The organism is Pseudoalteromonas atlantica, from assembly GCA_007988745.1.
In the GTDB taxonomy this organism is placed as follows: Bacteria; Pseudomonadota; Gammaproteobacteria; order Enterobacterales; family Alteromonadaceae; genus Pseudoalteromonas; species Pseudoalteromonas atlantica.
This window is the reverse complement of sequence record BJUT01000034.1, coordinates 1-43,237: the sequence shown is the minus strand read 5'-3', so window position 1 is coordinate 43,237 and position 43,237 is coordinate 1. Positions and strand designations below refer to the sequence as shown.

The window sequence follows — 43,237 nt, the reverse complement described above, 5'->3', positions numbered from 1 at the left end:
TATCGCTCTGTACTGCTAAGCTCCTCACCTTGTAAAAATTTTTGTGTAAGGGGTGTGCCTTTACAAAGCTTATGCCAGCGCAGCACTATGGCTTTGTCATTTAACCTATTTGCTTTTTTATCATCAACATAAAGCACAATATGGGAGTGATTACTCATAACTGCATAAGCACATATATCAATACAAAATATTTTAGCGAGGCTAAATAGTTTTTGTTCTACCCAGCCCCTTCGATGTTCGTAGGATTTACCCGTTAATGAATCCTCGCCGCATAAATAAGCATGACGTACACAGCGCGAAATACAGTGATAATATTTTGTATCTGACAAACTGATTTGGCGTTTTCTTGCAATAGCCATTTAGCACCTAGCTTTTGATGAACCAATTAAAAAAGTAGATGCTTATTGCGTAAAGTGCAAAAATAAAGGTGGGTGTCATTATAAAAGTAAAGTTTCACTCGGGATTTTTTTCATATTTAGTTAAGCTTTAGCTTAGCTAAACATAATCATTAGCCTAATTTAGGAGTTTACGTGTTAGAAGCGTTATTTGTTTATGGTACCTTGTGCCCAGGGCATCCGAACGAGCATATTCTTGCCAATATTGGCGGTACATTTGAGCAAGGCAGTGTGGTTGGCAATTTAATTAACGAGGGCTGGGGCGCCAAAATGGGCTTTCCTGCACTGGTATTAGACGAAACAGGCCAAGAGATAAATGGCTATGTGTTTAGCTCAACTAATTTAAAAGATCATTGGCATGTGCTCGATGAATTTGAAGGCGATGCGTACTCACGCATTTTAACGCAAATAAAATTGTTAAACGGCGAATACGTTCAGGCAAATGTATATGCTCTTAACGTTAAGTCATTTATATAGCAGCGCTTTTTAAGCTAAAGCGCTGCTATGATTTTTTAATTAACTTCAAAATCGCGAGTTTCTAAATAGCTTGGTACGCTTTTAAAACAGGCCTTTAGCTTACTTGCAAGCGCTGTGGTTACTGGCGCATCACATTTTAACTGGCCATTATATTTTCCGTTAGTTAGTGCTACTAAACTGAGTGAGTCATAGCTTGGTTTACTTTGTATTTTATGAATCACCACCCCCTGCTCTCCTGAAACCTTTATTAAATCAAACTCTTCTTTTTCAGGTTGTGTTATAGCGATCTTTTTTACATATAACGGATTTTTAAAGGTCAGCTTTGTCGAAAACAAAGCCGTACCTCCGCGCTCAAAATGGCCATTAAACACAGTAGTATTTAAAGTGGGTGTCAGCTTATTTATTAATAAATTCAAATCAAACTTGGTTGGTAAAATGGTGATCTGAGTTTGTTTGTTTGGTGCCTCGTTCAGTGCTTTTTTGATTATTTTAAGATGGGTGTCATTGGTAGTTACTTCGTACACTATTTGGTAGTTGTGTGGGGGGGCGTATAAAGGCATGTGGCTGGCAAGTACTTTATCGCCGGCTAATATAAGCGACATGCCATGAAAGCCCATATAGCTGTGGGCTTTATGTGTGTTGTGTGCCTTGTGCTGAGGGTCGCTTGCTAGTGCTGCGCTCGAGAATAAAATAAAAAGTAGCAGTATGTGTTTCATGTTAATGCTCAAAAATAAATATAGCGTCACTATAAGCTGATTTATATATATAAATAATCGATAATAAGTTGTTAGTTGTTTCCTTTTAATCAATACGGTTTGGCGCTATGCATTTAGATGACATTGAAAAAGTAATTCATATGGCGAGTTCGCAAAACCTGCACACAACCGCTAAGCATTTTAATATTACCCCAGGGGCGCTGTCTAAAACGCTAAAAAAGGTTGAGGCAAACTTAGCCACAGAGCTGTTTAATCGTGTGGGCAAAACCTTGGTACTTAATGATAAAGGCAAAGAGTTTGTTAAGCACAGTAGTGATTTAGTACATAATTACCAGCAGCTTACTAGCCGTTTTAAAAGCGATAATCATAAATTTAATGCAGTTATTGCAGGCCCTGCCATTTTACTTAAAAGTGGCCTTAAAAAGCTGCTTACACCCCTTAGTAACCTGCCCTGCTCGGTACGTATTAATAATGTGTTTGAAGGTGAAGCCATAAGCCAAGTTGCATCAGGCGCTGCGCATATTGCGCTAGTAACTCGTGAGGCATTAAATAACAGCTCACACGCTAATTTAGTGGCGGTTGATGTATTAAATACTGGGTTTAGTGTGGCTGCGCATGCTTCGCATCAGCTAGTACAAACTGGCTCTTTAACGCTTAATAAAAACCAATTACTGCAGGCGGCTTTTGCATGCCCTTTGTTTTCACCCCTGTGCGGCTTAGAGCAAGGAGTAGGCTCCGACGGCTGGCAAGATAATATTGCACCGCGCAATATTGTATTTAGATGTAGCGATTACAGTGCATTAATAGAGGTGGTTCAAAGTGGCTTGGCGTTGGCGTATTTACCTAACTTTGTGATTGACGATTTAGGGCTTACAAAAATAACTGTAAAGGGGGTTAACAGTCACTACAGTGAAAGCATTGTAATGATATACAAACCATCAAAGGCCGATGGTTGGCTTAATAAACTTATGAATTCTTTATAAAAAAGGGCTTAAAAATATAAAGCGCCTTAACCACTACATTAAGACGCTTTAGGATGAAAACTTTAATTTGCTAGCTATTAAAAATTATACGCTAACGACATTTTAAATTGAGTTGGCGCACCTGGGTAAACCCATAAAGCGTTGTAGCTGCTTTCGGCGTAATCTTTATCAAAAATGTTATTAACACTTATATTAAGCTTGGTTTGCTCGGTTAAGTTAACGTTGCCAAAAACGCCTACTAATTGGTAGCTCGGTAGCCTAAAACTTAAATCGGCGGCATCACCTAAACGGCTGCTGGTGTATTGGTAACTTGCACCAAACTCAAGCTCTTTGCCCATTAATGCTGTTTGGTGGCTAAGCGTAAGGTTTAAGTTATTTTTTGGTACATTCACCAGCGGGCTGCCTTTTTCAATTGGCACGCCCCAATCGGCATTAATAATGTCGTTTGCTGTGGTGGCGTCTATGTAGGCGTACGATAAGTTAAACGCCGTTGCATCAGTAATATAGGTGTTTAAATCAAGCTCAAACCCTTTACTATCGGCTTTACCAATAGGCGCAGAGAATCCAACGTTTACAGGGTCTGCCACTAACATATTACTTTTAGACGCATCAAAAAATGCCACAGTACCGTTTATGCCTAAGTATTCAAACTTAGCGCCAACCTCAAACGAGTCACTGTATTCAAAGCCAAAGGGATCGCCGCTTGCATCTGTGCCGCTCAGTGGCAAAAAGCCTTCTGAGTAACTGCTGTAAAAAGTGAGAGCGTTATTTAGCTCGTACACTACGCCAACACGCGGGCTTATTTGGCTTTCAGAGCTGGTCGAAAACACGCCGCTGTTGGTTTCTAAAATGTCTTGGTCAACGCTGTCAAACCTCAGGCCCACTAATAGCTTAAATTTGTCGGTAATATCCATTTGGTCTTGAACATAAATACCATATGCTTTTTGCTCTTCGTCGTTTTCGTAAAGTAGGCTTACTGCTGGGCGTTCTACATCGTAATTTGGATCAAAAATATCAACGGTATAAGTGCCGTTACCGCCTCGATATCGAGAAAGCGCTGTACGTAAATCGTACTTGTATGCATCGGCACCTATTAATAAATGATGCGTAATACCGGCTGTGTCTACACTGCCGCTTAGCTCAAACTTTACACTTAAATCTTCTACTTCGTAGTCGCGATAACGCTGCTGGCGAGTAAGTGTGCGGCCATCATCAAATAGCGATTGGCGCGATGGCGAAAGCTCAGCATCTGACGAAAACCCCGTTAACGTAGAGCTGCGGTAGTTTGCACCGGCCACTAACGACCATTCATCGTTAATATCGTGATTTAAAGTAATTTGGTGCCCGCGCGAATACACCTGCGTGTCGCCATCGTTTGGGTTACCTAAATAACGCGAGCTTGGTACGGTGTCAAAATCGTTATCAAGTACGACAACACCACGGTCAAATAACTGCGCTAAATCTACGTATTCAAACTCATAAGTCACACTGGTTGATGCGTTTATTTGATGATAAATAGACGGCGTAACTACCTTTTTATTGGTGTACACCTCATCGCGGTAGCTGTCGCTATCTTGCCACGCGCCATTTATTCTAAACGCGGTGGTATCGTTAATGCCGTTTGTGTAATCGCCTTCAACGCGATTAAAACTGTCGCTGCCTAAGCTTAGTTTTAGCTCACCTTGCGGCTCAAACTGAGGTTTTTTAGTCACAATATTTACAGTACCGCCTGGCTCTGAGCGCCCATAAAGTGCTGAGCCTGGGCCTTTTAGTACTTCAATGTAATCAATGTTAGATACATCACGCGGGCCGCTAAAACCACGCCCACCGCTAAAGCCATTAATTAAATAGCCCGATGGCATGTTTTCGTTACCCGAAAGACCCCGAATAGAAAAGCTATCCCATAATGCGCCACTGTTATTTTTGCGCGAAATACTGGCCGAAAAATCAAGCGCGTCTTGTAATTTAGTAATGCCTTTTTGCTCAAGCGCAGCACTGCTAACACTTACAATAGATTGCGGCATTTGCTTTTGAGGAATATCGCCACGGTATGCTTGTTTATAAGTAACCGATATTTTTTCAATTTCGTCGTTTTGCTCTTGCGCCACTGTTTGCGCACTTAAGCCTAAGCAGGCTAAATAAATTAAAGAATACTTCATGATAATAGGGAAATCGGAGGTGTTATATTATAACAACAAGTTTAACATGTGTTACTTTATAACAAAACAACTTTTTAAAAAATCACAGAGCGATTAATTAATGCACTAGCGACTGCCCTGTCATCACGTTAGTATGGAGATCTCTTTAGGTTACATAACGATAATTACATGAGTATAAAAACAAACGCGTTAATCTATTTTTTAGCCTTTTGCAGTGGCTTTTGCATTATGGGTATTGAGCTATTAGGCGGGCGTATTTTAGCGCCTTTTTTTGGCAGTAGTGTGCACATTTGGGGCAGCATAATTACCGTATTTATGCTTAGCCTTTCTTTTGGGTATTTACTCGGCGGTAAGCTAAGTACTAAAAATGCATCGCTTACAAAATATGGCTTAATATTTTTAACTGCCAGTATTATGGTGGTGCCTATTGCGCTTTTTTCGCAGCCAATAATGGAATTTATTTTTACCCACATTGAAGATACACGCTACGGCTCGTTACTTGCCTCTACGGCTTTGTTTTTTATTCCTACCGTTATTTTAGGCATGATCTCGCCTTACTCGGTGCGTTTATTAGTCACCGACAGCCATAAAAGTGGCCAAGTTGCGGGTATTTTATATTTTGTAAGCACGTTGGGCAGCGCCTTAGGGACTATTATTACCTCGTTTTACTTTGTACTGGCGTTTGATGTAAACACCATTATAAGTGCCTTTGCGTTAACCTTGGGCCTGTTAGGTGTGCTGGCAGTTACTGTTAATAGCCTTGCTGGTAATAAGGAGCTTGCCCATGCGTAACTGTTTATTATTTTTAGCGGTACTGTTTTCGGTTGCGGCGCACAGTAATGTAGTGCACGAGGAGCGTTCTTTATATCGCAATATTATTGTTGATGAAACACATGACCTACGCTGCTTAAAATTTAATACAAAAAGTAGCCAAACCAGCCAAAGTTGTATGTACAAAAACAACCCCGACAAGCTGGTTTTTAACTACACAAAACTTACGTTTGCCAGCCTTTTAGTAACCGACAACCCTAAAAATGTGCTTATTATTGGCCTAGGTGGCGGTACGCTTTCTAATGTCATTCATGCGCTTTACCCTGCAGCTAAAATTCATAATGTTGAAATAGATCCCGCCGTTTTAAAAGTAGCCCGTAACTATTTTAACTTTATAGAAAACGATGCGGTCACCTCAAGCGTGCAAGACGGGCGTATATTTATAAAGCGCGCAGCCATTAAAAAGCAAAAGTACGATTGGATTATTCTTGATGCGTTTAACGGCGATTATATTCCTGAGCATTTACTTACTAAAGAGTTTTTTGAAGAGGTAAAAAGCGTATTGGCCGAGGGCGGTGTAATTGCCGCTAATACGTTTTCGAGCAGTAAATTATACGAGCATGAGTCGGCAACTTACCACGCCGTGTTTGGCGATTTTATTAACGTAAGCCGTGCTAATCGCTCTAACCGTATTATTTTAGCGGGTATAAACTCTATGCCTACTGAGGCGCAAATTAATCAGCGTATTAAAGCACTTAACCCGCGTTTAAAAAAATACGATGTAGATTTAAAAGCAATTAGTACCTATATGCAAAGTACCAAAAACAAGCAAGATTGGCCTGCCAATACAAAAGTGCTTACCGATCAGTACTCCCCTGCTAACCTCCTTAATTTTTAAATCCACAAATTTATTTAGCCCCAGCTTTGGGGCTTTTTTATTTGCACCCCCTCTCAATATTTACTTAGCACGCTAACTAATGCTAAAATACTTAGCATGCTAACTAATTTGAGGTGGTTATGACTACTCAAAAACCTTTTCACGAAACGCTCGATTTAACCATTATTGGTAACATGGGGCGGGTTCATAGGCTGTGCCGCGAGGCCATCACTTTAGCTGTAGAACCTTTAGGGCTTACGCAATCGCGTTGGACGGCGCTAACCCATATAAATATGTTGGGCGAGGGCATAACACAGCTTGAGCTTGCGCAGAGTTTAGGAATAGAAATGCCCTCGCTTACCCGCACATTAAAGCAATTAGAAGAGCAGCTTTTAATTACCCGTAAAGTTGATGAGCACGATAAACGCAGTAAAAAAATTTACTTTACCGAGCAAGGTGGCGCAATTTTACAGTCGCTAAACGAAAAACTCATTGATATAAAAAGCCAGCTATACAGCGGGCTAAGCACACAGCAACTCGATGCGCTTGCTTATGGCATCGTCAATATGGAAAAAAACGCACTAAACTGTATTAAAAATCAAAGTAAAGAGTAAGAGACACAATGACACCAGATCAAAAATTTACTCGTTATGTAAGGCTTTCGTTAGCGGGTTTTGTTGTTATATTTATTTACTATTTAATTGCCGACATGTTTATGCCGGTAACGCCGCAAGCGCGGGTTTATCATCCTGTAGTGCAAATTGCCCCGCAAATAAGTGGCCGTGTTACTAAGGTATTGGTTAATAATAATCAAACCGTAAAGGCTGGCGATGTATTGTTTGAAATAGACTCAGGCCCTTATAAATTAGCGCTAGAGCAGGCACAGCTTGCCCTTGACGACGCCAAATTACAAAACAAACGTTTAGATACCAATGTAAAAGCACTTGAGGCGCAAATTTCGGCGGCCAAGGCAAAGCTGCACGAACAGCAATTACTAAATAACCGTGGCGAAGCATTATTTAAGCAGCGCTCTATTTCAGAGCAAGAGCTTGAAAGCATTAAAGCTAACTTTGAAGCAAGTAAATCAAATGTCGCCTCATTAGAAGCGCAATTGGCAGAAGCAGTACTTGCCCGTGGCGAAAGCGGCGCGCAAAACTTAGCGCTTCGCCATGCTGCAAACCAATTAGCACAAGCCGAGCTTAACTTATCGTACACCCAAGTACGTGCGCTAAGCGCTGGTGTGGTTTCTAACTTACAACTACTAGATGGCGCATATGCGGTAACGGGTAGCCCGCTTTTAGCAATTGTGGCTAATAAGGCCGACCTTGTTGCCGATTTTAGAGAAAAATCATTACTAAATATGAAGCCAGGTAGTTTGGCGCGAGTGGTATTTGATAGCCGTCCAGGTGAGGTTTACAACGCGCATATAAGCACGTTTGAGGCAGGCGTAAGCGATGGACAACTCAGTGCTAATGGCTCACTTAGTAGTACCGAAACCAGTAATCGTTGGGTGCGCGATGCTCAGCGCCAGCGTATTCATTTAGTGATGCCAGATAATGCTAAATTAATTGCTAATATGCCAAGTGGTGCGCGTGCCACTGTGCAACTATTGCCAGAGTCAACAATTGGGCAATGGTTAGCGTCGGCTCAAATTAGGTTTATTAGCTGGCTACACTACATTTATTAATGGAGGCCGTATGACTCAAGCTGTTAGCCAAGCACCGCAATTAGACTCAAACGGTTTACGCCAAGCGCTGCGCATAGCCGGTGGTTGCACCATAGGGTTTACTATTAGTAAATTAATGAACTGGCCATACGGTATATTTTTTACTGTTTACCCTATGTTGCTACTTGGTTTAGTGCCGGTGTTAAATAAAAGCATTGTGCGCCAGTTTTTAGCCAGTGCCGCCATTAGTATTCCAATGGTTTTAATTATGCAGGGCTTGTTTTCGCACCTTCCGGTACTGATGACCATTATCGTATTTTTAGCGTTTTGCTTTTTGTTTTATCAAATGAGCTCAGGTGCGGCTTTTTTATTTGGCGCACTAGGCGTGGTTGGGTTGTCGATTCAACTGCACTTTTCAAGCTATGTAACCGGTACAAGTAGTGTATACCCGCTTATTTTAAGTAATGGTTTGGCTACTGTTCTCTCTATTGTTATAGCGTTTGTTATGCATGGTGTTTTTCCTGATGTAACCGCGCGTGCCGTGAGGGCGGTACCCGCTAAAGCCAAAGAAAGCATTCGCCATGAGGTATTATTATGTGCAACGGTTGCTACGCTTTCGTTTGTGGCGTTTCAAGTCCTCGATTTACAAGATTCAATATCGGCGCAAGCCTCATCGGTATTAATTTTGTTTTCGCTGTGCTGGAAAGCCGCAGGTATGGCCGGTTGGCAGCGCGCTATTGGTACATTAATTGGCTGTAATGCTGCGTTGTTGGCGCAAGTGTTATTGTATAATCACTCTGACTTTTTATTGTTTCCGGTGCTTATACTATGGACGTTATCGTTTGTATTTAGCCGTTTTCATATTATTGGTGGCGGCGCACCGGGCATTGGATTTGGTGTGTTAACCACGTTTGGTATTTTGTTTGGCAACTCACTAGGCCCCGGGCAAGACCTTGTTTATAGTGCCATGTATCGCTTTAGCTCTGTTGCGGTGGCTATTGTGGCCAGTTTATCTGCGGTGTATGTAATGCACCATATATTAAATCGCTTTAGTGCCACCCGCCATCATACCTACGAATAACCCACTTACGCCTACGGTTAACTATTAGCTGTAGGCGTAAATTAAGCATACTTTACTGTAAAGCCTTATAAACTTAATGAGTTATAACTTAATGTTACCGCGCAGAGCTTTGGTTTGCCCATGTTTGGTTTTTTTATCCATGCGCTTGCGCTGCGAGTTACGGCTTGGCTTGGTTGCGCGGCGGGCTTTGTTTACCTTGGTTGCACTTAAAATTAAATCTTTTAAACGTTTTAGTGCATCTTCTCGGTTAAGCTCTTGGGTGCGAAAGCTTTGGGCTTTAATTACCACCACGCCTTCTTTGGTGATCCGAGAGTCGTTTAGCTTTAATAGACGTTCTTTGTAAAAATCGGGTAACTTTGAGCGGTTAATATCAAAGCGTAAATGAATGGCGCTGGCTACTTTGTTAACGTTTTGGCCACCGGCACCTTGCGAACGTATAGCAGTTAGCTCTAGTTCCCATTCATCTATAGTGACAGTATTTGAAATAGTTAACATTACGTTCAGCTCTTATCGACAAAAATGCAGTATAACATTTGTAACTATATTTGGGCTGAATCAGCTTAAGTTATAGAACTTTAAAGTATTTATACTACTTTATAGCCTAAATACACCTAATACTTTAGTTATGTATTGGCAAGCGCTTACATTTAGTTTTTAATGGCTTTAATTAAATAATAGGAAACGCCCAATGAAAAAAATAATTTTATCACTTAGCTTACTAGCAATGAGTTTTTCAAGCTTTGCTGAAGATATTAGCGAAGGCCAATTACAAAGCTACATGAAAGCACTGCCGGCTGTTTCTAGCTGGGCTAGCAGCCAAGATTCGTTAAAAAACCTAGATTTAGCAAGCATGCTAGGTGGCTCTGCTGATCAAAATGTTGAAGAGCAAAGCTCTCTTGCTAATAGCGCATTAAGCATGATTAAAGAGCAAGGCTTATATAAAAGCTTTGCCGATATTACTAACCGTTACGGTTTTTCGCCGGAAGAGTTAGTATCTGTTGGCTCAGAAGTATCTATGGCTTACATCGAAAACCTTAAGTCGGGTCTTTCAGCTGAAAACCAAGAAACAGCAAATAAAGTAATGGGTGGCCTGCAAAGCCTTAAAAGTGCTAAAAGCAGTGACGCTAGCTCGTTAATGGGCTCGTTTGGTAAGGCTTCAAGCGCGGCTGAAGAATCTACAGACCCACTAGTAAGCGAAAACAACCTTGAGCTTGTGAGCGAGTACATGCCACAGCTGCAAAAGATTTTTGCACTACTATAATTTTACAAATAACCTAAACCTAGGTTGAGTAAAAACGTATATAAAAGGTGGCATTTGCCACCTTTTTTAATGCCTAAAATTTAAAAACCTTACGACATTTTACGAATTGTACTCAGCGGTGCTATTCGTAAAATCCAATGCAGGAATGCCCACGGCCAGCTTGGCACAAAGCTGTTGGCTTTTTCTTTATTTATTGCTTTTACCAGTGCTTTGCAGCCAGTTTCGGTATCAACAATAAACGGCACTGTTTTTACTTTTTCGTTTATTTCGCTTCTTATAAAACCTGGGTGTACGCAGCTTACTTTTATAGGCGTGTGCATTACATCTATGCGTATGCCTTCACTTAATGAGGTAATAGCCGCTTTAGTGGCGGCGTAAACGGTCATGGCGCGCCTAAAACCACGTACAGCACTAATAGATGAAATAGTCACTAAATGACCATGGTTTTGCGCTCTAAAAATTTCCATTGCGGCCTCAGCTTGCGCAAGTGCGGCCACAAAGTTAGTTTGTGCGGTTTGTTTGTTGGCATTAAAATAACCCGTACCAATAGAGGCTCCTTTGCCCATACCAGCGTTTATAATCACTCTATCAAGGCCGTTAAGCTCTTCTTTAAAGGCGTTAAATACGCTAAATACTTGCTCGTGGTCGTTAACATCAAGCACTTTTATGCTAATGGTTATATTTGGGTTTATTTGTTCAAGCTCACTTTTTAGCTGCTCTAATAGCTCAAAGCGCCGAGCACATAAAGCAAGATTACAACCTTGTTTTGCAAACTCTTTTGCCATGCCTTTGCCTAAGCCTGAACTTGCACCTGTTATTAGTATGTTTTTGCGCATAATTAGATCCTTAGGTGTATGTAATTAATTTTTGTTGTGGGTGGCACTCTAAAAAGTGATGCTCGTTTAAACTGCTTATCGTTAATTTTTGATTTTTTCCTTTGCCGCGCGCCACTACTTTGGTTACGCCTGCGTTTACTAAGCTCCAATTAATATCAATAAAGCGCTCGAGCTTTAGCCCCATTAAATGGCTGGTTATAATGCTAATAGGCCCGCCAGAGGTATAAATAAGTACCTTTTTACCGTGGTTTTCATTGGCTATTTGTTCAAGCGCGCCAAGTACACGCGCAGTAAATGCATTAAAGCTTTCGTTATATTGAGTGCTGTCGGGATTGAGTACCCATTGCTGTATGGCGCTAATAAATACCGTTTTAAAATATTCCATAGGCTCTGCTTGCTTGCTAAGTGCCGCGCGAACTTGGCTTGGGGTGGCAAGCTGTGGGTTATAAACAGCTAAAATATGTTCGTGATCGTACTCGTTTAATCGCGCATCGTTTATTAATACCGGCACATTATTAGCACTTGCTAAACTAAGCTCTGCGGTTTGATTATGGCGCAGCATACTGCCTGCAAATACTGCATCGGGCGTAAGCTGCTTTTGTGCTAAATATTCACCCAGTAGTGTGGCTTGCTGTTGCCCTTTTGTTGAGAGCGTATCGTAATTATCAGCCGAAAAACTGGCCTGCCCGTGGCGTACTAAATATAAAATACACATTAGACTTTACCTTGGTTGTTAATGGCTTTTTTACAGCGCCATAAAAGGTAATGTACAAACACCCAAAAGTGTTTAAAGGCGGGGTTTTTAGTTTGCCCATGGTGATAGCGGTAATAAATTTGCTGCACAATGCCGGCAAGTCTAAATAGCCCGTACACTTCGTAAAAGGTAAAGTCATCTACGGTTATATTCATTTTTTTACAGTAGTAGGCCACCACTTCTTTGCGCGTTAGCATGCCCTCTAAGTGAGTGGGTTGACGGCGCGTGGCTTGGGCTAAAAAGTCATCTCCTGGCTCTACCCAGTAAGCCAATGTATTGCCCAAATCCATAAGTGGGTCGCCAAGGGTGGCAAGTTCCCAATCTAAAATACCCAGTACGTTGGTGTAGTCGTTTGCATCAAGCACAACGTTATCAAACCTAAAATCGTTATGTGTTATGCAAATACGCTCGTTACTTGGCATGTTGTTTTCAAGCCACTTAATGACTTTTTTACCGCTGGGTACATTCCAGGTTTTGGCTTTAGTAAAGCGCTCGCTCCAGCCGCTAATTTGACGCTGGGTGTAGCCTTCGCCTTTGCCTAAATGGCTTAAATTGGCCTGTTTGTAATCTACTTTGTGTAACTCTACTAGGCAGTCGAGTACGTTTTCGCACAGCTTTTTAGTTCGCTCGGGCGTGGGGGTTAATCCGCGTGGTAAATTTTTACGCGGAATTATCCCCGTAAGCTTTTCCATAACGTAAAAGTCGGTGCCGAGTATGTTTTCATCGTCGCAAAACGCCTCCATATTTGGCACATAGCTGTAAACTGGTTTTAGCGCTTGCTGCAGCTTATATTCACGGGCCATATCGTGTGCGCCTTTGGCTTTGGTGCCTTTGGGCGCACGGCGTAAAATAAGCGACTGCTCTGGGTACTCTAGGCAGTAGGTCCAGTTTGATGCCCCCCCTGCGTATTGAGTAACACTTGGCTCGCCAGTTAACTGTGTAAGGTGCTGTTTAAGCCAGGCATCTACTTTTTGTGTGTCGAGCTCTTCGCCTTGGCGTACGTTTTTGGCTTGATCTAATAATTGTGTGTTCATTGCTAGCCTTTATTATTTTGATTTTAAACGTTGCATAGAGCGTGTTTTTTTCAGCATGTTTTTAATGTACCACTCAACGGGGAGTAGTTTTTTCATTAAAAAGGCCTGTTTACCTAATTTATGGGTCAAAATTAAAAATGGGCGGTTAAGCGACTGCTGATAAATAATATCGGCAACTTGCTCTGCGTTTATGGGGGAGCGCTCAAAGGCACGGTTAAGCATGGTTTTCATGGCCGGCTCGCTGGTGCGCATGGATTCATCAAGATTGGTTTTAAAAAAGCTCGGGCACACAACACTTACATCTATATTATCGTGGGCGAGTTCGAGCTTTAGGGTTTCGCTAAAGCCTATAACCGCCGCTTTTACGGCGTTATAACTGCTCATAAACGGAATAGGGGTAAGCCCTGCTTGTGAGGCTATATTAATAAAGTAGCCACCGCCTTGTTGCACAAAGGCGGGGTAAAACGTTTGGCACACCCGCACCATAGAGAGCAAATTAATATCCATAATCCACTGCCATTGCTCAAGCGATTCGCCCTCAAGCGAGCCGCCCGTGGCAACGCCTGCGTTATTTATAACAATATCTACGCCCTGCCACTTGGTCTGGATAATATCGTAAAGCCCCTTTACATCTGCTTGCTTGGTTACATCACAGGCGTAAAAAAAGGCATCGTTTTTTAGTGCTTGCAGCTCACTAATGGTTGTGGCTGCACGCTCGGCGTTTATATCGGCAATACAAATTTGTAAGTTAGCGCCCAAATTACTTGCGTAACTCAGGGCTAACGCTTTACCCAGCCCTGTTGCTCCACCTGTTATTATTAGTCGTGTTTTCATGGTGTTGCCTTAGCGGTATTTGTTAAGTTCGAGGCGCGAAACCATGCCCATATGTACTTCGTCTGGGCCATCTGCAAGGCGTAAAATACGCCCCATTGCATTAAACGAGGCAATAGGAAAGTCGCTCGACACCCCCGCGCCACCAAATACTTGTATCGCCATATCTGAGACCATTTGCAGCATATTAGGCACGACTACTTTTATGCTCGATATTTCGGTCATGGCGTGTTTAACCCCTTGGGTGTCTATTTTCCATGCCGCGTGCAGGGTTAATAAACGGGCTTGGTCTATCGCCATACGCGCTTGCGCAACGCGTTCTAAATTACCGCCTAATTTAAGTAATGGTTTACCAAAAGCGCTGCGCGACAGCCCGCGTTTAATCATGAGCTCTAAACAGCGCTCTGCTGCGCCAATTGCGCGCATACAATGATGAATTCGCCCAGGCCCCAGGCGCCCTTGTGCGATGGCAAAACCTTTGCCTAACCCTAAAATAAGATTTTGTTTTGGTACGCGTACGTTATTAAATTCCATTTCGCCGTGGCCGTAGGGGGCATCAAAATCGCCACAGGCACTTAGCATACGCTTAATGTTTACACCGGGTGTGTTTAGCGGCACAAGTACCATTGAATGCTGGCTGTGTTTATCGTTTTCGGGGTTAGAAAGCCCCATAAAAATAGCCACCTGTGCATTAGGATGACCAAGGCCGGTGGTCCACCATTTTTTGCCATTTAAAATAAGCTCGTCGCCATCAACATCTATGGTTGCTTGCATGTTTGTCGCATCTGATGAAGCGACATCGGGCTCAGTCATGGCAAATACTGAGCGAATATCGCCATTTAATAATGGGGTTAACCACTGCTGTTTTTGCTCATCGTTTGCAAAATGATAAAGCACTTCCATATTGCCGGTGTCGGGGGCATTACAATTAAATATTTCTGATGCAAATAAGCATTTACCCATTTGCTCTGCAATAGGGGCGTACTCTAAGCAGGTTAAGCCTTGTGCTAGTTCTGCATCGGGTAAAAATAAGTTCCACAGGCCAGCGGCTTTTGCTTTAGTTTTTAATGGCTCAATGTGCTCACTTAGTTGCCAAGTGGTCCAATCGTTTGAATTATTTTTAGCATGGTTATGCGCAACTACTGCTTGCTCAATAGGCAATACGTGCTCATCCATAAAGGCGGTTACAAGCTTTAGGTAGTCTTGGCTTTTTTGGCTTGGCTCAAAGTTCATTAGGGTTGCCTGTTTATTTTTTAGTTAACCCAGCATAAAACATTCGCCCCAATGAATTAAATGAAATATATTACCAGTTAAGTGTGAATTACATTCATAATGTGAGCGGGTAATAATGATTGAAGCTAAAAATATTCAGCAGTTAGATTTAAATTTACTTAAAATATTTGAATGTCTATACCGTGAAAAAAACATGAGCGAAACCGCAAAGGTGCTATACATAACGCCCTCAGCAGTCAGCCATGCTATAAAACGTTTGCGCAGTGTATTAAACGATCCGTTATTTGAGCGCCAAGGGCAATTAATGCTGCCCACCCCTGCGTGCCAACGTATGGCACCCGAGCTAATAGATTTACTCGAAAAATTACGCCAGGTGCTACAAGCCTGCGGTGATTTTAATTTAGCGACCACTGCACAAACCTTTAAAATAGCCCTGCACGATGCAATAGAGCCTATTGTTTTGCCTAAATTGCAACTTGCACTGGCAAAACATGCTCCCAATGCAAGCTTAGCGAGCGTAAAATTAAGCCGTGAAGATATGCATAAGCAATTAGCTAATCATCAAATAGATATGGCAATTGATATAGCACGGCCAATAAAAGCGCCCATTAGCCACGCTGTTCTCTCAAGTGATCACTTTTGTGTACTCATGAAAAAAAACCACCCGCTTAAAAACCAACTCAATATAGACAATTATTTAGCGGCTAAGCATGTTGCGGTATCTAACCGGGCAACCGGTACTGTTATTGAAGATATTGCGTTATTGCAATTGAGTTTTAATAGGCAGGTGGCTATACGTTGTCAAAATTATTTTGCCGCGAAAGAGGTAATAAAAGACGCGCCATTTTTACTCACCCTGCCCTCTATGGTGGCAAGCCAACTGCTAGACGACACGCTAATAGCACGGCCCGTACCCACCACTATGCCTGCTATTTATCAGCATTTATATTGGCATCAAAGTACTGATAAAGACGACGCTTTAGTATGGTTACGCGGGCAAGTACAGCATATTTTTAAACGTTAATAGCTATAATAAAAGCGCCAAACTTAGTGAGCTAAATTTGGCGCTTCGCGTTGTTTTTTTAAGCGTTTACAAGGCGTTTGTTTTTAAACTTAAGCCCAGCAATTAATAACAGCGGCCCAATAAACATGGCAAGGCCATATACACCGCCCGTTACTGCGTATTCGGGCTTATTTAAAAAGCTTATAGCAATTAAAATAGCCAACGATGCGTTTTGAATCCCTACCTCAATCCCAAGTGTTAGCGAATCGGTCAAATTAAGGTTTGAAAGCTTAGCTATGAGCAAGCCAATGACCATTGAGCCAATATTTAATGCAAGGCAGGCCCAAAATACAGCATCAAACGAGCTTGCCAGTAAGGCGCGTTCTTTTATTACTAGCGCGGCTATCATGGCGAGCATAAAAAATAACGAAAAACGCCTAAAAAACGGCTCGCTTTTAATCGCAAATTCGCTTTTAAAATGGCGCAGGCTTATCCCTATGGCTACAGGCACTAAGGTGATTACAAATAGCCCAAGTGATGTAGTTAATATAGAAAAATTAGCATCGTCTTGCGGCGCAAATTGGTGCATGGCAAAGCCAATAATAAACGGTGTGGTAATAATGCTAATAGCGGTTGAGGCAGCGGTTAAGCTTACCGAAAGCGCCAAATTAGCCTTTGCCAGCTGGCTCACTACGTTTGACATAGTACCACCTGGGCACGCGGCTAAAATCATTAACCCTATTGCTATAGGTGTGGGTAAATTAAGTAAATAACACAAACCTAAAGCCAGTAGCGGCATGGCAATAATTTGGCCTAGTAAGCCCATAGCAATTGCTAAGGGCTTTTTAAAAAGCCGCGTAAAGTCGCCAACTGTAAGCCCAAGCCCCATGCCAAACATAATAAGGGCAAGGGCGAGTGGGAGTATGATTTCTGTTAAAAATGATGCGTTCAAATTAGGCGGCCTCTGTTGTTTTTAATGCCAGCACTTCGTAGTTAAATGAGTACGGGGTTAGCAGCGTCTTTATCTGTTGTTTCAGCGCGTTTATCTCATCTTCATTAACTAAAATTGTGGCTTTTATGCCTAACTTTTTATCAGCAAACACATTTATTTGCACGGTTTTGTTGATTAATTGCTCGCTTAGAGCCTCTGTAATGGTTTGTTTTATTTCTAGGCAAACCAATTCGGGCTTATAAATTTTACCTACGGCAGTAAGCGGTATTTCATCAATTATATAAATAGATTTTGGTATTGCTGCTCGCTCAGGTATGTTGGCGCTAACATACGCGGTGAGATCATCAAGTTTAAGCGTGCTATGTGGGCTAAGCGTTACGTAAAGTACCGGCACTTCGCCTGCGTAGCAGTCGGGGCGTGGCACGGCGGCTGCAAGTGTTACATCGGGGTGGCTGGTTGCGGCATCTTCTATCATTTTGGGGTCTATATTGTGCCCGCCACGTATTATTAGCTCTTTTTGTCTACCACATAAAGATACATACCCGCTCTCATCTATTTTTCCTAAATCGCCGGTTCTAAAATACTGTTGGCCGTTTTCATCAACTACCCATGCGCCTTGGTTATGCGCATCTTCTACGTAACCGGGAAATACGTTATTACCGGTTATTATTATTTCGCCAACATCGAGTGTATCGCACATTTTAACAAGCGTGCCTTGCTCGTTTATATCGGCAATTTTAAGCGTAATACCAGGTATTGGCAGCCCTACAGAAGCCTCTTTATTAATTGGGTTTACAGGCATTAACGTACTTACCGAGCTGCCCTCAGTTGAGCCATAACCCTCTACCAGTGGGGTGTTTGTGAGTTTAGTAAACAGGGCTTGTAAATCTGATGAAAGCGGCGCGGCCCCACAAATAGCAAACTTCATTTTAAGCGGTGGCACCGATATTTTTTGCGAGGTAATTTGCTCAACCATAGCCGCGTAAACAGTAGGTACGGCGGTCATAACGGCTACATCGTAATTATTAATTAGGGTGAGTAAGTTTTGAATGATGTTTTTACCTCTAAAGCCAGAAGGGCTTGCGAGTAAAATTTTACAGCCTTTCATAACCGAGGCTATGCCTGTGGCTACCGCCGCATTTACATGAAATATGGGCAAACCTACTAGCATGGTATCGCCTGCGTTTACTGGCGAAAGTAAATTAACCTGCCCTGCATTGGTGAGCTGGTTTAAGTGCAAGTGCTTGGCAAGTTTTGGTAGGCCGGTGGTACCACCCGTATGAAAATACGCGCACACATCGCTTTGCTCAGGCAAAGTAAAATTAGCTGCTTGCGTACTTTGCGCCGCGAGTAACTTTTTAAACCCATACACGGGTACTTTATTATTTTGCGAGCACGCTATGTCGTCACCAAATAAGCTAATAACCGCTTTTAGGCCGGGTATATGCTCTTTAATTGCCATTACTTTTTGCCAAATATCGCTACCAGGGACTGGGCCTAGGGCAATGATTACTTTGGTATTGGCTGAGATCATAATTTCTTTCATTATGGACTCATCAAGCAAGGGGTTTATGGGGTTTGCAATGCCTGCGGCCTCTGCTGCCCAAAGCGATACATAGGTTTCAGGGAAGTTAGGTAATACCAGCGAGGTAACCTCGGTTTTTGTAATACCCAACGAGTGCAATGCATTGCCAAGCCCTGTTACGTTTTTTGCGAGCGCGTTGTAACTCATTTTACGGTGCGGATTAGCAAAGCTTTTACCTTTAAAGGTCATTAAAATGCGATGAATAAGCCTTTTTGCAAACGGAATTTGCGCTTCGCTAATGCAGTCGCCATCTAAAATGTATTCAATAGCGGTTGCATCACCAAAGTTTTTTGCCGATTGTAAAATGGCATGATAAGTAGAGCGAGGAAGTTGCTCTGGTGATATTTCAGCAAGGTTTAAATTGCCAACATCGGCGTGGTTTTTAATTGTTGTTATATTCATAAAACCCTCAACGTATCTTTATAATGTGTGTGTTTGCGTGTGAGTGCATAGTATTTAAACGCGGCTTTGGGTGTGTGGGCCATTACCGCGCAAATTTTAGTCTATCAAAATTAAGCTATTGCCAGTGTTTTAATCTAAAAAGCTGTTATCTTTTGCGGCAACAACCTGATACATGGGCTGAAAGTTCCCCCATGTAACTAGCTCTGAGCCATTGGCTTGTTTAGTGTGTAGCGCAACATCGTGAGAAATAAGCTTAGGCTCGCCTGCGGCTTGCGCTAATAATTGGCTTTGGCAGCAGCTATCTAGCAATACAAAATTGGCAACTGCGGCATCAACCGACGAACCAACGGTAAGTAAACCATGGTTTTGCAAAATAACAGCGCAGTGATCAGCCAGTGACTTAGCTATCATATCGCCCTCTTCACTGTCGGCCACTACGCCGCTAAATACATCAAATACACTGTGGTTTTCATAAAATACGCAGGCATCTTGCGAAATTGGTTTAAGTAACTCTCCTAATGCCGAAAACGCACGGCCATAACGTGTATGGGCATGGGCTACTGCGTTTACGTCGGGTCGCGCCATATGTATGCGTGAATGAATAGCAAACGCGGCATTATTAATCGGTGTGCTGCCTTCAATAATATTACCTTTGTGATCAACTCGAATAAGATCTGACGCTTTAATATGCGCAAAATGCATACCTACAGGGTTTACCCAAAATGTATCGGGCTCTATGCAGTCGCGAAGTGTTATGTGCCCAGCAAGTCCTTCATCAAAACCGTACATGGCAAATACTCTAAAGCCTGCGGCTAGGCGTTGTTTTTCGTAGCTGCGTTGCTCGTTTAGGGTGCTAAATTTAGGCGGCATAATAAGTTTAAATTTGTCGCTGCCTATGGTCATTTTTGCGGCTTGCTGCTCTAGTGTATTGCTCATAATAATCCTAAATTAAACTCTGTTGACTTTAGTTTAGTCTCGCTTAAGATAAATAGAAGTGATGTTAATTAATGGTTAAACATAAATACTATGCATGGAAAGATAGATTTAAACCTGTTTGTAATACTTAAAACGGTATATCAAGAGGGCAGTATTACCACTGCAGCGGATAAACTGCATTTAACGCAACCTGCTGTTAGCCATGCGCTTTCTCGCCTTAGAGAAAAGTTTGACGACCCATTATTTATTCGCCACGGTCGGCGTATGGTGCCCTCACCTTTTTGCCAAAAAATAATAGCGCAAGTTATTGAGTCGGTGCAGGTATTAGAGTCAACCTTAAATAACGAACGGCTTTTTGATATAGCCGCCTTTAAGCGCGAAATTAAATTTGGCTTTAGAGATATTTTAGAATCGATATTTTTTCCGCCACTAATGAGCGACCTACTCACAAACACCCCCAATATCACGATTAACAGCCGACAGGTGTCGCATGTTGATATGGAAAAATCACTCGAAAACCAAGAGCTCGATATAGTTATTGATGTACTTACCCCAACGAGTAACCACATAAAAAACACCTTTATTTGTAATGAGCATTTTTCGCTAATTTGTAGGCACGATCACCCAATATTAAATGACTTAACCGTACAAAATTACGCAAAGGCATCGCACGCGTTGGTGTCGTTAAAAGGCGCGCAGGTAGATATCATTGATATGGCGCTGGCAAAGCATGCACTTGCCCGTAATGTAGTGCTTAAATGTGAACATTATTTTGCGGCGACTAAAGTGATTAGCCAAAGCGACATGATAATGACCATGCCAAACGCGTACGCGCAGGTATTAAAAGAGCAAATGCCTGTGCATGTAACTAGCTTGCCGTTTGATGTGCCGTTAATGCCCGTGCACATGTATTGGCACGAACAAGCCGATGACGATTTAGTAAATAGTTGGATGCGAGAAAAGCTGCTAGGTTTAGCCCAGCAACTTATCCCTGCTGACAAACTTAAAAGCGGTAATTAAATTGTGCGTGATAACTGCGCCCACGCTCTGATAAAAAACGGTGTGCGTAGCTAATTACTGGCACATCGTTGGCCTGCGAAAAAGTGTGTTTATCGGTTAAATTTTTAGCCAATAACGCCACCGACCAATCTCCTTCACTGCTAGCTAGCTCTATGCGTAAATTTAGCTTTTCAAAAGCACTTTGCTTGGCTATTGGGTCAAGATCTTGCTCTAAAAAGTAATCGTCACTAAAGTTAAGCGCTAAATTGCTACTTAAAGTTAAATTAGAAAATACCTCGGTGTTGTAATCAATCGCTATATTGCCTGAGTAATTGGGAGCAAACGCGCCAGTTTGCCCGGTTAAATCTTGAAACGCTTGGCCAAGTAGCTCGCTTTGCATAACCGTTGGCGATGCACTGGCGTATTGTTCGTATTCAAAATCAAGCACCGCAAGGTTTGCCGATAGCTGCCAACTTTGATTTATTGCCCAGCGCGAATCGAGCTCAATCCCTTTTACTTTGGTTTCGGCGGCATTTTTAACTACAAATGCATTACCATTAAATTCAGATACTTGTAGGTCATCGTACAGGGTGTAAAACAGTGTAGCGTTTACTTGTAGAGTATTTTTAATTGGCTCGGCTTTTATGCCAAATTCAAAGTTTGTGGCTTTTTCGTCGTCAAACTCAAAGCCTGAGTTTTCATCAACCGTGTTACCTTGTGAGCCATTTAAGCCAGAGCCATCAAAACCACCGGCTTTGTAGCCTATGCCAGCGCTTGCAAATAACATGGTGTTGTTAAACCCTAAATATTGCACACTAATATTGGGTGATAAGTGCGATTCATCACGCTTAGCGTTAAGGTTATGTACCCCCGCGCCCGAAAGCTGCCCTGCAATAGTGGGCGCAGCGGCATTAGCAAATTGTTGTACGGCTTGCGGTGTGTTTGGCTCAAATACGCTATACACACTTTGTACGCTGCTTACTTCTTTTTCTTCTTTTTGATAACGCAGGCCAAAATTAGCGCGCCATTGCGCGTTTACATTCCAAGTAAGGGCGGTAAATGCTGAGTAGCTTTGTTGGTCTTGATCAAACAGCGCATTTACGCCCAATGATGTACCCACTAAATCAGGAATAAGTAACGATGCACCAAATAAAATATCGTTTGGGTGTTCAAGCTCGCTGCTCATGTAAAAAATGCCCGCTACGTATTCAAGCGTGCGCCCTGTTGGCGAGCTTACTCTAAACTCTTGCGTAAACTGGTTATAGGTTTCTAAGTAGTCTTGTTTTATAAGCGGGATTTCTGAAAAGTCGGCGTCAAAGGTTGAGTCCCAATCGTACTCGCTATACGTGGTTACAGAGGTAAATTCGTATTCGCCATAGTTATAGGTTAATTTAAGTGATGCGTTATCAAGCGTGGTTTTACTTTGCTCATTAAGCCCACCTGGGTGACCATCGCCCGATACCGAACTTGTGTAATCAAGGCCCGAGTTGTCGCTTAATAAAAGTGAACGATACCCTACATTGCCTGGGTTAGTAGGGTCATTTGCTATTTGTAAATCTCGGTTGGGAGTATCAATAATGTATTGGTAGCGCGAGCCATGCGATTCAAACTCACCGTGTTCCCATTTAAACAATGCGTTTATATCATCGTTTATTTGCCAATCTATAGATAAACGTGCACCTGATGAGTCGTTAGATTGCTCATCACTTTGGCGCGCTTGGTTATATAAAAAGCCATCAACAGAATGATCAAACGCGGCAATACGTATGGCTAAATCATCGCTAACAGGAATATTTATAACGCCGGTAAAGCGCTTTTCGTTGTCAGAGCCAAACTCTACCGATACGTTGCCTTCAAGTACATCGGTTGGCGAATTTGAGATCATACTAAAGGCTCCTGCTGTGGCGTTTTTACCAAACATAACCGACTGCGGACCTTTTATAAGTTCAAGGCGCTGCATATCTAAAAATGGAAATTTAGCCTGATGCCCGCGCCCTAAATACACGCCATCTTTATACATAGCAACCGATTGCTCAAAGCCTGAGTTAGTACCCGAGCCTATGCCGCGTACAAAAATACGTTTGCTGCTTGAGGTTTCGGTTATATGCACGTTAGGTAGGTTTTCGCTTAGGGCGAGTAAATCGTCAACACTGTTTTGCTCGAGGTAGTCGCCAGAAAGCGCTTGAATAGAGGTAGGAATATCTTGTAGCGATTGCACCCGCTTTTGCGAGGTGACGGTAATGGTTTCAAGCTCGCTGTTATTTACTTTTTGCTCGCCAGCTTGTGCCATACCCACGCTTAATGCGCTGAGCGTAAATAAAGTAAGTGCTTTTTGCTTTAAAAAAGCAGGTTTTAAACGTGTGTGTGACTGTGTGTGTTCAGTTGTCATAGCTGCAACTCCATTATAGAGGTTATTTTTATTGGATAATTTTGCGTCTATTTCATACTGACGAGTCTTAAAATAAATAACAGTGATGTTTATTTATTCAACACTATTAGTAATATTTATAGTTAAGCGAAAAAGTGTTGTGCTAAATGGGGTTATAGCGGGTTTAAAGTGGGTTAAAAAATACTTGCGGATTAGCAGTTTTATTTGCGATTGCCGAGCTTGGGGTGTTTGCTGCATTGATAAAGGCAGTAAGCTGTGGTGCATTTTCGCAAAAAATAATATCCAGTGCTAAACGGTTTTTGCCGTATAAGCCACGGTGAATCATATTGGCTGAAAACAACAGTAAGTCTCCCGCATTAAGTTTAATAACTTTGCCTGTAGTTAGGTTATCGCTTGGCAGCTTATTATTTTTTGCAAAACGTACATTTAGCTCCTCTGGTGTATCCCAATTTTTATGCGAGTGGGGCACAAGCTCTATGCCTGGTTCGTCTTCAAGGGCTAACCGGCAGTGCACTACGTCGGGCCCGTTTAACGCAGCTTGTTGCTCTTGCACATTTAAATGGTATTGCATATCGCGATGCCAATAATTTTTTTGTGTAACATTAACGGGATTAAAAAATAACTGGGTATTTAAAAACAGTGGCTCACTAATCGCCTGTTTTACACGCTTAATTAATTTGTTATCAGCTATTAAACTAAATAAGGCTTCGTTTTGCTGCGCCGTTAAATACTCACTATTTGTTATGCCTGAACTATTAATGGCACGGGATTTATAAAGCTCACGGTTATTAGCCTTCCACTGTGTATGAAATGCATTAATTATTGGCTTAATTTTATTTAGCTCTTTGGTGCTGTAAAGCCCCTTTACAAGCATATAACCGTTTGATTTATAGCTGTTCATTGTGGTTCTTCATTTAATATTGCAGCAACGCGCTCAGCAAGTTCTGGCAGTACATCTTGTGCAAACCATGGGTTCTTTTTAAGCCAAATATTATTGCGTGGGCTTGGGTGTGGTAGCACCAAATGCTCCGGCCAATATTCACGCCACGATTTTACTAACTCGGTTAAGGGCCTGTTTTTAGTATGCGGTAAATGATAAGCCTGCGCGTATTTACCGAGCACGATTGTAAGCTCTAAATTTGGCAGAGCGGCCAGTAATTGCGCTCTCCAAGCGGGTGCACATTCTTTACGCGGGGGTAAGTCGCCCGACTTACCTTTACCAGGGTAACAAAATCCCATAGGTAAAATAGCTATTTTTTGCGGATCATAAAACTCATCAACACTTAGCCCAAGCCACTCGCGTAGGCGGTTTCCGCTTGCGTCGTTAAAAGGCTTGCCAGTTTCGTGTACTTTTATGCCCGGTGCTTGGCCGGCAATTAAAATACGCGCATTGGCATTAAATTGTATAACGGGGCGAGCACCTAACGGTAAATGAGGTTCACAGATCACGCATTTACTAACTTGCTCAATTAAATTGATCGGATCCATATAAATCTGGCCTTAAATGCTTAAATTTTGTTCTAAATGGCCATTTAGACCTAATGAGTTGGTAAAAAATCGGTTTATTTTACTCAAATTAGTTATTAGTTGGTAAAATCGTGATCTCACCTAAAAATAACAGCTAATTATTTGATATGTTTATTGTTTTCTGACCATACGGCAAATTCGTTACCACTGGGCTCGGTAAAATGAAAGCGGCAGCCACCGGGGAACTCAAAAATAGGTTTTACTATTTTGCCGCCATATTGCGCTACTTTTTTATAGGTTGCGTTAATGTCGTTACTGTAAAACACCAGCAGTGCGGCCCCATGTTGAGTAAGTGATTTAAGCGGTGCATTAAAAAAGCCACCATCAAGCCCTTGGCCGCTAAACGCCGTATACTCTGGGCCGTAGTCGGTAAATTGCCAGTTAAACACGTTAGTAAAAAAGCTTTTTGTGGCTGTTAAATCGCACGCGGGAAACTCTACATAATTTAGTTTTTCGTGGTTGCTCATTTTAAATTTACTCTTTGGCTTGCCAGTATTGACCACTGTAAACCTTCGTAATTAGCTAAGCAATAACCCTAAAACAGCAGAGATCAGTATTTTACTAACATGCTAGGCACTAATGTTAAATTAACTAGAATATACAAATGAGAATCGCTATCTTTTGTATTTGTAAGCTTTATAATAACGCCTTATTTTTATTCTCGTATTTGAATAAGGGATTTGTTAACTATGCAGGCACCTCTGCACATAGCACCTTTTACAAAAACTAACCTAGCTGCGCTTCTAAAGGTGGCCCAAAGCTATAGAGTGTTAGTATTTTTGCGTTTTATTATTGCCATAGTGGGTGGTTATGCGTTTACCTCAGCGTGTATTTCATTATTAAGTGTACTGCTGCCCATTCCTAAGCAAGATGCCGTATTACTGTGTGTGTCTATCAGTATTTTAATTTACGCCGCAGTGTTTATTTATGCGTTTTCGGTTAAGTCGTTAAAAACTGTTTGGATCAGTATTTTACTAAGTACAGGTTTTTTTGTTGCTATATTGGCATTACTGAAGGGTTGGCTATGAAAGACAGTTTTTTTAGGTCGATGACCTGGCTACATACCTGGGTGGGCTTACTTACCTGTTGGATTATTTACGTAATATTTTTTGCAGGCACAGCGAGCTTTTTTAGAGACGAAATAAATCTGTGGAATCAGCCGGCTATACACAATGTGCAAGCCCAAACCGACAGAGTGGCCGCGCAAAGGCAGCAAATTATTAAGGGCTTTGATTATTTAAATCAGCACGCTGAAAATTCCCCTAGTTGGCGTATTACCTTGCCCGAAGAGCGAATACCGTATTTGGTATATGGCTATGCAAAACCTAAAGAGCCAGGGCAGCGCCGCAGCCAGTTTGTAAATACCCAATTAAACCCAAACACCATGAAAGCGCTGCCTCCTTTTGTTGAAAGTAAAGGTGGTAACTTTTTTTACCGGTTGCATTATCAGCTTTATTATTTAGATGCCATAACAGGTCGCTGGGTAGTGTGTTTTGCCAGCTTTTTTATGCTGCTGGCAATAATTTCGGGCGTGGTTATTCATAAGCGCATATTTAAAGATATGTTTACCTTTAGGCGCAATAAAGGGACTCGTAGCTGGTTAGATGCACATAATTTAAGCTCGGTACTTGCCCTACCGTTTCATTTAATGATTACCTACACAGGCATTATTACGCTTATATTTATGTTGTTCCCCTACCCTGCGTTAACGACGTACGACAAGGGTATGCGTGGCTTTTTTAACGATGTAACACCTAGCAATAACGTGACTAATAACGCCCAAGGCAGTGCAGAATTGCTCCCTATAAACACTATTTTGGATCAAGTTTATACCAAGTGGCCTAGTGCAGATATTACGCGTGTTCAGGTTAGTAAACCGAATATGGCCGCTTCAACAGTAACGGTATTGGTAAGCCCTGCAAAGGCGCTTCGCGATCAATCTCCGCGGCTTTTGTTTAGTGGTGCTACCGGCGAGTTAGTTGCACAAACTGATGACGAACTTAGCAGTAGTAAAGCACTTTATGAATCACTTAACTCTATGCATACAGGGCGCTTTGCTACGCCTTTACTGCGCTGGTTATACGTACTTGGCGGAATTGCAGGCTGCGTAATGATTGGCTCTGGCTGCATAATGTGGGCTAAACGCATACGCGAGCGTAATAAGGGTAAAGCCTCATTTGGCTTACAGTTAGTCGAAGGTTTAAACCTTGCCACCATTATGGGTTTACCACTGGCTACCTGCGCCTTTTTTATTGCCAATAGATTACTTAGCCCGACCGTAGCAGGGCGTGGTGAAAAAGAAGTTACAGCGTTCTTTTTAGCATGGTTAGTGGTTGCCGTTATGGCACTTTTAAAGCGCGATAGGCTGCAATGGCGTGTAATGGCAGCCATAAATGCCCTCGCGTGTTTGAGTGTACCGGCAATAAATGCGCTCACCACACAGGGCAATATAGTGAGCTACTTACTTAATAAACAATGGGCCTTGTTTATTTTCGATGCGGTATTTTTACTGTTTAGCATACTGTTTTTAGTACAAACCGAAAAATTACGTACTGCTTCTAGCGCATCTAAAAAAACAGCTAATAACCTAGCCGATAATAAAAAGAGGCAAAAAGCATGATTGATTTACTTAGCTTTAGCCTCTGTTTGTTTGCTTTTAATGGTTTTGCTTTGGCAAAACCAGCGCATTTTAAAACGGTGTTTACAACGCGTCCCTCTAAGCTGCAAAGTAATTTGCTACTAATAGTTGCCTGGATCAGTATTTTACTAAGTTTATTGTTCTGCGTGGTTACGCAGCAGGGATACGGTGCTTTACTGTTTTGTGGCTTTATGGGTCTAAGTGTATTAATTATAACGATTTTTTATAATTTTATAGAAAAGTTAATTAAGCCATTTAGCTTTTTAAATATGTTACTGATTGGCTTATCAGGGCTATTACTGGCAGTAAATTCACTTTAGTTAGTAAAAACCTGATCCAAAGAAAGCCATTAATTTTAGACAAAAAAATGGCAAGCTATAAAGCTTGCCAACAATAGGGGGATATTCAGTATGTCCAACACTTGCATGTCTCGTTGCAAGTGCAGCTAATATAGCCCTAACATATTTAACTTACCTTACAGTGAGATGATCGTTTTATTACAGCTGTAACAATCATTTGCTCAACAACTGTAAAGCCCCTTTACATAGCTAAATAACCTACTGTTTAACCCAAATAACTTGCTCTGTAGCAAAGCCTAGTTTGTTTGCTTTAGCTATAAAATGTTGTTTAAGCTCGTGACTAACGGTAGGTGTACGCGATAAAAACCATAAAAAGTCGCGGTTATAACTTGTAATAAACGCATATTGGTAGTCGTCTTGGTCTAATTCAAAAATAACGTAAGCACCATAAAATGGGCCAAAAAACGAGACTTTAAAATGGCCTGTGTCAGTCCCTTCTACAAATTTAGCTAAGCCCTGTGCTTCATCCCACTTTTGCTCTTTAGTTATAAAACCTTTGTTGAGCACTTTTACTGTGCCATCGTCATTTACGGTGTAAGTCGCGGTTACTTGCTCCATACCATCTTCGAATGAGTGATCAAGGCGGGCAATTTCGTACCACTTACCTTTGTATTGCTCAAGGTCAAAGTTTTTAACCGGAGTAATGCCCTCAGGTGCGCTTGTGCAGGCGGTGAGTAAAAATAACCCTGTAATGAGTAAAATAGTCGTAATGGCCTTCATGAAAGCTCCTTTTTAAAAGTGATGTTGTTTGTACGGCTCTAAGCCAATAAAGTTTGCTAGCCGATTAAAATAAATTGCTATAGGATCAGCTAAATACTAGAGCAATTAAAAGATTTAAGCATGAAAATATGGGTAGATGCCGACGCATGCCCTGTGGTAATAAAAGAAATACTTTTTAGAGCCGCAGAGCGCACGCAAACACCAACCATTTTAGTAGCTAACCATGCAATGCGCATTCCGCCTTCAAAATTTATAAGCCGAGTACAGGTTTCGAGTGGGTTTGATGTGGCCGATGACGAAATAGTAAAGCGTGTAGAAAAAGGCGATTTAGTTATTACTGGCGACATACCCCTTGCCAGTGAAGTTATAGATAACGGTGGCCAAGCACTTAACCCACGGGGTGAGCTTTACACGCCAGAGAATATTCGCTCGTTATTAAACGTGCGCGACTTTATGGATACCATGCGCTCAAGCGGCGTAGAAATGAGTGGCGGGCCACCACCGCTTAGCCAAACCGACCGCCAAAATTTTGCCAATAACCTCGACCGTATTTTAGCGCAAAAAAAGGCGAGCTAGTGTGAGTGAGCAACTAATTGGCTTAGGTGAGCAAGCCTTTAGCGTAGCCGTTTATGTGGCAAAAGCGCCGCCTATGCCCTACTTTGCAACCCTACACAGTGTTGAGCCTGTAATAAACGAGCAAATAAATACCATAAACCAGCACTGCGGTAATGGCTGGCGTAAAGTGTTTAACGTATACGCTAAAGTGTTGTTTGCGCTACCGAGTGAACATTACAGCTTTGCTAAACAAGCCGCTAGCTGGCAAGCATATCGCGATACATTTTTACTGCAAAAAAACAGTAAAACAGCGCTGTTATTTAGTGCGCCCATTATTAACGCCACAAATAAAAATCAACTGCATATTATTGCTGGGCGAACCCATGCTAAAAACTTATTACAGCAAGGTAAGCTTAATGCGCAATTTAATTGGTTAGACGATGAGTTTGCAATTGATACAACGAATAACATTATTGTGTGCCCGTACTTTGATTACCGGCAGTTAAGTAATATTAAAATAGCCCGATTAAGCGAGCTAGTTGCCAAGCTTAAAACATCTAATTGAAAATGTAAGGACTCAAAATGGCGGGAATTTTAGAGCTAAATACGTTATTAAAATCAATGAACCCCGAGCTTAAACAAGGTGAATATATATTTTGTTGTTTAGCAGGCAACCTTGCTGACTACGTTCATTTAAACCCGCTTGCCAGTTACGTTGAAGAAGAAGGCCTAACCCTTATTTTAAATGCAGATACCGCCGATAAAGCCGGTATTACTTATGAAGCTAAATATAATTTAATTACCCTTAATGTGCATTCAAGCCTTGAGGCTGTTGGGTTAACCGCTGCGGTATCGGCCAAATTAACCGAGCATAATATTAGCGCTAACGTAGTAGCTGCGTTTTATCACGACCATATTTTTGTACAAACCGATAAAGCGCAGGCCGCGATGAAAGCACTTGGTGAGATTGGTTAGATTTAAAAATACTATTTAAAAATATACGGAAAAATATATGGATATTTCAAATCACGCTAGCAAATTTAATCAATGGAAAGACACGTATAATTGGGATACATGTAAAACAAATAGAAAAGAATTTGGACAATTTATTGCTCAGTTTCTTACGTCAGAGAGTCGCGTAATTAACCTAAATGGTATTTATGGCTCTGGTAAAACAGAGTTCATTCGTCGCTTATATACAGAGTTAGCAAAACGCAATCATCCAGTTGTTTATATTGATGTATGGGAAAGTGACTTTTCAAATAACCCCCTTGCTGTTATTTGCAGCGAATTACTACAGCAAATTGAGTATGTTTTTAAGGAAAAGGCTCCCAACGGAAAAGCTGTGGAGATCGGGAAAGCTAAAAGTATATTTAATAAGTTGAAAAGTAAGTTAGGCTTATGCTTGAAGTACGCTGAGCCAGCGACAGTCTTTACGGGTGAACCCTCTTTAATTTCAGGGGCGAAAGCTATCTCAAAAATTGTGGAGGTTACACCAGAATTAAACGACTCTTCGCAATTTCAGAAATATACTGAAGAAGTTCAAAAAAAGCATATTAGTTCTATTCAAGCTGTTAAAGATATTAAAGAACATATTACTTATTTATCTGAGCTCATTGAGATAATTTATGAATTACACATTCCAATTGTAATTTTAATTGATGAATTAGATAGATGTCGACCTAATTATGCTGTTGAAGTTTTAGAAGTAATAAAACACTTTTTTGAAACTAAGGGATGTACTTTTTTAGTTGCTACAAATACAGAAGTACTTGAGCACTCGGTTAAGTCAATATATGGGATTGATTTTGACGCACAGCTCTATCTACGCCGGTTTTTCGACCGTAAAATCACCTTACCATCGATACCTTTGATTGATTATTTAGCAGCTAAAGATTTAGGTTTTAGCAGGTATAAAAATTTACTTTTATACCCATTTACTGATAATCAACGAGGTAATATAAACTTCTTTGCCAATTTGTTTGAAAGCAACAAAATTGAGCTAAGAGGGGTGGAGCAAATACTAAATCGTTTTTTTGCAAGCTTAGATTATGTATCAGCACGAACAGCAGTTTGCCCTTTAATTAATACGGTTGTTTTAATAATCGGCCTAATAGAGCAGCATTTAGATAAGCAAGAAAATAGAAAAAATACAAGTCATGCTAGCTTTACGATTAAAATTCAAGATGCATCTATTATTGGTAATCCTTTAAAGGCTTTTGTTGATTCTATGTTTGAGTGTGTAACTACTACTAATGGAAAAAAATGCTTTTCGGGAGGTGTTCTCACTACATATCCTGAGCAGAGAGCCATGCTTAGAATTCAATCAAGAAGCTATTCAGAGGTAAAGTTAGATAATGGAACTAATATAGGGAAGCTAATTTCAGAAATGATAAATCACAAAGATTCTGAAAGTTGTAGCTATTGGATGTGGGAAGATTACCAAAAAATAATTGATTTATCTGGACATATAGAATAATAAAAATGTTATCAGGTAAGTATAACAATAATCTGAGTAATATTAATATTAGAGCGTTGGGTGGCACTTCGCTTAACCGACCTACGCTTTAAGAAATTGTGGGGTGAAAAGGGGCTATATAAAAACACCGAGTTTGTTCACTCGGTGTTTTTATTGGTGCTAAATAGCGGGTACTTTTTTAGTTTTGTACAACATTAAACAACGTATCCGCTAAAACCAAGCGCTTTAAAATAAAGCTTAGGAATACCGTATTTGCATTCATTAAGTAACTCGCTAAAGCGCATTCTATCAAGTGGGTAAAATTCACTGTCTAAGTTTTGAGCTGTGTAGGCTTGCCCTGCATCACTTAAGCCCAAATCGGCACACACAGTAATTTGTGCTTCGCGCTCAAAGTCGGTTTCGGGTTTCATTAAATCGCTAATAAATAAGTTTGCGCCTTTATTTAAATTAGCTTTAATATTTTTTAATAGCTGCTTTTTGCTGCCGTCGTCTTTTAAAAAGTGCATTACGAGTAGGCATAGCGCCGCATCGGCCTTAGTAGATAGCTTATCAAGCTCGCCTTCAATAACATTAACGCGCTTTGCTATGCCGTGCTCTTCAAACGCTTGTTTAGCAATTGCGAGCATATCACTTGAGGTATCTTGCGCGGTAAATTGCCAAGTAGGGTTAAGCGCGGCAAGGGCGAGTATTTCTTTGCCTGTGCCTGCGCCCACGACTAAAATATGTGCGTTATCTTTAAGGGTTGCTTTAAGTTGAGCATTAGTAAGTTGGTGCAATAGCTCATAACCAGGGACTAAACGGGTAATGCGGTCGTTGTAATGCGTTGCTTGCTCGCCTGTGAATGTTGGCATTTTTTAACTCCTTTATAAGACTTCAACAGTGGAGTATCCACCACTTTTTTTACTTACATGTACTTGCGTGGCTACGCGTTCACTCATTTCACTCACATGCGATATAACCCCTACTTTACGGCCTTGTGCTTGTAATGAGTCGAGTGCGTCCATAGCAACGCTGAGTGTTTCGCTATCTAACGTACCAAACCCTTCGTCAATAAACAAAGAGTTGATTTGTACTTTGTTTGACGAAAGGGATGCAAGCCCTAATGCCAGTGCTAGTGATACTAAAAACGATTCACCGCCAGAGAGTGTATTAACAGAGCGTTGTTCGTCGGCCATATCGCGGTCAATAATGGCAATATCGAGCGATTGCGCAATGGCTGTAAGCTCGTAGCGTTTATTAAGGGTTTTTAAGTGGCTATTAGCGTAATGCAGTAATATTTTTAGCGTCTGTGTTTGCGCTAAGTTACGCATGGTTTTACCGGTTGCATCCCCTAATACTTTATTAAGTACGTGCCACTGCTCTACCTGCTTTTTAAGGGTAGCAAGTTCAGCGTGTTTGCCTTTAAGTGCTTTGGCGTTTTGATTGTGTTGCTCAAGCGCGGTATTAGTGCTAAGCAAACTATTTTGTAGCTCAGTTTGCTCTTTGGCTAAGGACGTTTCTTGCTCTGCTAATTGGCTTTCGCTTTTTTCGGGCTTGTTAGTATTTTGGTGATCTGTTTGCGCCTTTTGCTGTTGCTTAAGCGCTGCATTTGCGTCTGTAAGTGCTGCTAAACGCTGCTCAAACTGCATTAATTGCTCTTTTATTTGCTCACTAGTGAGAGTTAGTAAAATAGCGATCTGTTCGTGATTTGCCTCGCTATATTGCGCTTTAAAGTCGCTAAACCAGGCATTGTAGCGCTCTTCAAGTGTACTTTGCTCTTGAGTTTGCTCTGCCAAGCGCTGCTCAATATTTTTGAGTGTTATAGCGTGCTCATCGCGTTTTTTAATTGCGCTGTCGTGGGCTTGTTGGCTTGTATGTAACGCCTTTTGGCACTGCTCAAGCTGCGCATTAAGTTTTGCTTGGTAATCATCGGCACTTAATGGCTCGTTGTTAAATAAAGCAAGGCGCTCTGTGCGTGTGGTGTTTTGCAGTTGTTGCGCTTTGGCTAAATCGTCTTTTAAAACTTTAAGCGCTTGCTCACTTTTAGCAATTAACGGTGTGAGTTGCTGTAATTGCTGATTAGCACTGTCTATTTGTTTTTGACTTTGTTCAAGCTGAACCTGTGTTTGCTGGTACTGCTCAACCTGCTGGCTTAAATCGCTCATATTAAGCGTGTTGTTTTGCAATTGCTGCCAGAAGTCACTGTGCTCAAACTGTGCGTTAAGGGTGCTGGTAAGCTCGTTAACTTGCGTATTTAGCTCTGCATGTTTAGTGTTTATTTGGCCAAGCTTATTGGTTAATTCAACATGCTGATTATGCAATTGCAGCTGTGTATGTTGCTCGGTTTTTAAGTTACTTATTAGCTGATTTACTTTTTCTTGCAGAGCTGTTTGCTGTTTTTGCGATTCAAAATAGTGCGACTTTTGACTGCTGAGCTGGGCGTATGTTTCATCAAGCTGCTGTGCTGTTAAGTCGTTAAGCTCTGTACGTGCCCCTTGCATTGTTGTTTTAATTTCTAGCTGCTTTGCCTGTGCGCTCTGTATAGCTTGGCTGTATTGAGCGTGCTCAGTGACAAGTACAGCATGTTGAGTTTGGTGCTGATGCAGCTTAGCTTGGGCGCTATCGTGTTGCTGCTTAGCTAGGTTATAACTTGTTTCAAAATCGGCTATTAGGTTATTTAATTGCGGGTTTTGGCTGCTTGCATACGGGTGCTCTTTTGCCCCACACACTACACATGGCTCGTTAGGGGTAAGCTGCGTGCGTAAATGCTCTACGTTTTCGCTGGCACGCAGGCGAGCTTGGTTTAATGCGTATTCACTGTGTTTAAGTGCTTGCTCGCACGAGGCTAAGCTTTGTTGCAATGTTGTTTGCGTTTGCTCACTGTGTACAAGCTTGGCCGCAACCGCCGTTTGTTGTTGTGTGCTGTGTTTTATTTCTTGATTAAACTGCTGGTAGCGCAAACGCTGATCTTTTAAATATTCAATATTTTTAAGTTTGCTATCGCATTGTTCAATATTAAATTGGCGTTGTTGCTCACTTAGCTGGTTAAGATCATTTTGTTGATGCGCAAGTTGTTGCTCTTGCAACTCTACTTTTTTAGTTTGCTCTGCTAACAGCGCCGCTTGTTTACTTTGCTCTTCTAACAGCTGTTGGTTTTGCGAAGCGGTTGCCTTTATTTGCTCATTGGCACTTAAATATGTATTAAAGCTGTGTTGGTAATAATTCCAATCATTAGCCAATGGTTTAAGCTGCGTGTGCTCGTTTAGCCACATTTGATGCCCAGTGCTGAGTTTGTTTGCCTCATCAAGTGCATTTTGGCTTTGCGTGTACTTCGTTTGTAATTCGCTAAGTTGCTGCTGCTCTTTTTCGCTTTGCTGAGTCAGGCTTGTAATGGTTTGTGCGTGTATAGCAAGTTGGCTGTCGAGCTCGCGGGCTTTTGCAATAATTGGCTCTGCCGTTTGCTTTTGCTCTTGCGCTGTTTTTAACTCGCTTTGCTTTGTTGTAAGTGTTGCGGCCTGCTCTTTTATAAGCGCAGCATGGTCAATCGCTTTTAAATCGCTTATTTGCGTACTAAGTGCTTTGTTTTGCGCCGTTAAGTGCTCATGACGTTTGCGGTTGTCTTTTATTTCAAGGGCGCTTTGTGCTTGTTTAGCTTGCTCACTTTGCTTTGCTATTGCATCAAGCTGTTGTTGCGCGTGTTGTTGCTGCTTTATTGCGTGTTCTAGTGCCTGCGATAAGCTAGCTGCTTGTTTATACCAATTTAAGTCTTGCTCTGTTGCTGCATGCGTTTTTTTAGTTTGCTCAATTTTTTTAAGTAACTCATCGCGCAGGGTTTGTTTAGCACTTAATTCGTCATCGCTTAACAAGGTATAGCTTGCAAGGCTTGCATTAAGTAATTCATATTGATCTTTTAGCGCTTTATTACGCTCAAAAATACGTTTACCTATTAAGCTAAATTTATCGGTGCCGGTTAAACACTCTAAAAGTTGTGCGCGTTCATCGCCTGTGGCTTTTAAAAAGGCTGCAAACTCGTGCTGTGCTAATAATACCGCACGCGAAAACTGATCAAAGCTTAGCCCTATTTTGTTTTCTACTTCTTTTATGGTTTGGCTTTTATCGGCTATTAGGGTTTCATCGGGCAAGGTTAGTAACGTATGCTCAGCCACTTTTAACTTGCCTGTTGCCTTTTTGTGGGTGCGGGTAATAACGTAGCGTGCGCGGTATAATTGTTTGTCTTGGCCAACAAAATCAACTTCAGCAAAGCCTTCCCATTTGCCTCTGCGCAGTAAGTTACGCGCATCGTTTAGCTTTATGCTGTCGCCGTTAAAATCAATTAAGTTGCCTTTATCGCCTTTTAAGCGTGCTGTTTTAGTAAAAAGCGCTAAACAAATAGCATCTAAAAAGGTGCTTTTACCTGCGCCTGTGTCGCCGGTTATTGCAAACAAGCCCGCATCTTTCAGTGGAGCTTGAGTAAAGTCGATTTCGGCATCGACTATTGAGGCTAAGTTATGAATACGAACTGCGGTTATTTTCATAGTTGCTCTTGCTCCGTCAGCTCACTTATTACATCGTTTAACAGTGTTTTTAGCTCATCTGGTACAGCTTGGCCGGCCATATCTTTTTCGTTTGCAAAGGCTTGTTCTAATAAGTTTAATGGGTTGAGCATTTCAATTTCGCTTAAATCTTCAAATACGGCGCTGTTATCGCTTGTTATGGTTTGTTCTCGTACCCGCTCAATGCCGCAAAATTTTACGTGTTTCCCCTCAAGTGCCTGCTCTATTTGTTCTCTAAAGGTGGTGTCGGTATCACTTGATTTAAGTTTTACGCGTAAATAAGGGGCAATAGTATGTTGTGATGTATCGAGCGCTTTAATTTGCTCGCATAAGTCGCTTAATGGCACGCACTCCCCTTTTGGTAAAATAATCACTTCAGTAGAACGTGGAATGTAAAGGGGGTTTACAGAGGTGCTAATAGTATGTTTTTCATCACTTTTAAATTCTACTACATTAACTTGGTGCGTGTAGTTACGCTCTGAAAACGACATAGGAATAGGCGTACCGCTGTAACGAATAACGTCTTTTTTAGCGACTTGCTGCGCTTTGTGTAAATGCCCCAGTGCTACGTAGTCTGCCTTGTTACCAAATACATTGGCCGAAATAGACTCCTCCCCACCAATCACTAAATTACGTTCTGAGTCACTTGAAATATCACCGCCTTTGGCATGTAAGTGCCCCATTACAATTAACGGCGAATTTTGCGCGTTAATGCTATAGGCGTGATCAAGGGCAAGCTTATAGGCTTTTTCAACGCCTTGTGCGTAACTAGGGCCGTTTTTAGTATGACTAAGTGAACTTATGTCGCTGGTACGTAAAAAAGGCATAGCGACGATTACAGCGCGTTTATTTTGCGTATTTATTTCAATCACGGTATTGGCTGGGTCGGTTACTTCAAAGCGCCCCACTACATGGGTATCAAACTGAGCAAGTAAGGGCTGCGCCGCTAATATACGATTTGCTGAGTCGTGGTTGCCGGCAATAATAACAACATGCAATTGCGGGCAACGCTTTTTAGCATCTTTTATAAATTGGTAAAGTTGGTTTTCGGCGCTGGCACTGGGTGTGGCTGTATGATAAATGTCGCCTGCAACTAAAAGTATATCTATGTGTTGCTCTACAAGGGTGCTAAGTAGCCAAGTAAAAAATGCAGCGTGCTCATCACGGCGGTCATGTTCATAAAATTGTTGGCCTAGGTGCCAATCTGAGGTGTGGAGAACTTTCATATCGCGCTCTTAAAAAACCATAAGAGCGCCAATATACCCAAGGCAAGTAAAGATGCAAGCCTCGGGAGGGCTTTAGTTTAGGTAAAACTATAAATAGCAATAATAATGACAGGAAGCGCTAACAAAGCCATGCCTAGCGGCATTTTTAAACTTTTAGTTTGCTTTGCTTGCAATGCTTTTATGGCATTTGTTTCGTTACAGGCGGCTACTTTATCAATATAAAAATAACCTGAGTCTAGATACTGCTTACAACTTTGCTGATTTGCTGGAATGGCTATTAGCTCTTGTTGTTTTTTTAGGATATAAAAATCCATACACCCACCACATTGCTTACTGGTAATAAGTACATATTTGAGAATAATTGTAACGATTTTATTATGCTCAAATAAAAAAAGTGGGCGATTTTAAATATAAAATGCACTAAATATCAACCTAAAATTTCACTATTTTTAATTTATCGTATAAATAGTTAATATTAGTGAGAACACGGCAATATTTGCGCCAATTATTAGCCACTTTTTACTGTGTTTTTGTTCAGTAGATAGGCGTTTTAGTGCATCTTGCTTATTGCATGCCGACACCACATTAACATACGAATATTGGTTTGATTCGTAGCGCTCTAGTAAGTCTTTATCAGCAGGGATAGCTTCGAGCTGATGATCTTTTTTTACAATGTAAAATTTCATATCGGGCTCCTTTAGTTTAAATATGCTGCTTTATTTGTATAGAACCTGAGCGCAATAAACCGTGTAAACACTGCTAACGCTATAAATTTAAGCTCAATTAAAACAACATATTTTTGCACCTTAATTTAATCCTAAGCTAATGGCATGAATTAGGCCTGAACCCTTATAAATACTGCGTTTGTACCTTAATTAATACACATCAACTAGCTGTGAAGTGTAAACCCCCTTTACAGTTTTAAAAGTGGCTTAATTTACTGATTCAAAAACCATGTTAAAACAACGTGAATATTACCGTGTTTAATGGGCGGTTGGTCGCTAATTAATTGAACAAAAATAGTAACTTTGTCAAAGTACGCTCACAAAATTCCACTAGGACTCATAATGAAAAAAACAGTTCTTACGCTAAGCGCGTTTGTGTTGCCTTTGGCAATGTCGAGCGCTGTGTTAGCGTCATCCGTTGAGCAAACTAAAGGCTCATTCGTTGATAAGTTTCGCCAGTTAGACGAAGCGCTTCCTACCCCAAATGTTTATCGTAGTGCCGCAGGTGAGCCAGGCGAAAAATACTGGCAGCAACGTGTTAATTACGACATAGATGTAAAGCTTGATGAAAAAAAGCGCCGCTTAATAGCAAGCCAAAGCATTGAGTATAAAAATAACTCGCCGCATACACTTAAATATTTGTGGTTACAGTTAGATCAAAATATTTTTAAAAGCGACTCAATTGCCGAAACCACAAAAACGTTTAAAAGCACGCTAAATAGTTTACCTGCACAAAAGCCGGCTAAGTTAAGTTTAGGTGAGCTACGTCGTCAGCAATTTATGAGCGACAACGAGCTAGGCTATACAATTAGCAATGTAAAAGATGACAATGGCGATGAACTGCGCGTTACTGTTGTTGATACGCTAATGCGTATAGATTTAAACGAGCCGCTAAAACCAGGCAAAGAAGCTGAGTTTAGTATGAACTTTGCTTTTAACATTGTTGAAGAAGATGCCGTAGGTGCGCGTTCTGGTTACGAGCACTTTGAAGAAGATGGCAACGATATATTTTTACTTGCGCAGTGGTTTCCGCGTTTAGCTGCGTACACCGATTACGAAGCATGGACAAACAAGCCGTTTTTAGGCCGTGGTGAGTTTACGCTTGAGTTTGGTGATTACGATGTAGAAATTACTGTACCTGCTGATCATATTGTATCGGCAACAGGTAAGTTAGATAACGCAAGCAAAGTGCTTACACGCACGCAGCGTAACCGCTTAGAAAAAGCTGAAACAGCAAAACGCCCTGTATTTATTGTTACTGAAGAAGAAGCGTTAGAAAACGAAAAACAAGGTACCGATAAAACAAAAACATGGCACTTTAAAGCAGAAAATGTGCGTGACTTTGCGTGGGCGTCGTCGCGTAAATTTATGTGGGATGCAAAGGGCTATCAGCAAGGTGGCGATGAACAACCTTTAGTGATGGCTATGTCGTTTTACCCTAAAGAGGGTGGCGATTTATGGAAAAAGTATTCAACTGAATCTGTAGTACATACGATGGAAGTGTACTCTCGCTATTCATTTGACTACCCATACCCTGTAGCGCAATCGGTAAATGGCCCTGTAGGTGGTATGGAATACCCAATGATCACTTTTAATGGCCCACGTACAGAGCTGCAAGATGATGGCTCGCGTACTTATTCTCAAGCTGAAAAACGCTTTTTAATTGGTGTGGTTATTCATGAAGTTGGCCATATTTACTTCCCTATGATTGTAAACTCTGATGAGCGCCAATGGACCTGGATGGATGAAGGTTTAAATAGCTTTTTAGATGGCGTTGCAGGGCGTGAATGGGACCCAACTATACCGTGGGGTGTTGAGCCGCGCGATATTGTTAGCTACATGAAATCGCAAAACCAAGTACCTATTATGACGCAGTCAGACAGCGTACTTCGTTTAGGTCCTAATGCTTATACTAAACCAGCTGCGGCACTTAATATTTTACGTGAAGTTATTTTAGGCCGTGACTTATTCGATTTTGCTTTTAAAGAGTACGCACAGCGCTGGAAATACAAGCGCCCTACTCCAGCAGATTTTTTCCGTACCATGGAGGAAGCCTCTGGTGTTGATTTAGATTGGTTTTGGCGCGGCTGGTTTTACAGCACCGACCATGTAGATATCTCGTTAGATAAAGTGTATCAATTACGTTTAGATACTAAAAACCCTGATATTGACTTTAAACGCTTACGCGATATAGAAGCAGACAAACCAACATCACTATTTGTTAAGCGCAACCGTGAAGAAGGTAAGCAAACTTGGGTTGAAAAAAATCCAGATATTACCGACTTTTACGACGAAAACGACCGCTTTACTGTTACTAATAAAGAACGTAACGCGTACAACAAGTTTTTAAAAGGCTTAGAGCCGTGGGAGCGTAAAACGCTAGATCGCGCGCTTGAAGAAGATAAAAACTACTATGTTATGGAGTTTTCAAATCTAGGTGGCTTGGTAATGCCTATTTTATTAGAGCTAACTTATGAAGATGGCACAACCGAAGAGCGTTACATTCCGGCTGAAATTTGGCGCCGTAATCACAAAAATGTACAAAAGCTTATTGTTACAGATAAAAATAAGCCATTGGTATCGGTAAGCGTTGACCCTCGCTGGGAAACCGCTGATGTAGATGTTGAGAACAACAACTACCCTCGTCGTATTATTCCTTCACGTATTGAAGTGTATAAAAAGAAAAAGAGTAAAGCGAAAGTAAGTCGAGATATTATGCAAGACATTAAAACTGAGCTTAAAAAAGACGAGAAAAAAGATGGTGAGGAGCAACAATAATGCGCTTTTTGCTTATTATTGTTTGCCTTTTAGTTGCTGCGCCAAGTATGGCGCATCAGCTAAAGTCATCGGTTACTACGGTGCTTTTTAATAAACGCACTAACAATATTGAGCTTATGCATCGCTTTTATTTACATGATACTGAGCATGCTGTAGCGCATTTATTTAATGGAAAAGCCGATATCATTAGCAACAAGGCCGACCAACAACGTTTTGTAGAGTATGTTGAGTCGCATGTTGCGCTGCAAACCTTAAAGGGTAAGCCATTAACGCTTAGCCAAGTCGGTGCGCAAATTGATGGAAAGTTTTTTTGGGTGTATCAAGAAGCTCCTATCCCAAAAGGGATTGAAGGCATAAAAATGAGTAACGGCGCACTGCGTGACTTATGGCCTTCGCAAGTAAATATGGTAAACGTAGAAGGTAAAGGCAAGATTAAAACCCTTCACTTTACCCAAAACGATACCTGGCTCGAGGCTAAGTTCGAGCAATAAGTACTTCCCCAACCTACGCGCACTGCAGTTTATGTGCGCGTATTCTCCTTTTGTTTATGCTGTGTTCATTTTTGATCTGTTACTACTAGCTGTTCGTAGAATTTTAGTAATTAATTGGTGTTTATAAGGCTAAGTAATAGATAAGTGAATACTTTTCTAATAATTTGTTTGATAAACATTTGCTAAATTATTCTCATGAAGTAGAGTCATTATGTGTACACATGTTGTATTGATTTTTACCCCATTCAAGGAATGATATGAAAGCTCAAGTAGAGGCTATTCAAGGAGTTATATTTGATTTAGATGGCACGTTAGTATCGTCTGAGTTAGATTTCTCTCTTATAAAAGCACAAATAGGTTGCCCATGCGAGCAAGACCTACTTGATTATATTGCCCAGCTTCCATCGCCCTACATGCGTGAAGAAGCGATGAATATAGTGCATCAACACGAGCTACAAGACGCTCAGTTTGCCACTATATTGCCAGGCGTAACCGAAGCCGTTAACGCCCTTAAAGTTAAAAATATTCCTATGGCTATTGTTACCCGCAATTTTGATAAAGCGGCAGCCATAAAGCTACAAAATAACCCGCTACCTATCGAAACGGTATTAACCCGTAGCGATGCCCCAGCCAAACCCGATCCCAGTGCCTTAAATGCAATTGCCACGCTTTGGAATATAAACGCCAGCAACTTGTTATACGTAGGGGATTTTTTATACGACATTCAAGCAGCACATAATGCAAATATGCGCGCTTGTTTGTACGCGCCAAACGCGGTGCCTATTTATGCCGACCAAGCTGATTATGTTTTACGTGAATTTACCGAGTTAGTTACTTTAGTCGAAAGTTACTCACAAAAATTAGAGTTATGTTAAATAGCGATTAACTTTTATTTTTGTGTAATTACTACTGTATTATTTGCATAGGCTCGGCCTTATTTATTTAGCAAATAGGTTGTTTTAAATTCAGTTTGTAAAGTTCAACAGACCCTAGCCCAATAGGGTTTGAATTGGTAAAATATGGCAAAATTAACGTATTGATTAGAGGCACAAGATGGGCAGAGCATTTGAAGTCCGTAAGAGCTCGATGGCTAAAACAGCCAACGCTAAAACTAAAGTTAACTCAAAGTACGGTAAAGAAATTTATGTTGCCGCTAAAAATGGCGAACCAGACCCCGATGTCAATCAATCACTGCGTCGTCTAATTGAAAAAGCAAAAAAAGACCAGGTTCCTGCTCACGTAATAGAAAAAGCAATTGAAAAAGCAGCCGGTGGGGCAGGGGAAGATTATTCGCCCGCACGTTACGAAGGCTATGGCCCAGGTAACTGCATGGTTATTGTTGATTGCTTAACCGACAACCCAAACCGTACAATTAAAGACGTACGTTTACCGTTTACCAAAACAGATTCAAAAATTGGTACACCGGGCTGTGTTGCACATATGTTTGATCACCTTGCTGTACTTGGTTTTGCCGGTGACGATGACGAAGTGGTACTTGAAGCACTAATGATGGCTGACGTTGATGTAACCGACGTTGAAGTTGAAAATGGTAAAGTGTCGGTATTTGCACCCCATACTGAGTACTATAAAGCGAAAACAGCGCTTGAGGAAAACTTTGAAGGGATTAACTTTGAAGTAGATGAAATTACGTTTGTTCCGCAAGTGCATGTAGAAATTGAAGATGAAGAAGTTATTGCTAATTTTGACAAGTTCATCAACATGCTTGAAGACTGTGATGACGTTCAAAACGTGTATCACAATGCAATAATTAAAAATTAATTTAGCGCTTGGTACAGTGCGCACTAAATAAATAACGGTACTAGGGCGTGTTGACCTTTGGCGCTTGAATTTGCAGCAGTATGTTTGG

At 41.3% G+C, this 43,237-nt stretch carries 43 protein-coding genes; 21 read left to right on the top strand and 22 right to left on the bottom strand.

The genetic code is table 11. The features are described from left to right. The coding region (locus PAT01_RS13740) for a hypothetical protein (protein ID WP_154945641.1) at positions 1-359 on the bottom strand (359 nt) is incomplete at its 3' end. Positions 360-530: 171 nt separating this feature from the next. On the opposite strand from PAT01_RS13740, the gene PAT01_RS13735 reads away from it, so the two are divergent. Next, a complete protein-coding gene (locus PAT01_RS13735; protein ID WP_138579651.1) occupies positions 531-872 on the top strand; it encodes a gamma-glutamylcyclotransferase family protein in 342 nt (113 codons plus the stop codon). 35 nt (positions 873-907) lie between these two features. On the opposite strand, the gene PAT01_RS13730 is transcribed toward PAT01_RS13735, so the two are convergent. Next, positions 908-1,588: a hypothetical protein gene (locus tag PAT01_RS13730; RefSeq protein ID WP_138579649.1), complete on the bottom strand. Its 681-nt coding sequence runs from the start codon at positions 1,586-1,588 to the stop codon at positions 908-910. 107 nt (positions 1,589-1,695) lie between these two features. On the opposite strand from PAT01_RS13730, the gene PAT01_RS13725 reads away from it, so the two are divergent. After that, positions 1,696-2,571 (top strand): LysR family transcriptional regulator, encoded by an 876-nt coding sequence (locus tag PAT01_RS13725; RefSeq protein WP_138579647.1) that lies wholly within the window; start codon positions 1,696-1,698, stop codon positions 2,569-2,571. A gap of 77 nt (positions 2,572-2,648) precedes the next feature. Here PAT01_RS13725 and PAT01_RS13720 read toward each other — a convergent pair whose 3' ends face one another. Further along, complete coding sequence (locus tag PAT01_RS13720) at positions 2,649-4,730, bottom strand: TonB-dependent siderophore receptor (RefSeq protein ID WP_154945640.1); 2,082 nt, start codon at positions 4,728-4,730, stop codon at positions 2,649-2,651. Positions 4,731-4,898: 168 nt separating this feature from the next. On the opposite strand from PAT01_RS13720, the gene PAT01_RS13715 reads away from it, so the two are divergent. From PAT01_RS13715 to PAT01_RS13695, 5 genes are all read left to right on the top strand, one after another. Then, positions 4,899-5,522, top strand: coding sequence for a fused MFS/spermidine synthase (locus tag PAT01_RS13715; RefSeq protein ID WP_154945639.1), 624 nt, complete (start codon positions 4,899-4,901; stop codon positions 5,520-5,522). Then, positions 5,515-6,399, top strand: a complete 885-nt coding sequence (locus PAT01_RS13710) for a spermidine synthase (RefSeq protein WP_154945638.1) — start codon at positions 5,515-5,517, stop codon at positions 6,397-6,399. Before PAT01_RS13715 ends, PAT01_RS13710 begins: the two co-directional genes overlap by 8 nt. 119 nt (positions 6,400-6,518) lie before the next feature. Continuing rightward, positions 6,519-6,992 (top strand): MarR family transcriptional regulator, encoded by a 474-nt coding sequence (locus tag PAT01_RS13705; RefSeq protein ID WP_054982034.1) that lies wholly within the window; start codon positions 6,519-6,521, stop codon positions 6,990-6,992. An 8-nt stretch (positions 6,993-7,000) separates the two neighbouring features. After that, positions 7,001-8,065, top strand: coding sequence for an HlyD family secretion protein (locus PAT01_RS13700; protein WP_055254297.1), 1,065 nt, complete (start codon positions 7,001-7,003; stop codon positions 8,063-8,065). A gap of 10 nt (positions 8,066-8,075) precedes the next feature. Beyond that, complete coding sequence (locus PAT01_RS13695) at positions 8,076-9,125, top strand: DUF2955 domain-containing protein (protein WP_004586263.1); 1,050 nt, start codon at positions 8,076-8,078, stop codon at positions 9,123-9,125. An 81-nt stretch (positions 9,126-9,206) separates the two neighbouring features. On the opposite strand, the gene arfB is transcribed toward PAT01_RS13695, so the two are convergent. Beyond that, positions 9,207-9,620: an alternative ribosome rescue aminoacyl-tRNA hydrolase ArfB gene (gene arfB / locus PAT01_RS13690; RefSeq protein ID WP_024033019.1), complete on the bottom strand. Its 414-nt coding sequence runs from the start codon at positions 9,618-9,620 to the stop codon at positions 9,207-9,209. Between the two features lie 193 nt (positions 9,621-9,813). On the opposite strand from arfB, the gene PAT01_RS13685 reads away from it, so the two are divergent. Then, positions 9,814-10,386 (top strand): short-chain dehydrogenase, encoded by a 573-nt coding sequence (locus PAT01_RS13685; RefSeq protein WP_154945637.1) that lies wholly within the window; start codon positions 9,814-9,816, stop codon positions 10,384-10,386. Between the two features lie 89 nt (positions 10,387-10,475). On the opposite strand, the gene PAT01_RS13680 is transcribed toward PAT01_RS13685, so the two are convergent. From PAT01_RS13680 to PAT01_RS13660, 5 genes are read right to left on the bottom strand one after another with little or no spacing between them, the layout of a single operon-like run. Then, positions 10,476-11,222, bottom strand: a complete 747-nt coding sequence (locus PAT01_RS13680; RefSeq protein WP_170865589.1) for an SDR family oxidoreductase — start codon at positions 11,220-11,222, stop codon at positions 10,476-10,478. A gap of 10 nt (positions 11,223-11,232) precedes the next feature. Continuing rightward, complete coding sequence (locus PAT01_RS13675; protein ID WP_154945636.1) at positions 11,233-11,937, bottom strand: histidine phosphatase family protein; 705 nt, start codon at positions 11,935-11,937, stop codon at positions 11,233-11,235. Continuing rightward, positions 11,937-13,010, bottom strand: coding sequence for a phosphotransferase family protein (locus tag PAT01_RS13670; protein WP_138579637.1), 1,074 nt, complete (start codon positions 13,008-13,010; stop codon positions 11,937-11,939). The genes PAT01_RS13675 and PAT01_RS13670 overlap by 1 nt, the downstream gene beginning before the upstream one ends. 12 nt (positions 13,011-13,022) lie before the next feature. Continuing rightward, positions 13,023-13,844: an SDR family oxidoreductase gene (locus PAT01_RS13665; protein WP_154945635.1), complete on the bottom strand. Its 822-nt coding sequence runs from the start codon at positions 13,842-13,844 to the stop codon at positions 13,023-13,025. Positions 13,845-13,853: 9 nt separating this feature from the next. Next, a complete protein-coding gene (locus PAT01_RS13660; RefSeq protein ID WP_138579635.1) occupies positions 13,854-15,074 on the bottom strand; it encodes an acyl-CoA dehydrogenase family protein in 1,221 nt (406 codons plus the stop codon). Positions 15,075-15,189: 115 nt separating this feature from the next. Here PAT01_RS13660 and PAT01_RS13655 point away from each other — a divergent pair, with 115 nt between their 5' ends. Further along, positions 15,190-16,098, top strand: coding sequence for a LysR family transcriptional regulator (locus PAT01_RS13655; RefSeq protein WP_138579633.1), 909 nt, complete (start codon positions 15,190-15,192; stop codon positions 16,096-16,098). 58 nt (positions 16,099-16,156) lie between these two features. Here PAT01_RS13655 and PAT01_RS13650 read toward each other — a convergent pair whose 3' ends face one another. The 3 genes from PAT01_RS13650 to PAT01_RS13640 all read right to left on the bottom strand — a co-directional run bounded on the left by PAT01_RS13650 (position 16,157) and on the right by PAT01_RS13640 (position 19,952). Beyond that, complete coding sequence (locus tag PAT01_RS13650) at positions 16,157-17,029, bottom strand: bile acid:sodium symporter family protein (protein ID WP_054982042.1); 873 nt, start codon at positions 17,027-17,029, stop codon at positions 16,157-16,159. Between the two features lies 1 nt (position 17,030). Next, positions 17,031-19,016, bottom strand: coding sequence for an AMP-binding protein (locus PAT01_RS13645; RefSeq protein ID WP_154945634.1), 1,986 nt, complete (start codon positions 19,014-19,016; stop codon positions 17,031-17,033). A gap of 129 nt (positions 19,017-19,145) precedes the next feature. Further along, positions 19,146-19,952, bottom strand: a complete 807-nt coding sequence (locus PAT01_RS13640) for a class II aldolase/adducin family protein (RefSeq protein ID WP_154945633.1) — start codon at positions 19,950-19,952, stop codon at positions 19,146-19,148. A gap of 90 nt (positions 19,953-20,042) precedes the next feature. Between PAT01_RS13640 and PAT01_RS13635 the strand changes: the two genes are divergently transcribed. Further along, positions 20,043-20,972, top strand: coding sequence for a LysR family transcriptional regulator (locus PAT01_RS13635; RefSeq protein WP_024033009.1), 930 nt, complete (start codon positions 20,043-20,045; stop codon positions 20,970-20,972). Here the strand turns inward: PAT01_RS13635 and PAT01_RS13630 are convergent. The 4 genes from PAT01_RS13630 to PAT01_RS13615 form a co-directional block, all read right to left on the bottom strand. Beyond that, positions 20,956-23,340 (bottom strand): TonB-dependent receptor, encoded by a 2,385-nt coding sequence (locus PAT01_RS13630; protein WP_154945632.1) that lies wholly within the window; start codon positions 23,338-23,340, stop codon positions 20,956-20,958. The genes PAT01_RS13635 and PAT01_RS13630 overlap by 17 nt on opposite strands. A gap of 163 nt (positions 23,341-23,503) precedes the next feature. Beyond that, entirely contained in the window at positions 23,504-24,241 is a 738-nt protein-coding gene (locus PAT01_RS13625) for a phytanoyl-CoA dioxygenase family protein (protein WP_154945631.1), read from the bottom strand. Further along, positions 24,238-24,828: a uracil-DNA glycosylase family protein gene (locus PAT01_RS13620; RefSeq protein WP_054982047.1), complete on the bottom strand. Its 591-nt coding sequence runs from the start codon at positions 24,826-24,828 to the stop codon at positions 24,238-24,240. Before PAT01_RS13620 ends, PAT01_RS13625 begins: the two co-directional genes overlap by 4 nt. A 137-nt stretch (positions 24,829-24,965) precedes the next feature. Continuing rightward, positions 24,966-25,334 (bottom strand): VOC family protein, encoded by a 369-nt coding sequence (locus tag PAT01_RS13615; protein WP_154945630.1) that lies wholly within the window; start codon positions 25,332-25,334, stop codon positions 24,966-24,968. A 222-nt stretch (positions 25,335-25,556) separates the two neighbouring features. Between PAT01_RS13615 and PAT01_RS13610 the strand changes: the two genes are divergently transcribed. From PAT01_RS13610 to PAT01_RS13600, 3 genes are read left to right on the top strand one after another with little or no spacing between them, the layout of a single operon-like run. Beyond that, the gene (locus PAT01_RS13610) at positions 25,557-25,895 is read left to right on the top strand and encodes a hypothetical protein (RefSeq protein WP_154945629.1); all 339 of its coding nucleotides are present in this window, start codon (positions 25,557-25,559) and stop codon (positions 25,893-25,895) included. Next, complete coding sequence (locus PAT01_RS13605; protein WP_154945628.1) at positions 25,892-27,487, top strand: PepSY-associated TM helix domain-containing protein; 1,596 nt, start codon at positions 25,892-25,894, stop codon at positions 27,485-27,487. Before PAT01_RS13610 ends, PAT01_RS13605 begins: the two co-directional genes overlap by 4 nt. Continuing rightward, the gene (locus tag PAT01_RS13600) at positions 27,484-27,825 is read left to right on the top strand and encodes a DUF3325 domain-containing protein (RefSeq protein ID WP_055254328.1); all 342 of its coding nucleotides are present in this window, start codon (positions 27,484-27,486) and stop codon (positions 27,823-27,825) included. Before PAT01_RS13605 ends, PAT01_RS13600 begins: the two co-directional genes overlap by 4 nt. 237 nt (positions 27,826-28,062) lie before the next feature. Here PAT01_RS13600 and PAT01_RS13595 read toward each other — a convergent pair whose 3' ends face one another. Beyond that, a complete protein-coding gene (locus PAT01_RS13595) occupies positions 28,063-28,584 on the bottom strand; it encodes a lipocalin family protein (protein WP_154945627.1) in 522 nt (173 codons plus the stop codon). 120 nt (positions 28,585-28,704) lie between these two features. On the opposite strand from PAT01_RS13595, the gene PAT01_RS13590 reads away from it, so the two are divergent. The 4 genes from PAT01_RS13590 to PAT01_RS13575 are packed head-to-tail and all read left to right on the top strand — an operon-like array spanning position 28,705 to position 31,618. Continuing rightward, complete coding sequence (locus PAT01_RS13590; protein WP_004588273.1) at positions 28,705-29,160, top strand: YaiI/YqxD family protein; 456 nt, start codon at positions 28,705-28,707, stop codon at positions 29,158-29,160. A gap of 1 nt (position 29,161) precedes the next feature. Continuing rightward, the gene (locus PAT01_RS13585) at positions 29,162-29,704 is read left to right on the top strand and encodes a DUF6942 family protein (RefSeq protein ID WP_154945626.1); all 543 of its coding nucleotides are present in this window, start codon (positions 29,162-29,164) and stop codon (positions 29,702-29,704) included. Positions 29,705-29,721: 17 nt separating this feature from the next. Continuing rightward, the gene (locus PAT01_RS13580) at positions 29,722-30,114 is read left to right on the top strand and encodes an ACT domain-containing protein (protein ID WP_154945625.1); all 393 of its coding nucleotides are present in this window, start codon (positions 29,722-29,724) and stop codon (positions 30,112-30,114) included. Positions 30,115-30,151: 37 nt separating this feature from the next. Next, positions 30,152-31,618, top strand: a complete 1,467-nt coding sequence (locus tag PAT01_RS13575; RefSeq protein WP_154945624.1) for a KAP family P-loop NTPase fold protein — start codon at positions 30,152-30,154, stop codon at positions 31,616-31,618. Positions 31,619-31,812: 194 nt separating this feature from the next. On the opposite strand, the gene PAT01_RS13570 is transcribed toward PAT01_RS13575, so the two are convergent. The 5 genes from PAT01_RS13570 to PAT01_RS13550 all read right to left on the bottom strand — a co-directional run bounded on the left by PAT01_RS13570 (position 31,813) and on the right by PAT01_RS13550 (position 38,062). Next, positions 31,813-32,469, bottom strand: a complete 657-nt coding sequence (locus PAT01_RS13570; protein ID WP_024033000.1) for a class I SAM-dependent methyltransferase — start codon at positions 32,467-32,469, stop codon at positions 31,813-31,815. A 12-nt stretch (positions 32,470-32,481) separates the two neighbouring features. Then, entirely contained in the window at positions 32,482-36,132 is a 3,651-nt protein-coding gene (locus PAT01_RS13565; protein ID WP_154945623.1) for an AAA family ATPase, read from the bottom strand. After that, complete coding sequence (locus PAT01_RS13560) at positions 36,129-37,376, bottom strand: exonuclease SbcCD subunit D C-terminal domain-containing protein (protein WP_154945622.1); 1,248 nt, start codon at positions 37,374-37,376, stop codon at positions 36,129-36,131. Before PAT01_RS13560 ends, PAT01_RS13565 begins: the two co-directional genes overlap by 4 nt. Before the next feature lie 77 nt (positions 37,377-37,453). Beyond that, on the bottom strand, positions 37,454-37,690 hold the full coding sequence (locus PAT01_RS13555; RefSeq protein ID WP_004588266.1) for a hypothetical protein: 237 nt from the start codon (positions 37,688-37,690) through the stop codon (positions 37,454-37,456). Between the two features lie 135 nt (positions 37,691-37,825). Continuing rightward, entirely contained in the window at positions 37,826-38,062 is a 237-nt protein-coding gene (locus PAT01_RS13550; RefSeq protein ID WP_154945621.1) for a hypothetical protein, read from the bottom strand. 381 nt (positions 38,063-38,443) lie between these two features. Between PAT01_RS13550 and PAT01_RS13545 the strand changes: the two genes are divergently transcribed. From PAT01_RS13545 to PAT01_RS13530, 4 genes are all read left to right on the top strand, one after another. Continuing rightward, positions 38,444-40,879 (top strand): M1 family metallopeptidase, encoded by a 2,436-nt coding sequence (locus PAT01_RS13545; RefSeq protein ID WP_154945620.1) that lies wholly within the window; start codon positions 38,444-38,446, stop codon positions 40,877-40,879. Beyond that, complete coding sequence (locus tag PAT01_RS13540; RefSeq protein ID WP_004588263.1) at positions 40,879-41,370, top strand: DUF6702 family protein; 492 nt, start codon at positions 40,879-40,881, stop codon at positions 41,368-41,370. The genes PAT01_RS13545 and PAT01_RS13540 overlap by 1 nt, the downstream gene beginning before the upstream one ends. Before the next feature lie 257 nt (positions 41,371-41,627). Next, positions 41,628-42,245 (top strand): HAD family hydrolase, encoded by a 618-nt coding sequence (locus PAT01_RS13535; protein ID WP_154945619.1) that lies wholly within the window; start codon positions 41,628-41,630, stop codon positions 42,243-42,245. A gap of 178 nt (positions 42,246-42,423) precedes the next feature. Next, on the top strand, positions 42,424-43,149 hold the full coding sequence (locus PAT01_RS13530; RefSeq protein WP_024032996.1) for a YebC/PmpR family DNA-binding transcriptional regulator: 726 nt from the start codon (positions 42,424-42,426) through the stop codon (positions 43,147-43,149). Positions 43,150-43,237: the final 88 nt, after the last annotated feature.

Bases quoted from the DNA above. Each gene is read 5' to 3' on its own strand.
- PAT01_RS13730 (WP_138579649.1), bottom strand. From the start codon at position 1,588: ATGAAACACATACTGCTACTTTTTATTTTATTCTCGAGCGCAGCACTA.
- PAT01_RS13725 (WP_138579647.1), top strand. From the start codon at position 1,696: ATGCATTTAGATGACATTGAAAAAGTAATTCATATGGCGAGTTCGCAA.
- PAT01_RS13720 (WP_154945640.1), bottom strand. From the start codon at position 4,730: ATGAAGTATTCTTTAATTTATTTAGCCTGCTTAGGCTTAAGTGCGCAA.
- PAT01_RS13715 (WP_154945639.1), top strand. From the start codon at position 4,899: ATGAGTATAAAAACAAACGCGTTAATCTATTTTTTAGCCTTTTGCAGT.
- PAT01_RS13710 (WP_154945638.1), top strand. From the start codon at position 5,515: ATGCGTAACTGTTTATTATTTTTAGCGGTACTGTTTTCGGTTGCGGCG.
- PAT01_RS13705 (WP_054982034.1), top strand. From the start codon at position 6,519: ATGACTACTCAAAAACCTTTTCACGAAACGCTCGATTTAACCATTATT.
- PAT01_RS13700 (WP_055254297.1), top strand. From the start codon at position 7,001: ATGACACCAGATCAAAAATTTACTCGTTATGTAAGGCTTTCGTTAGCG.
- PAT01_RS13695 (WP_004586263.1), top strand. From the start codon at position 8,076: ATGACTCAAGCTGTTAGCCAAGCACCGCAATTAGACTCAAACGGTTTA.
- arfB (WP_024033019.1), bottom strand. From the start codon at position 9,620: ATGTTAACTATTTCAAATACTGTCACTATAGATGAATGGGAACTAGAG.
- PAT01_RS13685 (WP_154945637.1), top strand. From the start codon at position 9,814: ATGAAAAAAATAATTTTATCACTTAGCTTACTAGCAATGAGTTTTTCA.
- PAT01_RS13680 (WP_170865589.1), bottom strand. From the start codon at position 11,222: ATGCGCAAAAACATACTAATAACAGGTGCAAGTTCAGGCTTAGGCAAA.
- PAT01_RS13675 (WP_154945636.1), bottom strand. From the start codon at position 11,937: ATGTGTATTTTATATTTAGTACGCCACGGGCAGGCCAGTTTTTCGGCT.
- PAT01_RS13670 (WP_138579637.1), bottom strand. From the start codon at position 13,010: ATGAACACACAATTATTAGATCAAGCCAAAAACGTACGCCAAGGCGAA.
- PAT01_RS13665 (WP_154945635.1), bottom strand. From the start codon at position 13,844: ATGAAAACACGACTAATAATAACAGGTGGAGCAACAGGGCTGGGTAAA.
- PAT01_RS13660 (WP_138579635.1), bottom strand. From the start codon at position 15,074: ATGAACTTTGAGCCAAGCCAAAAAAGCCAAGACTACCTAAAGCTTGTA.
- PAT01_RS13655 (WP_138579633.1), top strand. From the start codon at position 15,190: ATGATTGAAGCTAAAAATATTCAGCAGTTAGATTTAAATTTACTTAAA.
- PAT01_RS13645 (WP_154945634.1), bottom strand. From the start codon at position 19,016: ATGAATATAACAACAATTAAAAACCACGCCGATGTTGGCAATTTAAAC.
- PAT01_RS13640 (WP_154945633.1), bottom strand. From the start codon at position 19,952: ATGAGCAATACACTAGAGCAGCAAGCCGCAAAAATGACCATAGGCAGC.
- PAT01_RS13635 (WP_024033009.1), top strand. From the start codon at position 20,043: ATGCATGGAAAGATAGATTTAAACCTGTTTGTAATACTTAAAACGGTA.
- PAT01_RS13630 (WP_154945632.1), bottom strand. From the start codon at position 23,340: ATGACAACTGAACACACACAGTCACACACACGTTTAAAACCTGCTTTT.
- PAT01_RS13625 (WP_154945631.1), bottom strand. From the start codon at position 24,241: ATGAACAGCTATAAATCAAACGGTTATATGCTTGTAAAGGGGCTTTAC.
- PAT01_RS13620 (WP_054982047.1), bottom strand. From the start codon at position 24,828: ATGGATCCGATCAATTTAATTGAGCAAGTTAGTAAATGCGTGATCTGT.
- PAT01_RS13615 (WP_154945630.1), bottom strand. From the start codon at position 25,334: ATGAGCAACCACGAAAAACTAAATTATGTAGAGTTTCCCGCGTGCGAT.
- PAT01_RS13610 (WP_154945629.1), top strand. From the start codon at position 25,557: ATGCAGGCACCTCTGCACATAGCACCTTTTACAAAAACTAACCTAGCT.
- PAT01_RS13605 (WP_154945628.1), top strand. From the start codon at position 25,892: ATGAAAGACAGTTTTTTTAGGTCGATGACCTGGCTACATACCTGGGTG.
- PAT01_RS13600 (WP_055254328.1), top strand. From the start codon at position 27,484: ATGATTGATTTACTTAGCTTTAGCCTCTGTTTGTTTGCTTTTAATGGT.
- PAT01_RS13595 (WP_154945627.1), bottom strand. From the start codon at position 28,584: ATGAAGGCCATTACGACTATTTTACTCATTACAGGGTTATTTTTACTC.
- PAT01_RS13590 (WP_004588273.1), top strand. From the start codon at position 28,705: ATGAAAATATGGGTAGATGCCGACGCATGCCCTGTGGTAATAAAAGAA.
- PAT01_RS13580 (WP_154945625.1), top strand. From the start codon at position 29,722: ATGGCGGGAATTTTAGAGCTAAATACGTTATTAAAATCAATGAACCCC.
- PAT01_RS13575 (WP_154945624.1), top strand. From the start codon at position 30,152: ATGGATATTTCAAATCACGCTAGCAAATTTAATCAATGGAAAGACACG.
- PAT01_RS13570 (WP_024033000.1), bottom strand. From the start codon at position 32,469: ATGCCAACATTCACAGGCGAGCAAGCAACGCATTACAACGACCGCATT.
- PAT01_RS13565 (WP_154945623.1), bottom strand. From the start codon at position 36,132: ATGAAAATAACCGCAGTTCGTATTCATAACTTAGCCTCAATAGTCGAT.
- PAT01_RS13560 (WP_154945622.1), bottom strand. From the start codon at position 37,376: ATGAAAGTTCTCCACACCTCAGATTGGCACCTAGGCCAACAATTTTAT.
- PAT01_RS13555 (WP_004588266.1), bottom strand. From the start codon at position 37,690: ATGGATTTTTATATCCTAAAAAAACAACAAGAGCTAATAGCCATTCCA.
- PAT01_RS13550 (WP_154945621.1), bottom strand. From the start codon at position 38,062: ATGAAATTTTACATTGTAAAAAAAGATCATCAGCTCGAAGCTATCCCT.
- PAT01_RS13545 (WP_154945620.1), top strand. From the start codon at position 38,444: ATGAAAAAAACAGTTCTTACGCTAAGCGCGTTTGTGTTGCCTTTGGCA.
- PAT01_RS13540 (WP_004588263.1), top strand. From the start codon at position 40,879: ATGCGCTTTTTGCTTATTATTGTTTGCCTTTTAGTTGCTGCGCCAAGT.
- PAT01_RS13535 (WP_154945619.1), top strand. From the start codon at position 41,628: ATGAAAGCTCAAGTAGAGGCTATTCAAGGAGTTATATTTGATTTAGAT.
- PAT01_RS13530 (WP_024032996.1), top strand. From the start codon at position 42,424: ATGGGCAGAGCATTTGAAGTCCGTAAGAGCTCGATGGCTAAAACAGCC.